Annotated in this window: 44 protein-coding genes, 1 other RNA gene and 1 pseudogene; 41 read left to right on the top strand and 5 right to left on the bottom strand. The window is 34.2% G+C overall.

The features are described 5' to 3' along the window. Positions 1–653: 653 nt before the first annotated feature. Positions 654–2,192 (bottom strand): hypothetical protein, encoded by a 1,539-nt coding sequence (locus FG384_RS09805; RefSeq protein ID WP_142642424.1) that lies wholly within the window; start codon positions 2,190–2,192, stop codon positions 654–656. 194 nt (positions 2,193–2,386) lie between these two features. Here FG384_RS09805 and secG point away from each other — a divergent pair, with 194 nt between their 5' ends. From secG to FG384_RS09730, 15 genes are all read left to right on the top strand, one after another. Continuing rightward, positions 2,387–2,614, top strand: coding sequence for a preprotein translocase subunit SecG (gene secG, locus FG384_RS09800; RefSeq protein ID WP_142642423.1), 228 nt, complete (start codon positions 2,387–2,389; stop codon positions 2,612–2,614). Positions 2,615–2,825: 211 nt separating this feature from the next. Further along, positions 2,826–3,572, top strand: coding sequence for an alpha/beta hydrolase (locus tag FG384_RS09795; protein WP_142642422.1), 747 nt, complete (start codon positions 2,826–2,828; stop codon positions 3,570–3,572). A gap of 42 nt (positions 3,573–3,614) precedes the next feature. Then, entirely contained in the window at positions 3,615–5,918 is a 2,304-nt protein-coding gene (rnr, locus tag FG384_RS09790; protein ID WP_142642421.1) for a ribonuclease R, read from the top strand. Positions 5,919–5,963: 45 nt separating this feature from the next. Further along, positions 5,964–6,431 carry an SsrA-binding protein SmpB gene (gene smpB / locus FG384_RS09785; protein WP_142642420.1) on the top strand — a complete coding sequence of 156 codons (468 nt, stop codon included), beginning with the start codon at positions 5,964–5,966 and terminating at the stop codon, positions 6,429–6,431. A 93-nt stretch (positions 6,432–6,524) separates the two neighbouring features. Then, positions 6,525–6,878: a transfer-messenger RNA gene (gene ssrA / locus FG384_RS09780) on the top strand. A gap of 185 nt (positions 6,879–7,063) precedes the next feature. Continuing rightward, entirely contained in the window at positions 7,064–7,342 is a 279-nt protein-coding gene (locus FG384_RS09775; protein ID WP_205961776.1) for an HNH endonuclease, read from the top strand. Between the two features lie 170 nt (positions 7,343–7,512). Then, positions 7,513–8,352, top strand: coding sequence for a GIY-YIG nuclease family protein (locus FG384_RS09770; protein ID WP_142642418.1), 840 nt, complete (start codon positions 7,513–7,515; stop codon positions 8,350–8,352). Between the two features lie 83 nt (positions 8,353–8,435). Further along, positions 8,436–8,810 carry a hypothetical protein gene (locus FG384_RS09765; RefSeq protein WP_205961775.1) on the top strand — a complete coding sequence of 125 codons (375 nt, stop codon included), beginning with the start codon at positions 8,436–8,438 and terminating at the stop codon, positions 8,808–8,810. A 222-nt stretch (positions 8,811–9,032) separates the two neighbouring features. Next, complete coding sequence (locus FG384_RS09760) at positions 9,033–9,821, top strand: hypothetical protein (protein WP_142642417.1); 789 nt, start codon at positions 9,033–9,035, stop codon at positions 9,819–9,821. Positions 9,822–9,894: 73 nt separating this feature from the next. Further along, complete coding sequence (locus FG384_RS09755; RefSeq protein ID WP_142642416.1) at positions 9,895–11,700, top strand: N-6 DNA methylase; 1,806 nt, start codon at positions 9,895–9,897, stop codon at positions 11,698–11,700. A 54-nt stretch (positions 11,701–11,754) separates the two neighbouring features. Beyond that, complete coding sequence (locus FG384_RS09750; protein ID WP_142642415.1) at positions 11,755–13,245, top strand: type I restriction-modification system subunit M; 1,491 nt, start codon at positions 11,755–11,757, stop codon at positions 13,243–13,245. Between the two features lie 3 nt (positions 13,246–13,248). Beyond that, complete coding sequence (locus tag FG384_RS09745; RefSeq protein ID WP_142642414.1) at positions 13,249–14,463, top strand: restriction endonuclease subunit S; 1,215 nt, start codon at positions 13,249–13,251, stop codon at positions 14,461–14,463. A gap of 26 nt (positions 14,464–14,489) precedes the next feature. Continuing rightward, the gene (locus FG384_RS09740; protein ID WP_142642413.1) at positions 14,490–17,828 is read left to right on the top strand and encodes a DEAD/DEAH box helicase family protein; all 3,339 of its coding nucleotides are present in this window, start codon (positions 14,490–14,492) and stop codon (positions 17,826–17,828) included. Between the two features lie 54 nt (positions 17,829–17,882). Beyond that, positions 17,883–19,310, top strand: a complete 1,428-nt coding sequence (locus FG384_RS09735) for a hypothetical protein (RefSeq protein ID WP_142642412.1) — start codon at positions 17,883–17,885, stop codon at positions 19,308–19,310. A gap of 196 nt (positions 19,311–19,506) precedes the next feature. Further along, positions 19,507–21,516 (top strand): N-acetylmuramoyl-L-alanine amidase family protein, encoded by a 2,010-nt coding sequence (locus tag FG384_RS09730; protein ID WP_142642411.1) that lies wholly within the window; start codon positions 19,507–19,509, stop codon positions 21,514–21,516. A gap of 628 nt (positions 21,517–22,144) precedes the next feature. On the opposite strand, the gene FG384_RS09725 is transcribed toward FG384_RS09730, so the two are convergent. Then, a complete protein-coding gene (locus tag FG384_RS09725) occupies positions 22,145–22,942 on the bottom strand; it encodes a DNA adenine methylase (protein ID WP_166462425.1) in 798 nt (265 codons plus the stop codon). 125 nt (positions 22,943–23,067) lie between these two features. Here FG384_RS09725 and FG384_RS09720 point away from each other — a divergent pair, with 125 nt between their 5' ends. From FG384_RS09720 to FG384_RS09710, 3 genes and pseudogenes are all read left to right on the top strand, one after another. Continuing rightward, positions 23,068–23,868: a hypothetical protein gene (locus FG384_RS09720; RefSeq protein WP_142642409.1), complete on the top strand. Its 801-nt coding sequence runs from the start codon at positions 23,068–23,070 to the stop codon at positions 23,866–23,868. Positions 23,869–24,296: 428 nt separating this feature from the next. Continuing rightward, a pseudogene (locus tag FG384_RS09715) lies at positions 24,297–24,542 on the top strand (tRNA-dihydrouridine synthase); the annotation flags it as partial. Positions 24,543–24,861: 319 nt separating this feature from the next. After that, complete coding sequence (locus tag FG384_RS09710; protein WP_142642408.1) at positions 24,862–25,098, top strand: hypothetical protein; 237 nt, start codon at positions 24,862–24,864, stop codon at positions 25,096–25,098. Between the two features lie 156 nt (positions 25,099–25,254). Here FG384_RS09710 and FG384_RS09705 read toward each other — a convergent pair whose 3' ends face one another. Beyond that, entirely contained in the window at positions 25,255–26,106 is an 852-nt protein-coding gene (locus FG384_RS09705; RefSeq protein WP_142642407.1) for a GIY-YIG nuclease family protein, read from the bottom strand. 905 nt (positions 26,107–27,011) lie between these two features. On the opposite strand from FG384_RS09705, the gene FG384_RS09700 reads away from it, so the two are divergent. From FG384_RS09700 to FG384_RS09610, 20 genes are all read left to right on the top strand, one after another. Then, positions 27,012–27,998 carry a hypothetical protein gene (locus FG384_RS09700; RefSeq protein ID WP_142642406.1) on the top strand — a complete coding sequence of 329 codons (987 nt, stop codon included), beginning with the start codon at positions 27,012–27,014 and terminating at the stop codon, positions 27,996–27,998. 17 nt (positions 27,999–28,015) lie between these two features. Then, positions 28,016–28,534, top strand: a complete 519-nt coding sequence (locus tag FG384_RS09695) for a hypothetical protein (RefSeq protein ID WP_142642405.1) — start codon at positions 28,016–28,018, stop codon at positions 28,532–28,534. Positions 28,535–28,677: 143 nt separating this feature from the next. After that, positions 28,678–28,899 (top strand): GmrSD restriction endonuclease domain-containing protein, encoded by a 222-nt coding sequence (locus FG384_RS09690; RefSeq protein WP_142642404.1) that lies wholly within the window; start codon positions 28,678–28,680, stop codon positions 28,897–28,899. A 109-nt stretch (positions 28,900–29,008) separates the two neighbouring features. Next, positions 29,009–30,121: a DUF5677 domain-containing protein gene (locus FG384_RS09685; RefSeq protein ID WP_142642403.1), complete on the top strand. Its 1,113-nt coding sequence runs from the start codon at positions 29,009–29,011 to the stop codon at positions 30,119–30,121. Between the two features lie 862 nt (positions 30,122–30,983). Then, on the top strand, positions 30,984–31,238 hold the full coding sequence (locus FG384_RS09680; protein WP_142642402.1) for a hypothetical protein: 255 nt from the start codon (positions 30,984–30,986) through the stop codon (positions 31,236–31,238). A 493-nt stretch (positions 31,239–31,731) separates the two neighbouring features. Further along, on the top strand, positions 31,732–31,938 hold the full coding sequence (locus FG384_RS09675) for a hypothetical protein (protein WP_142642401.1): 207 nt from the start codon (positions 31,732–31,734) through the stop codon (positions 31,936–31,938). A 343-nt stretch (positions 31,939–32,281) separates the two neighbouring features. After that, complete coding sequence (locus FG384_RS09670) at positions 32,282–33,154, top strand: hypothetical protein (protein ID WP_142642400.1); 873 nt, start codon at positions 32,282–32,284, stop codon at positions 33,152–33,154. Positions 33,155–33,192: 38 nt separating this feature from the next. After that, on the top strand, positions 33,193–33,957 hold the full coding sequence (locus FG384_RS09665; RefSeq protein WP_142642399.1) for an NERD domain-containing protein: 765 nt from the start codon (positions 33,193–33,195) through the stop codon (positions 33,955–33,957). Between the two features lie 699 nt (positions 33,958–34,656). Next, complete coding sequence (locus FG384_RS09660) at positions 34,657–36,378, top strand: hypothetical protein (protein WP_142642398.1); 1,722 nt, start codon at positions 34,657–34,659, stop codon at positions 36,376–36,378. A 900-nt stretch (positions 36,379–37,278) separates the two neighbouring features. Continuing rightward, entirely contained in the window at positions 37,279–38,520 is a 1,242-nt protein-coding gene (gene sstT / locus FG384_RS09655; protein WP_142642397.1) for a serine/threonine transporter SstT, read from the top strand. A 441-nt stretch (positions 38,521–38,961) separates the two neighbouring features. Beyond that, positions 38,962–39,111 (top strand): hypothetical protein, encoded by a 150-nt coding sequence (locus tag FG384_RS19795; RefSeq protein WP_166462424.1) that lies wholly within the window; start codon positions 38,962–38,964, stop codon positions 39,109–39,111. Between the two features lie 359 nt (positions 39,112–39,470). Next, positions 39,471–40,649 carry a NupC/NupG family nucleoside CNT transporter gene (locus FG384_RS09650; RefSeq protein WP_142642396.1) on the top strand — a complete coding sequence of 393 codons (1,179 nt, stop codon included), beginning with the start codon at positions 39,471–39,473 and terminating at the stop codon, positions 40,647–40,649. Between the two features lie 620 nt (positions 40,650–41,269). Continuing rightward, on the top strand, positions 41,270–42,889 hold the full coding sequence (locus tag FG384_RS09645; RefSeq protein WP_142642395.1) for a spore germination protein: 1,620 nt from the start codon (positions 41,270–41,272) through the stop codon (positions 42,887–42,889). A gap of 3 nt (positions 42,890–42,892) precedes the next feature. Beyond that, entirely contained in the window at positions 42,893–44,083 is a 1,191-nt protein-coding gene (locus tag FG384_RS09640) for a Ger(x)C family spore germination protein (protein WP_142642394.1), read from the top strand. Positions 44,084–44,085: 2 nt separating this feature from the next. Then, positions 44,086–44,319, top strand: coding sequence for a hypothetical protein (locus FG384_RS09635; protein WP_142642393.1), 234 nt, complete (start codon positions 44,086–44,088; stop codon positions 44,317–44,319). A gap of 33 nt (positions 44,320–44,352) precedes the next feature. After that, a complete protein-coding gene (locus tag FG384_RS09630) occupies positions 44,353–45,471 on the top strand; it encodes a GerAB/ArcD/ProY family transporter (protein WP_142642392.1) in 1,119 nt (372 codons plus the stop codon). A gap of 322 nt (positions 45,472–45,793) precedes the next feature. Beyond that, positions 45,794–45,952 carry a GNAT family N-acetyltransferase gene (locus tag FG384_RS20430; protein ID WP_142642391.1) on the top strand — a complete coding sequence of 53 codons (159 nt, stop codon included), beginning with the start codon at positions 45,794–45,796 and terminating at the stop codon, positions 45,950–45,952. Positions 45,953–46,270: 318 nt separating this feature from the next. Next, on the top strand, positions 46,271–46,618 hold the full coding sequence (locus FG384_RS09620; protein ID WP_142642390.1) for a gamma-type small acid-soluble spore protein: 348 nt from the start codon (positions 46,271–46,273) through the stop codon (positions 46,616–46,618). 384 nt (positions 46,619–47,002) lie between these two features. Beyond that, positions 47,003–47,212, top strand: coding sequence for a hypothetical protein (locus FG384_RS09615; protein ID WP_142642389.1), 210 nt, complete (start codon positions 47,003–47,005; stop codon positions 47,210–47,212). A 290-nt stretch (positions 47,213–47,502) separates the two neighbouring features. Then, a complete protein-coding gene (locus FG384_RS09610; RefSeq protein WP_142642388.1) occupies positions 47,503–47,946 on the top strand; it encodes a DUF1801 domain-containing protein in 444 nt (147 codons plus the stop codon). A 301-nt stretch (positions 47,947–48,247) separates the two neighbouring features. Here FG384_RS09610 and FG384_RS09605 read toward each other — a convergent pair whose 3' ends face one another. Further along, positions 48,248–51,280: an efflux RND transporter permease subunit gene (locus FG384_RS09605; protein ID WP_142642387.1), complete on the bottom strand. Its 3,033-nt coding sequence runs from the start codon at positions 51,278–51,280 to the stop codon at positions 48,248–48,250. 317 nt (positions 51,281–51,597) lie between these two features. Between FG384_RS09605 and FG384_RS09600 the strand changes: the two genes are divergently transcribed. Together FG384_RS09600 and FG384_RS09595 are read left to right on the top strand one after the other, a co-directional pair. Continuing rightward, positions 51,598–52,074 carry an MgtC/SapB family protein gene (locus tag FG384_RS09600; protein ID WP_166462422.1) on the top strand — a complete coding sequence of 159 codons (477 nt, stop codon included), beginning with the start codon at positions 51,598–51,600 and terminating at the stop codon, positions 52,072–52,074. Positions 52,075–52,254: 180 nt separating this feature from the next. After that, positions 52,255–53,235 carry a glutaminase gene (locus FG384_RS09595; protein WP_240793391.1) on the top strand — a complete coding sequence of 327 codons (981 nt, stop codon included), beginning with the start codon at positions 52,255–52,257 and terminating at the stop codon, positions 53,233–53,235. Positions 53,236–53,729: 494 nt separating this feature from the next. Here the strand turns inward: FG384_RS09595 and ku are convergent, their stop codons facing one another. Beyond that, positions 53,730–54,557, bottom strand: coding sequence for a non-homologous end joining protein Ku (gene ku, locus FG384_RS09590; protein ID WP_142642384.1), 828 nt, complete (start codon positions 54,555–54,557; stop codon positions 53,730–53,732). Between the two features lie 106 nt (positions 54,558–54,663). Between ku and FG384_RS09585 the strand changes: the two genes are divergently transcribed. Further along, on the top strand, positions 54,664–56,499 hold the full coding sequence (locus tag FG384_RS09585; RefSeq protein WP_142642383.1) for a DNA ligase D: 1,836 nt from the start codon (positions 54,664–54,666) through the stop codon (positions 56,497–56,499). The last annotated feature ends 487 nt before the right edge of the window (positions 56,500–56,986 follow it).

The raw sequence follows: 56,986 nt of genomic DNA, 5'->3' as shown, positions 1-56,986 counted from the left end.
GGGGTCTTCGACGAACGCTATTCCCGCAGGAGTGTCGCCTTTTTCAACGATTTTCTAGAAATGAAGAAGTCCTTATAATTCGACTTTGCTATATGAGGCTGTCCAATAAACCAATTAATATGAAAATCGTTGAAACGGCTCCCTTTCCGCGGCGTTGCCTCAGCCTCCTCGCTACGCTGTGGGGTCTTCGACGAACGCTATTCCCGCAGGAGTGTCGCCTTTTTCAACGATTTTCTAGAAATGAAGAAGTCCTTATAATTCGACTTTGCTATATGAGGCTGTCCAATAAACCAATTAATATGAAAATCGTTGAAACGGCTCCCTTTCCGCGGCGTTGCCTCAGTCTCCTCGCTACGCTGCGGGGTCTTCGACGAACGCTATTCCCGCAGGAGTGTCGTCTATTTCAACGATTTACTAGAAATGAAGAAATCCTTATAGTTCGACTTTGCTATATGAGGTTGTCTAATATTCCAGTAAATAAGAAAATCGTTGAAACGGCTCCCTTTCCGCGGGCGTTGCCTCAGCCTCCTCGCTACGCTGTGGGGTCTTCGACGAACGCTATTCCCGCAGGAGTGTCGCCTATTTCAACGATTTTTCTAGAATGACAAAAGGTATCGAGAAGGAGACTTCTCGATACCTTTTGTAGACAGAAATTAAATAATATAAGGTCCAATTAAGAGGAATAAAATACCCAAATTCATAAACGTTGTATAGAGTACACACGTATTAAAATTATCTTCAGATATCTTATAACGTAGAATAAATAATGGAACTGCTGAAAGAATGCTAGAAATAATTAATAACAATGCAAAATGCCAGTTTTCCGTAATAAAAGGAATACTATTTACTATATTTTCAATAGAAGTAAATCGATATAAGAAATACATTTGGAGACTGAGTAAAGCAATAAGATGAACAATAAATGCAGTTTGATAAGTACGAGCAAATTTCATTTTATCCAATAAAAACATCGATCCATACGAAACGAGTAAAGTAGGAATGATCCAAGCAAATGAAAAGAGAATAAGTAGAAAGCCATTGAAGAACTTAGTTAACAATGCATAACTTGCTGCTTTATAATCTCCTTCCATTATTCTATTCGTATCTTGTTTTATTACTTCATCTGAAGAAGAATATTGAAGATATCGATTTGCTCCTTTCATTTTAAAATAAGCAACAGTTTGTTCATTTAAAAGAACAGAACGTTCATAACGGCTTCCCGGTTTCGTCACAGCATTCGCTTGAATCGTATTACCTGTGAAATTAGCAACAAAGATTTTACTAACTTTTTCTCCAAATTGATCATAGAATGTTGATGAAAACGTAATAAGCGGTCCATGTTGTCCTTGATAAAAACTCGGAAATTGAATGTTTTTTAACTTTAGACCTGTTTGACTTTCAATAAATGATAGTTTGGTAAAGGTAGGTGATTGATTCAAAGAAAGATCAAATGTTGCTGATTCGATAATTTTGGTGCTTGACCCACCTGCTATTATTTTTTTGTCTAATACTAAGGTATAACTATCTTCTGTTTGTTGGAAAATATGTATAGACGAAAGAATATCTTGAGAACTTATATTGAATTGAAAGAGTTGAGATACTCCATCTGCTAGATTATATAATGTATATAACTCTTCTTCCTTGTTTTCTGTTACTATAAAGATTTGATTTTCCAAGCTAGTAGCATAAGATACGGGCTCATCGAATTTGAACTGTTGCTTTTCAGAAGATAGCGGACTATTTAGAACGACGATATTATGATCTTCCGTCCAGTAAACAAGTGTATCACCTGTTTTAGAAAAATTTACAACATTGTTTGCGATTTCTATTTCTCCCGATGAAACATTCGAATGTATAAGGGTGCCATCTCTTATAAAATAGGAGTCCGTTTGATTGCTCCAACTGTCTTTATATGTGTTTAATGATTCGATCGTACGATTCTCTTCACACTTCATGTCGTTGTCACAAGATAAAACAACAAGTTTCTTGAAATCTAGTAAGCTTATCGTATAACCATTTTCTTCTGGTAAACTTTGAAGCTTAGAAAAATTGCCCTCAATCGAATCACCTGGAATGGAACGACTCCATTGTTTTGATGGAAGTTCAATTTGTTCTTGAAGTGTAGACCAATAAAGGTATCCGATTATACTTAACACAATAAAGAAGCTAATAAATATAAGTTTGTTTTTCAAGATGTATCCTCCTTTGCACTTACTCTAATTCAATATACCTCTATTAAAATCCTCTTTTTTACATAAGATAGTAGAAATATACTCAAAATTATATTATTTAAAGTGTATTATATTCTTGTAAGACTGTTGTAACTTCTAGTTGTTTTTGGTAAAATTAATATTGTTGTGAACGTTCTTATCAGGAGGTGGAACAAATGCATGCGTTGTTATTGATTTTACTTGTCATCGTATCGCTCGCATTAATCGTTGTTGTGTTGTTACAATCAGGGAAAAGTGCAGGTCTTTCAGGAGCCATCTCTGGTGGAGCTGAGCAACTTTTTGGAAAACAAAAAGCTCGAGGCATGGACCTTGTATTACATAGAGTAACGATTGTACTTGCAGTGTTATTTTTTGTATTAACTATTGCTGTTACAAAATTTTAAAACAGTTGTGAACCGCCTGACCAACTTCTGATTGGTTAGGCGTTTTTTTTACCTAATTCAGCATGCATTTGGTTATAATGCATAATAAGGATAGAGTTTTAGACACCACAGATTAAATAATCCGATGAACTATTTTCGGAAGATAGCTAGTTGAAGTAGTGAATCTGGGTGTCCAAACGCCATGGTAAATTTGATCGGAGGTATTTTTTACATGCGAATATCAACACCAAAACCGTTCTTCTTTGAAGCAGGGAAGCGTGCTGTCTTACTTCTTCATGGTTTTACAGGCAATTCGTCTGATGTTCGAATGCTCGGACGATTTTTAGAGAAAAATGGATATACTTCTTTAGCTCCACACTATAAAGGACATGGAGTACCACCCGAAGAACTGCTTGAAACTGGTCCAACCGATTGGTGGAAAGATGTCATGCGCGCCTATGATCGTTTAAAGGCTGAAGGCTATGAGGAAATTGCAGTAGCAGGATTGTCCCTTGGAGGAGTATTTTCATTAAAATTAGGGTATACAGTTCCTGTAAAGGGGATTGTTACGATGTGTTCGCCAATGACAATGAAAACGACAGATGTCATGTTTGAAGGCGTACTTAAATATGCAAGAGAATATAAGAAGTATGAAGGAAAAACAGAACAACAAATAGAAGAAGAAGTAGAAGCAATTCGTCAAACACCTATGGAAACTTTATCGGAACTAAGAGAATTTGTTTATAATGTTCGAGATAATGTGGATCAAATATATGCTCCGTTATTCGTAACACAAGGTGAAAAGGATACAGTTATAGATATAAATTCTGCTAACATTATTTATGATGAAGCAGAGTCTATAGAGAAAAGTATTAAATGGTATGAAAACTCGGGTCATGTCATTACACTTGGTTCAGAAAAAGAAACATTGCATAAAGATATATTAAACTTTTTAGAGTCACTCGATTGGAATGTGTAAAACAATCCAAATGTGCACACGCTGAAAAAGGAGGGATGTAACATGGAAAATTTAAAAGAATCACTACTCGAATTAATGCGATCCGATGAATATGAACCATTAACGACGAAAGAAATTGAAGAGCATTTTCAATTTGAGTATGCAGAAGAGTTTAAAGAATTAGTGAAAACACTTGTTCAAATGGAAGATAAGGGATTAATTGTTCGTTCTAGATCAAATCGATATGGTGTTCCAGCAAGAATGAACTTAATCGTAGGAAAATTTATCGGGCATGCCAAAGGTTTTGGATTCGTTGCACCGGAAGAAGACGGTATGGATGATATTTTTATCCCGCCGACTGAAGTAAATGGTGCAGTGAATGGAGATAAAGTACTTGTTCGAGTTTCCCAAGTAACTTCCGGTGATCGAAGAGAAGGTTCAATCATTAAAATTACAGAAAGAGGGATTTCCCAAGTAGTAGGAACATTCCAGGATAATAAAGGATTCGGCTTTGTCATTCCGGATGATAAAAAAGTTCCGATGGACGTATTTGTTGCTAAAGGTGATACACTTGGAGCAATTGAAGGTCATAAAGTAATAGTAGAAATTACGGATTGGCCAAATGAAAGAAAGTCTGCAACTGGAATAGTTACGAAAATTCTAGGGCATAAAAATGATCCAGGTGTCGATATATTGTCGATTATTTACAAGCATGGCATTACGATTGACTTTCCTGAAGAAGTAATCAATCAAGCAGAATCTGTTCCAGATAAAATTGATGAAAAAGATTTAGACGATCGTAGAGATTTACGGGAAGAAGTAATTGTCACAATTGATGGAGCAGATGCAAAAGACTTAGACGATGCAGTTACCGTTACTAAGTTACCAGATGGGACGTATAAACTTGGTGTACATATCGCGGACGTAAGTCACTATGTAACAGAAGAATCCCCTCTTGACCGTGAAGCTTATGAACGAGGAACAAGTGTATATTTAGCAGATCGTGTTATTCCAATGATTCCGCACCGACTATCAAATGGCATATGCTCATTGAACCCACAAGTTGATCGTTTAACATTGTCTTGTGAAATGGTTATTGATAGTTCTGGTATGGTTAAGTCGCATGAAATATTCCAAAGTGTTATTAGAACAACAGAGAGAATGACTTATTCTGACGTGTATAAAATTTTGGAAGAAAAAGATGCAGCATTAATGGAGCGTTATGAAGATTTAGTTCCAATGTTTGAACTGATGGCAGAGTTAGCAGCTATATTAAGAGAAAAACGCAAAAATCGTGGTTCAATCGATTTTGACTTCCCTGAAGCAAAAATTTTAGTAGACGATAATGGCTGGCCAACAGATGTTGCAATACGCGAGCGTACAGTCGCAGAGCGTCTAATTGAAGAATTTATGTTAGCTGCAAACGAAACGGTAGCAGAGCATTTTAAATGGATGGATGTTCCGTTTATTTATCGTATCCATGAAGACCCAAAACCTGAAAAATTACAACGCTTCTTCGAGTTTTTAACGAATTTCGGACTTGTTGTAAAAGGTACTGGTAACGATATACACCCGAAAGCACTACAAGAAATAATTGAAAATATTGAAGGAATGCCCGAAGAACCTGTCATTTCAACGATGTTATTAAGATCGCTTCAACAAGCAAAATATTATTCTGATTGCTTAGGACATTTTGGTCTATCGACAGAATATTATACGCATTTTACATCTCCAATTCGCCGTTATCCTGATTTAATTGTTCATCGATTAATTCGCACGTATTTAGTAAATGGAGATGTGTCACAAACTACTATTAATCACTGGGGCGCAATCATCGATGAAATTGCGGAGCATACGTCTAAGCGTGAAAGACGTGCAGTAGATGCTGAACGCGATACAGATGCACTGAAAAAAGCACAATACATGGCAGATAAAATTGGAGAAGAATTCGAAGGTATCGTAAGCTCTATTACAAACTTTGGTATGTTTATCGAGCTACCGAATACGATAGAAGGACTCGTTCACGTCATGAATATGACCGACGATTATTATCGTTTTGATGATCGCCAAATGATGATGATCGGCGAGCGTGCCGGAAAACAATTCCGAATCGGAGATGAAGTAACGGTTCGTGTTTCGGAAGTAAAACCAGAAGAATCTGCAATTGACTTCGAAATCGTAGGAATGAAAAAAGCATTCCATCGAACTAGAAAAGAAACACCGAAAGTTATCCACGCGAAGAAAAAAGAAGGCTCTCCAAGAAGAGAAAAATCGAACCCAGGTCCGAAAAAAGAAGTAAAACAGAAAAAGAAATTTTACGAAGCAGTTGCAAAAAAACAACAAAGAAGAAAACGTAAGAAAAAATAAAGGAGCGATTTATCGCTCCTTCCAAGTATTTGCGAGGTGAATAGTGTGGCAAAAAAGCATGATGATAAAGTGCTTGCACAGAACAAAAAAGCGGGCCATGATTACTTTATAGAAGAAACAATTGAAGCTGGGATTGTGCTACAAGGTACAGAAATCAAATCCATCCGCAACGGAAAAGTTCAATTGAAGGACGCCTTTGTGCGCATACGAAATAACGAAGCTTGGATTTCCAATATGCATATAAGTCCATACGAACAAGGAAACCGCTTCAATCACGACCCTTTACGATCCAGAAAATTACTTTTACATAAAAAGCAGATTAGCAGTTTAATTGGTGAAACAAAGAGAGAAGGTTACACGATTGTACCTCTAAAAATGTATGTCAAAAATGGCTATGCAAAAGTATTAATCGGAATCGGAAAAGGGAAGAAAGACTACGATAAACGCGATGTCTTGAAGAAAAAAGAAGCAAAACGAGATATTGAAAGAGCATTCAAAGAGCGTAACCAATAAGGGTAACCAACACTGGTAGAATGTCTCACTTGAAATTTGACCTAATTTGATGTATAGTTAGCTATGTAACAAAGCTTACATTATTCCATAAACGGGGACGTTATGGATTCGACAGGGATAGTCTGAGCTTGAGTTGCGCGTCGGAGGCTCGGCTCCGTAAAAACGGACCTTATAATAACAGGCAAAACAAACAACAACTTAGCATTCGCAGCGTAAGCTCGGATCTGCTTTATCTATCCATCGCCCATGTGGCTAGGTAGAGCTCAACTTTAGTGGGATACGGTTGGTAGTGCCACTTGAGCTACCAACAAGAGACTCTCAAGTTAGCGTACAGGACGCCCGCTTGTCGGCATAATGCTACGCGAAACCTAAATAGGCAAGATACACGCGTAGAAGCTTAAGTGTTAGAGTTTCTGGACGCGGGTTCAAATCCCGCCGTCTCCATACATAAAGTGGCTGCAAACGTGGTCATATCAACGATTTAACAGACTAGGGATATTGAACGGGAGTTGAACTCTTGGGCAATATCCCTTTTCTAATCCCTATGGAAAAATGACATATTTGAACAGTTCGTAGACCTTCTAATCAAAATGAATGGGAGGTTTTTTATTTGTCTAATAGAAAGCGTAAGCATGGCAAACCCTTATGTAAGTGCCTTTGTAAAGAAAAGAGCAAATGGTGTTTGCGAACTGTACGAACAGCCTGCACATTTTAATGATAAAAATGGTAAACCATATTTAGAATGTCATCATATCAAATTTTTATCTCAAGGTGGCCTGGATACTATTGAAAACTGTGTGGCATTATGTGTTGTGTGTCATAAAAAAGCACATATTGTAGATGATCCTGAAGACCGTTTAAAGATGATGAAGAAAGCTGGTTTTGATAATCCGTTACAAGAAGTGTGGTAATATTATTGTGATGTGTCAGGTATTCAGTCACAAAATAAAGTAGTTTTGTGAAGTTACGAAAATTCATAGCCCTCAAGTATTTAAAATATACAGCCTTTTATTTTTAACAATAGGGTGGATATTTTTTATTATAATGATACTGATAATAATTTATGTAAGGGATGATTGAAATGACTTTCGGAAAAACAATTAAAATGTTTTTAATCGATGGTGATCCAAGTGGAAGACTTACTTGTGAGTTATCAAATTGGACAGGTTTAGCATACAGAATACCTCGAACTGAAGTGAAAAAATGTGGTGATCGACCTAACTTGAATTCTACTGGTGTTTATATGTTGTTTGGAAGAAACCACGATGACAAAGAAGCGGTTTACATAGGAGAAGCTGAGGAAGTTTATACACGATTACAAAGTCATTTACGTGAAAAAGATTTTTGGAACGAAGTGATTGTATTTATTAGCAAAGACGAGAACTTAAACAAAGCTCATATAAAGTATATTGAAAATAAATTATATGAAAAAGCTAAAGCTGCAAATCGTTATGATGTATTGAATGGAAACATCCCGCCAATGCCCGCTATATCGGAAGCTGATCGTGCGGAAATGGATGAATTTATTAGTAATTTAGTAATGATGGTAAATACTTTAGGTCATAAATTATTTGTAGAGATTAAAGATACCTCGGACTCAAATGACAGTGAACTTTTGTATTTAAAAGGAGCTCGTGGTGCGAAAGCCCAAGGAATTCAAACACAAGAAGGATTTGTAGTTTTACAAGGTTCCAGAATTGCGATTAGCATTGTAAATTCATATTCAGAGCGTTTAACGGCTAAAAGAAATGAATTAATTGATTCGAAGAAAGTTCAAATCATAAATGATGAATATGTAGTGATGGAAGACCTATTATTCTCTAGTCCATCAACAGCAGCAGAAATTGTACTGGGGAGAAGCGCGAATGGGTTGATTGAATGGAAGGATACTTATGGTAAGAGTATAAAAGAATTGAATTAGTTGGTATAGTTAATTTCTATAATCAAAATAATTTAGAATTAGTAACGGTGAACCGTACCATAAGTAAATGAGGTTTTTCTTTTATGTTCCCGCTTACAATCAAACATGAAATTTCAAAGCAAGAAGCACAAACTTTAATTGTTTACGAAGATGCTAAACGTCGTCGTTCTTGGGCATCAGAACCAAAGATACGTAAATATGACTATGTTTTCAATGGAAGGCTCAGAGTAAGTATTCGTAAGGGCAAATATTTTAGAGATACAGATAACTTAAAGATCGAATCCAGGCTTGGAGAGATTTTAATAGAGTTATATGAAGAATCTGAAGTGGTTCGTATTGAGCGCGAAGCACGTGAAGAGGCAGCTCGTAAACGTGAGGAAGAGGCTAGTAAAAAACGGCTGTGCCGAAAATCCGATTTTTATTGGAATTTTCAGCACAGCTTTTTAAATAGTGGGTAATTGTCAGAATTGCTTTTGCACCAGGTGCAAAGTGTAATGAATTGAGATGATGGATTGATTAAAAGTGTATTAAATACGTTTACTACCAAGTTAAAGAGGATGAGTAGGTAAATTTTTTAAAAGAAATAAAAAATATATTTAAATTAACTATTTACAATACTAACTTTATGTATTACTATTAACTTAACAAAACATACTGAATCATGAAAGGCGGAATGTAAGATGAATTTTATTGATTTTAAGTTACAAGATGCAGCGACGATTTGTACTGACGCACTACAGTCAAGAGGTTTCCAAGTGAAAAAGTGTAATGGACATATTGAATTTTTACAATCAAGCAGTAAAAACGATCTGGTCGAAGCAGTTGCAATTATAAATAAGTTAGCTGTACCTTGTGTAGTAAAGGGACAAAATTCAATTGAAATCCTTGTGAATAAGTTACCGCTTAGTTTTTATAGCAAAGTAGCTAAATTTGGTGGACAACCTTATTGTATTCCATTTGCAATGCAACAAACAAATTGGCGATATTTTCACAATCATCGTTTCGATGTTCGATTAGATGCACTTAAACTTGAATATAACATGGCCGCATTTGTAAAGGCTGCAAATTTAGCTGGAATTCGAGTTGTATCTGGTTGCAATGGCCATTATAAAAATTCGCCGAGATTTCAAGTGATTGGGGAATATTATGGAGCATGGTTTGAGATGATTCAACAGCTGTTTATGCACGAACTTTCATTAAACTATCAATGGGAAGTGTTATACCAAGGAAACACAAAAGCAGAAATCCGAGCGGTCGGTAATGATTGGGATATGGATCGAATTCATCAAGATACGTTGAAAATGGCAGAAAGATTACAGCAGCACGCTAAAGAAATTCGAGCTATCAAAGAACAGATATTTGTGAAACAGGCAACGGAACCAAAGCAATTTGTAATAAACAAACAGTATAAACAATTAGTACAATGGATGATGCAACAATATGAAAAGAAGGTTGCATTTAATTTTTAAAGGCAGTAAGATAGTATTGAAAATACTATAATCGTGTATGCAAAATAATGCAAGGAAGTAGGTTTACTTAATTATGAAAGATCTATACAGCTTTATTGATAAAACAAGAGGTAATTTACCGTTACAGGAAACATATGAAGTAGCGAAAGCAATAGTTGCAATTGGCGATACGAGCATTCTGCGAGGTATTGCCAATTCAGCAAATGTGTTTGAAGCATTAGAATATCAAATTTCGCAATTAGGTTATAGCAGTATGACAAAAGAACAATTGAATAGCGTGGTAATTGTACTTTCTTCAAAACTAATGTCTAGCTTTATAATTGATTTAATTTTAGAGGTTGCCAAGGCGCTTGAGGTAAATAAAGCACTTGAAGTATTTGATTGGTTCGTACAACAAGTAGAGGAAAAGTCTGGTGTTTTAAAAGCCGATTCAACACAAACAGCGATTGTAAAAAGCTATTTCGATGTACAACAAAATGAAACAGTATTTAGCGGTCGAATTGGAAAAGGGTTTGAAATGACTGAGTTACTAGGAGAGAAAGAAAATGTCTCAATCTATGCGCAAGATTTTGCACTCAACGATTTAGCCATTGCGGAAATTCGTTTGCATTTAGCAGGCTATAAAAATACTGACATTAAGCTCGGAAATATTTTATTTAAGCCGGCTTTTGAAAATCAAAAATTTGATTATGTTTACGACACACCGCGCTTTGGCTATAAACCGAATTCTCAAGAAATGGAGCAATTGAAGTTCGATTCGCGCTTTAACTATTTTGGTGTTCCGTCAAAAATGAATGCGGATTTAGGGTACTTAGTTGCAGGGGTTCAAACTTTAAGTGAGCGTGGTAAAGGGGCATTTTACTTTACGACAGGAGCATTATCCCGTGGTGGTGCAGATGAAAAAATTCGTGAGCGCTTAGCGACGAAAGATGTAATTGAAGCGGTTATTGAGTTCCCAGGGGGCTTTTATGCGCCGGCAACAGGCATTTCATCGGTCTTAGTTTTAGTGAATAAAGCAAAAAGTGAGCAAGCAAAAGGAACTATTTTATTTATTAATGCGGCTACATTATCAGAATCTATTCGTAGAAAAACTTCGCTTACAAAAGATGGACTTGCTGAGATTATTTCAATTTTATCAGAGCGCAAAGAAGTGAAAAGCATTTCGAAAATAGTTGCTACGCAGGAATTAATAGACTATGAATTATTACCAAGTCGTTATGTGTTTGAAAATGAAATTGTACTAGACTCTTATGGCTTAGTTGAAATTGACTTGCCAGCATTTGATAAGGTGAAAACATTACGATTAGAGGATATTGCAACGATTTACCGCGGTTATAATGCACTACCGAAAGATGAAAATGTGAATGGTAATGTAGCGCTACTGAAAATTTCGGATATTGTGGATGGTGAAATTCAAGAAGCTGGTTTAACACGCTATGAGCTAGGTGGCCGAGTGAAACTAGATAATTACACCCTTCAAAATGGCGACATTGTTCTTTCGATTCGCGGGCAGCTAAAGTTAGCAATGTTTGAAAGCGAACGAAAAGATGTATTGCTATCGCAAAACTTCATTGGGATTCGTTGCAAAGCTGATTTTGATCCAACATTTTTGAAGTTATATTTGGAATCGCCGTTAATGCAATTCATTATGCAAAACAATCTAACGGGTTCGACTATCTTGAATTTATCGACGAAGGATATTGAAGGGTTCATGATTCCACAATTGCTGTTAGAACAACAGCAGGAAATCGTGAATGAATACAAGCAACAGCAACTTGAGCTGAAACAGAAATTAGACGAGATTTTGACACAATTGCAGGAATCGAAACTACATGCTTATAAACAAATGGGCATTGGACAAACATTTACATTAAAATAGACAATAAGAAATGGTGTCAACCAAGGCAATATTCTACATGGAGGTTATGGAAATATGATTACAGGTGAAATTAAAAATAAAATCGATAATATTTGGACAACGTTATGGACGGAAGGAAATACAAATCCGTTAACAAACATTGAACAATTAACATATTTACTATTCATTAAAGGCTTAGATGAAGGTGAATTGACTAAAGAAAATGAAGCAGTGTTTTTAGGGCTTGACTATAAAGGCATTTTCTCAGAAATACCAGCAGACTTTACAGATATGCAAAAGCGACACTGGGCAATGATGCGCTGGACACAGTTTAAAAATTTACCTGCACAAGATATGTATGAAGTAATGGTGAACACAATTTTCCCGTTCATCAAAACATTAGGTGGTAAAGAGGAATCGGCTTTTTCAAAGTACATGAAAGATGCAATGTTTCAAATTAACAAGCCAGCAACATTACAAAAGGTTGTAACAGCACTAGATAGTATCCCAATGGAAGACCGTGATACACAAGGGGACATTTACGAGTATTTATTATCTAAGCTGCAAACGTCAGGTACAAACGGTCAATTCCGAACACCGCGCCATATTATCAATATGATTGTGGAATTAATGAAACCATCACCAGAGGATACAATTATCGATCCGGCAATGGGTTCAGCAGGCTTCCTCGTTTCAGCGAGTGAATATTTGCGTAAAAATTATAAAGACTTATTTTTAGTGCAAGGCTTAAACGAACATTTCCATAATGACATGTTTTTCGGAAACGACATGGATACGACGATGTTACGTATTGGTGCGATGAATATGATGCTACATGGGGTGGATGCGCCAAATATAGATTACCGTGATTCATTATCTGAGGGAAATAAAGATGCAGATAAATATACATTAGTATTAGCGAATCCACCATTTAAAGGTTCATTGGACTACGAAGCAGTATCAAATGACTTATTAAAAGTAGCGAAAACGAAGAAAACAGAGTTGTTATTCTTATCGCTTATTTTGCGTACGTTAAAAGCTGGTGGACGTGCAGCCGTTATCGTACCAGATGGAGTATTATTCGGTAGCTCAAATGCCCATAAAGCGATTCGTAAAGAAATTATCGATAACAATAAATTAGAAGCGATCATTTCTATGCCTAGTGGTGTATTCAAGCCATATGCTGGAGTTTCAACGGGTATTATAATTTTCACGAAAACAGGTACAGGTGGAACGGATAACGTATGGTTTTATGATATGAAAGCGGATGGGTACTCATTAGATGATAAACGCGCACCAATTGAAGTGAATGATACAGAGGATATTATTGCACGTTTCGGTAACCTACAAGGTGAAGTTGACCGTAAACGAACAGAACAATCATTCTTTGTATCAGTTAATGAAATTCGTGAACAAGGATATGACTTATCGATTAATAAGTATAAAGAGATTGAGTATGAGGAAGTAAGTTATGAAAGTTCGACTGTAATTTTAACGGAAATTAATAAACTTGAACATGAAATTCAACAAGGTTTAAAAGAACTTGAAATGATGTTGGAGGGCTAAGTAGTGAAATTTAAAGATATTAAGCTATCAGAAATTACGGAATTAATAACTAAGGGTACGACACCAACAACATTAGGTTATGCATTTCAAAGTACAGGAATTAATTTTGTTAAAATTGAGTCGATAGATGAAAGCGGCACTTTTAAAAGTAATAAATTGGAACATATTTCAGAAGAATGTAATGAAAAACTTAAACGTTCTAAGTTGAAAGAAAATGATATTCTGTTTTCCATTGCAGGTGCAATTGGTAAAGTTGCGGTAGTAACAAAAGAAATATTACCAGCTAATACAAATCAAGCCTTGGCAATTATTAGGTTGAAAGGTGATGTAGTAAGTATTCCATATTTGTTATATTTTTTGAAATCTGATTTTGTAATAAAACAGTTTGAAAAGAGAAAACAAGGAGTAGCTCAACTTAACCTCTCTTTAAAAGATATTGGGGATTTAGTTATTAAAGTTCCTGAAAAAAATATACAAAATAAAATTGTCCGAATTCTTAATCAAGCAAAATTGCTAGTAATAAAACGTCAATCCCAAATCATAGCATTAGATGAATTAACACAAAGTTTGTTTTTAGAGATGTTTGGGGATAACATTAAAAGTAATTTTGAAAAGCAAAAAATCGAATATCTATCTGATGGTAAGAAACATGCTATAAAAGCAGGACCTTTTGGATCTGCTTTGAAAAAAGAATTTTATGTAAAAGAAGGCTATAAAATTTATGGTCAGGAGCAAGTAATAAGAGATGAGTTGTCATACGGAGATTATTATATAGATGAAAAGAAGTATCAAGAATTAATTAATTGTAGCATTAAACCGGGGGATATATTAATAAGCTTAGTTGGTACATTTGGTAAATTAAGTGTAGTACCAAATGATTTTGAACCAGGAATCATAAATCCACGTTTAATGAAAATATCTCTTGAATCTAATAAGGTGAATCCCTATTTCTTTAAGTATTTAATGTCCCTTCCTACAACACTACAGCAAATTTCAAATAATGCTCATGGTGGTACTATGGGTATAATTAATGTAGGGATTATAAAAGAATTTAAGATAATAGTTCCACCGATAGATAAACAATTAATTTTTGTTAACAAGATGGAGGAGATAAAGAAAATTAAAAGTTATAATCAAAAATCCCTTGCTGAAATGGAATGTTTGCTCAATTCATTACTCCAACAAGCCTTCAAAGGAGAGCTATTCTACGAACAATAACCCTAACTCACAAAGGAGATGAGTAAATGTTGAACTTCGATTTTATAAAAGATAAACAAACCTTTAATAGCTTTGCCAATGCCTGTTTTGAAGCGGAAAAGGCTATGCAAGTAAGCCCTGCGACGGTTGCGATTTTGTCGCGTCGTGCGTTGGAGCTTGCGGTTAAGTGGGTGTATCAGTTTGATAACGATGTAAAAGTTCCGTATCAAGACAATCTTTCAAGTTTAATTCATGATCGCCACTTTCTAGGGATTATAGATGAAGAACTTTTACCAATGATGAAATATGTCGTGAAGCTTGGTAATGCAGCTGTACATACGAATGTTGCGATTACGCGTGATGAGGCAGTACTTTCTCTTCATAATTTACATCAATTTGTTTCGTGGATAGATTATTGCTACGCAGAGGAATATACGGCGACTGATTTTAATGAAGCGTTACTATACGACGCAGATTACAAACGAGAGCGTCCTGAGGAATTAAGTAATTTATATGAAAAGCTAAGTGCAAAGGACCAATCACTCGAAGAATTACGTAAGCAAAACGAAGAGCTTCGAGAGCTGTTAACTGCAAATAGAGTAGAAGCACAGGAAGATTATGATTTTGATGTTGATACGATATCGGAATTCGAAACACGTAAACGCTATATCGACTTAGATTTAAAATTAGCAGGCTGGGAAATCGGCAAAAATGTTGAACTAGAGTATCCTGTAGCAGGTATGCCGAACGTAAAAGGTGAAGGTTTTGTCGATTATGTATTGCGCGGAAAAAGTGGCAAAATTTTAGCCGTTGTCGAAGCGAAACGTACATCACGTGATCCGAAAGAAGGGCGTAATCAAGCGAAGTTATATGCGGATTGTATAGAGCAAGCACAAGGATTACGACCGATTATTTTCTATACAAATGGCTTTGAAACGTTTATTTGGGATGATAATTACGCTGCTAGAAAAGTATCGGGTTTTTATACACAAGATGAGCTGCAATTGTTAATCGACCGTAGTCAATTAAAACAGCCGTTAACAAATATCAACATTAACGACAACATTACAAACCGCTACTATCAAAAAGAGGCGATTTTAGCGATTTGCGATACGTTTAGCAATAACCAACGTAAAGGGCTACTTGTAATGGCAACGGGTAGCGGTAAAACACGAACTGCCATTTCGTTAGTCGATGTATTAACGAATAACCATTGGATTAAAAATGTGCTATTCCTCGCAGACCGTACTTCTTTAGTAAAACAAGCGTTTCGTAACTTTAATACATTGCTACCAAATTTGACGTTAAGCAATATGGTAGAGAAAAAATCAGATCCTGAAGCCGCTCGTATGGTATTTTCTACGTATCCAACGATGATGAATGCCATCGATGAAGTAAAGAGTAAAGATGGTAATCGTTTATTTACAGTCGGCCATTTTGATTTGATTATTATCGATGAATCGCACCGTTCGATTTATCAAAAGTATAAGAGTATTTTTGATTATTTTGATGGGATGCTTGTCGGCTTAACCGCAACACCAAAAGATGAGCTAGACAAAAATACGTATACGATTTTCGATTTGGAAAATTGTGTGCCAACCTTTGCCTATGAATTATCAAAAGCCGTAGAGGACGAATATTTAGTCGATTATCGTACGCGTGAAACAACGATGAAAATTTTAGATGATGGTATTCGCTATGAGGACTTATCAGAAGACGAAAAAGAAGAGTTTGATGAAATTTTCGAAGACGATCCGCAAGTAAAAGATATTGATAGCTCAGCCATTAACAACTTTGTGTTTAACAAAAATACAATCGATCAAGTATTAAATGACTTAATGGAACATGGCTTGAAGGTTGAAGGTGGAGACAAATTAGGGAAGACGATACTCTTTGCGAAAAACCATAAGCACGCAATGGCTATTAAAGAGCGTTTTGACTTGAAATTCCCTGAATACGGAGGCAATTTTGCGGAAGTAATCGATTATAGCGTGGAATATTATCAATCGTTAATTGATGATTTTTCAACAACGGACAAAATGCCACAAATTGCTATTTCAGTAGATATGTTAGATACAGGAATTGATGTGCCAGATGTCTTGAATTTAGTGTTCTTCAAAAAGGTACGCTCGAAAACGAAATTCTGGCAAATGATTGGTCGAGGTACACGCCTACGTAAAGATTTATTCGGCCCGGGGATGGATAAGGAGTACTTTTTGATTTTTGACTATTTAAGAAACTTTGAGTATTTCCGTGAGAACGAAAAAGGGGAACAAACAAAAAATACCCAAACATTAACAGAAAAGCTATTTAATTCGAAAGTTGATATTGTGCGCGAATTGCAGTCGCTACAGTATCAAGAAGTGCCATTCATTTCATATCGTGAGCAGTTGTTGAAAGAGATTTTATCGGATGTCCGTGCTTTAAATGATGAAAACTTCCGTGTGCGTCAGTATTTACAATATGTCCATAAATATCAAAATGAGGCTAGCTGGCAGGCGTTATCAGTCGTACAAACAAATGAAGTAAAAGAAAACATTTCCTCGTTAATTGTACCGATTGAAGATGATGAATTAGCAAAACGCTTTGACCTTTTAATGCTGACGATTGAAATAGCAAGCTTGCAATCAAATAACGCAACGAAACCAATTCGACGTGTTGTAGATACAGCTGAAGCACTTTCAAAGCTAGGTACAATTCCGCAAGTATTAGAGCAAAAAGATGTCATCGATCAAGTGCGAACAACAGAGTTTTGGGAAACAGCTTCGTTAGCAGATTTAGAAAAAGTACGTGTGGCAATGCGTGATTTAATTCGTTATATCGAACGCTCAAATCAGAAAATCTACTATACCGATTTCCAAGATGAAGTAATGACTGTTGCCGAAAATGCTTCTATTTTAAACGTCAATGACCTCCAAAGCTATCGCAAAAAGGTCGAGCATTACTTAAAAGAGCATCAGCACGAAGATACACTTGCAATTTACAAGCTACGGAATAATAAATCTTTAACGCAGCAGGATGTTGCATATTTAGAACAAATCTTGTGGACGGAGCTTGGTTCAAAAGAGCAGTACGAAAAAGACTACGGTGATACACCAGTAACAAAGCTTGTTCGTAAAGTAGTAGGGCTAGACCGCCAAGCAGCTATTGAGGCATTTTCAGCGTTTATTTCAGAGCAAAATCTAAATCTCCAACAAACGCAGTTCGTCGAGATTATCATTGATTACATCGTGAAAAACGGTACACTAGAGCGCCAAGCATTACAGCAAGACCCGTTTAGTTCAGTAGGTGGGATAATGGTAGTGTTCAAAGACCAGCTGCCAAAAGCGCGCGGGATTTTGGATATTATTGATCGAATAAATCGGAATGCGGAGGATATATCTTAATTAAAATAGAAAATATTATTTTGATATTATTTAAGGAGTAAAGGAAGGGATATTATGAGTGAATTACAATTATCCGGTAGTGCTTCATTGACTGTTAAAGAAAATATTTCATCATATGAAACATCTTTGAAAAGTTTTTTAGAATTCAATAATCTGCCTACTGAAAATGTTTTAACTGCAGTTCCACAACGAATTGTAGTATTTTCAAATGTTGATAATGCATTAATAAATTTACCCACTGAAGTTAAAAGTACATCAAATTATATTTCAAAATTTATAGCAGCTTCGAGTGCAGGGTTATTTGATGCAGCTTTAAACTATCTATGGAATGAAACGATTCAAGAGTTGCGACGGAGAGTAGCGCAATATGATTTAGGTTATTTTTATGATACAGCCGTTGCCAGCCCAGAAAAGCGCAAAAGTTTAGTAGATGAAGAAGATTTAGAGAAACTAAGTGATGCGGAATTAATTTATGGTGCGAAAGAAATTGGGTTAATTTCAGATGTAGGATTTCAGCATTTAGATTATATAAAATATATGCGGAATTGGGGTAGTGCAGCGCATCCTAATCAAGTAGAAATAACAGGATTACAATTAATTTCATGGCTTGAAACGTGTATTAACGAAGTGATATCACTACCCCTCTCTAACGTAACTTTAGAAATTCGAAAATTATTGTCCAATGTAAAAACAAATACATTAACTGCCGACAATGCCAAAGTTATAGGAACTTTTTTTGATACATTAACTAACGATCAAATCAATAATCTTTTATCAGGTTTCTTTGGTATATATACAAGAAAAAGTACTTCTGAACAGGTTAGAGATAATATTAAGTTGATACTCCCATACTTATGGGGCTTTACAAATGAAGAGCAGCGTCATACTATCGGTATAAAATATGGGAAGTACTCAGTTAACAACTTTGTGGAAGAAGAGAAACTTGCTCGTGAATTTTTAGAAATTGTTGAGGGTCAATCTTATATACCTGAAAAAATTAGAGCTACAGAAATTGATACGGCTTTAGATGAATTATTAATAGCACATAGAGGTTTGAATAATTTTTATTCCGAACCAGCTTTTGCAAGAGAAATGAAAAGGTTAATTGGTGAAGGTGAAATCCCTGATACGATTAAAAATAAGTATATAGAATCTTTGGTGGAAGTTTTTCTAAGTAATGGTAGTGGTATTACTTGGAATGCGGAACCGGTATATCAAGAATTATTGGCGAAGTTTAACAATGAGATGGCCTTGAAGGCTATTTTAACTATTTTTGATAAACGTATCAAGGCTTTAATTAGCAATAGTAGATTACGAAAAGATCAGTATTTTAAAATGGTTAGCTTACTTAAAGCTAAAGTCACTTCTAAATCTGCTCAAGAACTAATTGATTTGATTTTAGAATTTACAGGTCCCATTGATAAAATTGAGTTGGATGCAAAGTTCAAAAGGTTGTCTGAACCATTATTGAAACTTTTATAGCTTAAAATAGGTGATTCTACTACATCTATATTTAATGTCTGTACCATGACCAGCACTCACCACATTGTGAGGCTGTCGCTTGGTTGAAGTTAGCATAATATAATCTATGAACGGATTCCGAATAGAGGAGTTCGTTCTCTTTTTATTGAATGTATATAGATAAAATAAATTATTTTATCGATTTGGAGATGTTGATATGTCAATAGTAATAATAGGAGTTATTGCATTAGCAGTTGTTGGTGCAATAAACTATGAAAAGATAATAACCGAAATTCAGTTTAGAGGATGGAAAAAGAAAATTGAAGGAATTCACAATTATGATCCTGATGTTGTACGTAATAAGCTCAATAATATTGCCCATCAGTCTTTTTCGCTTTCTGGCGAAAAGCTTCCTTACGGTCGTGCAAAATGGTTTGTAAATAGTGATTCTACTTTCAGGAAAGCTATTGATGCTAACGACCTTGAATTTTACGGCTACTCTCCAATCAGAAGCAAAGAAGAACTGGAATTTAAAGAGTATGGTATCTTACTAGCTCAAGAGGGGATTTTTGCAAGCTATCAAATAGTTGAGCAAGATAAGAAAAAGGGGAAAAAGGAAAAGGGTACAATAACTTCGGAATTTTTTCCATTTGCAGGTCTTTGGAAAGTTAAATATATTCCAGAACAAAAGGTAATTAAGTTCTACTATTTCAGAAGGAAAATTCAAAAGCTTCACATAGATGGTAATGAACAATACGCTCTAGCATTAGTGCTAACTATCAACTCGCTTATTAATACTGGATATACAAATGATATTGAAACAGGCATCATCAAAGAAAAGATCCAAGTTGATTTTGATAAATATGAAAAAAACTTGATGACAACACCGGGTGCTATTCCTTTATCAATAGGTGCAATGGGGACGGTTTATGCTAATGTTGATTCACACTTTCATGAGGAAGTTTTAAATGGGATTGTTAACAATCCTCAAGGACATGGATTTGCTGCTGAATATGCAAATGATTTAATAGACAAAATTAAGCATCCGTTTTTGAAAGTACAAAGAGTTGGGCAAGGCAATGCTAAGGATGGTGCTGATCGTGTTGTTGGTTCAACAAGAATTCAAACAAAATATTTATCTAGTGCAAGAAACTCTGTAAACGCTGCGTTTAAGTCAAAAGTAGATGGAGGAGAATACAAATATGGTGGTATGCAACTAGAAGTTCCTAAGGATCAATATAATGAAGCGATTGAACTAATGAAAGGGAAAATAGGTGAAGGGAAAGTTCCAGAACATTCAAATCCAAAAGATGCTTACAAGATAATTAGAAAAGGACAGGTTACTTGGACAGAGTCTAAACTGATTGCTAAGGGTGGCAATCTTACTTCATTAAAATACGATGCACTTGACGGAGTTGTTCAATCCTTGCCAGTTTCAGGAATAAGTTTTGCTATTGTGTTCGCACAAGCAAAATGGTCTGGTGCTGAAACAAAAGACGCTGCTGTTATGGCAGCAAAAGCTGGAACTAAAACTTTAGTAATGGGAACGGTAGTTTATGCGGGATCGCAGCAAATTACAAAAATTATGACTGCTAGGATCGCTTCACAAACGGGTAAAAAAATCATGGCGGAAACAGTGGCTAAACGTTCTGGTATGGTTATTTCATTCGGTATAGTTATGGTGCCTAATATCTTCAATTCGCTCACAGGAAGAATTTCAAGTCAACAGTTATTAAAGAATACTCTAGTGGCAGGAGGTGGTTTTCTGGCAGCAGTTGGTGCAAGTGCAGGTGCGGGCGCCTTGTTAGGCTCCGTAATTCCTGGTGCGGGAAATGTTGTCGGTACTGTAGTGGGGGCATTTGCCGGAGTTGCTGGTGGAATCGTCGGAACGGTTGGTTCTAAGAAAGTCATTGACCATTTCATTCAAGATGACAGAATCGAAATGTTTGCTCAATTAAAAGAAGAGTATATTGATATAGTAATGTCAATTAGTATGACGGATGCTGAATTTACGGAAATTCAAGAAATCGTGTTTAATAAGTCGTTGGAATCTAAACTAAAAGATATGTATAAAGCAAGCTACGATTTAGGTAGTCGCAGATATGCTAGAGAAAATATAGTGGAAGATGCAGTAGAACAAATAATTAAACAACGTTCGAAAATAGACGATTCTGAATTGATCGAAGGCGTTGAAATTGCTACTAAGGAGTTTTTTGCAAATGTATAGTGTTGTTACGAGTGATTTTTTTACTGATTACGGATTGTTTAAAAGTGCTAGTGAAAGTTGAACAAAAGAGTAGCTTTTCTATAAAATATTGGTGACACCCTTCTTTATAAATTTGGTTTCGTCACCATTTTAAGTAGAATACGAAATTGATATTTAGCAATTGGTATACAAGAATGTTCAGTTTCGACAAGAATTGAGGAGAGTTAAAACTTATCCTCCTAAAAGTATTACAATGATTAATAAACCCACCAGCACCACATGTGTTGCCATATACACTCCGCACATTGCGAAGCGGTTGCTTGGTTGGAGTTATTATAAGTGTAACCCCATAATATTCACTTCATTTTTAAAATAACTATGTATGAGTTTCCCGCTCAGTTTGGAATAATGATTTCGTGAAATTCGTGAGTAAAACACGATAAAACTCTCCGCCACAAGCCTTGGAAAAATGAATGGGTTCGAAAATTTTTATTAAAAATCGAGAAAAACGTGAACGATAATGTGTGGAAATGAGGGGGGATATTTTAAAGAGATGATGGTCAGATGGGGCCAAGGATCTGTAATAGATTCTTGGACTTCGACTGCTTTATTTTATAACAGTCAATTACTCCATTGAAGTATCACTGGATTAAGAATAGCACTGTGAATAATTTAAAATAATTAACTCTGAAAAATCTCCTCTACCTTTATTAGAGGTACTTACATTATAATATACTCTTTTATCAAGAATGGTAAATTCAGAGAATAGTGATTGAATAAAAGGGTCGTTATTTAGGGTTAGGAGAAATTTCCCTTTAATATCTTTACATAATAGGTATAAGTCTTCGTAATCTTTATCAGTAAAGTTACCGACGGGGTATGAAGTACGCCTTGTATTACGGTAAGGAGGATCTAAATAGAAAAAGGTTGTGTGACTATCATAGAATTTAATGATTTCTCTAAAATCTTTACACTCAATAGTCACATTAATTAGTCTATCGTAGGCTTTTTCAATATCATCCGGAAGCTTATCTAGTCTTAACCTACTTCTATCTTTAGCAGCACCAAATCCACTCCCGCCACCGTCAGGTAAACTCGCTCCTATACCAGCTTCTAATAGGTAATATAAAATATGGGCCTTTTCAATAGAGTCTTTATAAGAGTTACTTTTATATATTTGTTTGTAATTATTGAAACTTGTACGACTAATTATTTCATATTGAAAGCTTTTAATGAATTCTTCTTTTTGATTTCTTATTACATGCCAAAAGTTAAATAAATTGTTATCTAAGTCGTTGAGCACTTCCCATTTTGATGTTGGCTTGGCAAATAAGACCCAACCAGCACCGCCAAAAACTTCAACATAGCCTTCATGAGGTGGTATTATTGAAACGAGATGTTTTGCCAATTTGTATTTTCCGCCAACCCATTTAATTGGACTTCTCATATTACCCTCCATTCTTAGATAAGTGGGACTCATTATTTGTTGATATTTAAATATATATGGGGGGAATTACCTTTTTAGTACTAAAACATCAGCTATTAGCCCACAATATCAATGGAGGGTGTTAAATGGCTTTGTTTGATAAAATAGTAGAAGTGTTTAATGAAAACAACAATATCTGGATGACTACGAGAGATATTTATGAGCTCATTGATAAGAATATATTTGGGGAAAATAAAAATGGTCCTCAAGGACATATAAATATGATATCCAGAGATCTTTCACAACGTTATTCAGAGCTTTTTGAGGTGAATGAAAATTATAAGCCTAAAAGGTATAGATTAGCAACTACGGATAAGGATGTAATAAAACTAAATAAGAAATATTTAGTAAATGATATAAAATTATTCATAGGTGATAAGGTATATGAAGAAATCGCCTTTGAACTTGAAAATGAGTACGAAGATTTTGTCAAGAAGGCTTATAAAAACATATTTGGAGAGAATACAATATATTATGATGTCAAAAAAAAATTAGGTAGAAGAATTTGTGATGGTCTTCTATATGATTATGAATTGGATAGAGTTATTATAGTGGAAAATGAGTTAGCTAAACATGATTTATGGGGTCACATTATACCTCAAATCAGTGGTTTCTTGATTGAACTTAATAACGAAGAAGTAAGAAATAAGCTAAAATACAATGTAAATTGGGGAGAGTATGAACTTCAGATTATAAAGGCAATAGATAATTATAAATTTGATATTATTGTGGTAATCGATAGAATTACATTCAACATTAGAGAAGAAGAAAGACGAATTAACAAATATATGCAGCAAATTAAATCTGGAAGTAACTCGAAAATATTCTTTAAAGAGTTTAGAGTGTTCTTATCAGAAGATAATCATATGGTTTATCATGTGGAATAAGTGGCTTTATACAGCTGTGACAAGGAAAATATCCTGATTTTTAGTGATAACAGTCATTTTAGTCCTGTTTATCAGCACATAGAGTCCTTTTATATATTATCAGGAGCCAAAAATGAAGATCGGTATTTCAGAGTGAAGAAAGTCATGGAACCGTATTATGGAAAGTTGTTGAACCCGGGCTTTGGAGGACCAGTATATATAAGTTGAATGTAATGTTAGGTAACATATTATTTAGTCCGACCTTAACCGAGTCTGACTTTTTTTGCAAAGCCGGATACTACTGGTGAAACACAAAGTATAGAGAAGAATTAATTTAATCTAATATAATTGTTAAATTGAAGTAAATGAATCTATAAACTTCAATATAATGGCTCTACTATTTTTTTTTGTTGAGCAGTAATCTTTAGAAAGAATAAAAAAAATGCTCGCATAGCAGTAAAGAGTACCTTGATCTTTTAAGACTGCAGCTTGATCTTCAAGATCAATATGCGGAAGCACTACCACGTTCAATCACAGGGCTTCATCGCTTTTTCAAAATATATATCAAAGGATTCCGTGGAGCTGGTGAATTAAGAAATCAATTGATGAACACGAAATCATCAGATGAAGTGCGTGCATTGCTTGATAACTTTGGAAAAGAATGTTTATGGGACGGGGACAGTGAAACGATGTAACTCTCAAAAAGCTAGAGAAAAAATGAATCACATCAACTCATGTGTACTTATTTTATTCAGTTTCAAGTTCCTTTGCAGCCGGAAACTTTTGTTTTGATAAAGTCTGTTTTCTGAAGGAAAAGGGTCTTAAGAAAGTAGTAAACCCACCAGCATCCTTGTGTTGCCACATACACTCTGCACATTGCGAAGCGGTTGCTTGGTTGGATTTAGGTTAACGATTTACGAACGGATTCCGAATAGAGGAATCCGTTCTTTTTTATAGAATGTATTTAAAAGAACGATAGTAGATTCTTTAATTTAAATTAAAGGAGGAGTACTAATGAATGCAGAAGAAGTTTGGAAAAGTCTAGTTACAGAAAGTGTGGAAAATCGAACAGGACTAAAAACTAAAAGAGGGCTCCATTTCAAACTGGTTTCCAATGGAGAATTTTTGACTGTGTATAAATCAGAAATGGAACCATCTAGTAAGTTAAAAAGCCCTGCCCTATATACAAAGATAATTTTGAAAAAGTCTTTCCTTACTATGAAAGATGGTTGGCTGGGGAAAAAGGGATAAGCAAAAAAAAATACTTTAATTACAGTTAACTCTGTTTATATAATGGGGGCAACTAGCTATCTAACAAATCGGCGATAAATAATACATGAAATTTCAAAAAGCCGACTTTAATTTAAAACTATTTTAGTGCAAGTTAATTAAGAAAAACTTGGTTTATTAGTTGGAGTTTAATCCAAAAGCTCTAGAGCCTAGTTTTTCTTTATAAAAGCTTTCTTTTGCAATTACTTCATTTTTTAAAGACGATTTTGACATGGTTTGAAGAATTGTAAAACGGAAGTTATCAGCATAGTCAGGGTCTTTGTTAATTAACACTATTAATCGATTATTATTGCCATGTTTGCTTTGTGCATATACTTTCCATCTACCCAGTATTCCGTCTTTACCATAGGCAGAACCCACGTATTGAAGACCTGTTTCTTTGTCTACAATTAAGTAGATACCTGCTACATTAGAAAGCGTGTCATGCCATACTTTATTAGAAGTTTTATTATCAATAATATTTTTTAGTTCTTGATAAGTAAGAATAAAATCCAGATAACCAGGAAACTCTTTAACATAACCTTTGGGTAAAATCTGTACGACTTTTATAGATTTATTCTTAGCATTTTGACACCAGGTACGATCAGCGAAGTTTATAATGACGCGTCCTTTTAAATCTTCATATTTATTTATTTTTTCTAAAGTATATTTAAATTTACTATTAACTTTTGCTAAACCTTTAAATGATGCATTACAATTACTAGGAAAACCATTTACACTTTTTTTATCTTTGACTTTATATACACCTACAAATAGAGATTGACAATTTTCTATACCGATAGAAGAGATTAAATAATCTCCGATTTCAAATTTGTCCTTTTCCTGGTATGACTGATATAGTTCTAGCTCATTATTTTCATATACTTTACGGATTCCCTCTACTCCAAGACGAGGATCTTGATGTCTAACAATTTTAATACTATTGTTTGTATCTAATCCATACATTTCTAGTAATTTTAGTATCTCCATTTAGAATACCCTACCTTAATTATAATATTTTAATTTTAACATTTATATATAAAATAATTAAGGAAATATCTTTACTTTCCGAAGAGTTTGTTGCTGGAATGATTAATATCAACTAATATATCCGGCGCTGAAGAGAAGGATTGTAGCAAAGTATAATATAACTCTTAGACTACGAAGTGATAATATTCATCGAAAAAAAGGAAATGTTGATGAATATATCTAACTGAATCAAATCAAAATAGGAGAGTGATTCAAATGATGTCTGGAAGTATCAGTGTTAACAAAATTGTCATCAGATGGCCTATGATAACAATACTGTATATAAAAAACTCTTTTCAACTTAATAATAAATGAAGTTAAGTTACTCTAAACCCACCAACACCCATGTGATGCCACATAGACTCCCCACATTGTGAATGCTATGCGTGGCTTTAACTAACAGACTAAGCCAAAATTAAGCGTTTTTTTTTTACGTATGGCTTTATTAGAGTGTGTCTTTGGAATATCTAACTTAATATTTATTGAAACATAAAAAGTAGACGGTTTAGAAGTGCGGTAATGCACCTCTTATTGACCGTCTGCTTTTACTGTGATTTTATGAATGAAGCGAGCTTAGATGGTGGTTGGTGCTAGCTCTGTGAGTGGTAACAAGCGCTTCACCTCGATTCCTTATTTGAAGAGCAAGTATACTGGTACTTAGGGACTTGTTTCAATCATTAACGGTATTTTCTGATTCCCCCCTACATACCAGGTTTCTTCTTTTATTTTTAAATGACTTTCCCTTTTCCGGAGTTAGAGATAACCATATAGCTCATTAAACATTAATATACTTAAAATTATAATTTATGGTCATTATTAGGATATAATTGGATGTATAAAATTTTAGAAAGGAAAAGGGAATGTAAATGAATATAAATTACTTTGTTTTTAAATTAAATGTTCAACCTAATACTATAGTTAGTTTTAAAAATGAAAATGAATTCGAATATTTAATTAATAAGCTAATTCCTGCTGTACTGGATCATGTAATAGGAATAAAACAAAAAGAAGGATTTAAAGAAACTGTCTATGAATTAATTCCTGAATTAAATAATGAAGTAGAATTTAATGAAAGGTTTATAAAATTAGAGGACGAAAGTAGCAAATTATATGAGCTGTATAAAGAAATATTATTAAAATACAAAGAAAAAGAAGAAATTTTTTATTCAAAAAAGTTTTTACAATTAAATGACAAATGTAAACGATTGCGAAATGAATTCGAAAAAAAATATCCCGCTATAATAAAATCATATAATTTAATTACTGATGACAAAATTGATGAGGAAGAAAATTTTGAATTCGAAAATAAGATCGGTACGGGTATTACTCATTTAAGAAAATTTTATAAAATAAAATTATATGTAGACAAAAATAAGAAGCAACTGGTAAATCCTTTGAATCTAAAGGCTTATTACAAGCCTACAAAAGAACATATATTAGTAGAAAGTAAATCTGAAGAGGATGCACTATATTATATAACGGCTTTAGAAAGAATTATTAATAATGACTCATTTGCTATAGGGAAAATAGGGAAAATTAATATTAACCCCGTTTACGAATCAATAACATTTGAACAAAAAGAGTATACAGAAATTAGCTTTGTAATTGTTTATCCAAACGGTAATCCACCATTAGATAGGCATAATATATTAAAAAATTCAGAAGCCAAAGAATTACATACTACTCTTGTTGGTCCAGATGGGCAACCTTTAAAATTAGAAAGTTTAAAAGCCGAGCTAAATGAACAAGCTAAAAATGGTTATTTAAAATCATTGGTTGGTAAAGGCGTGAATAAGGGGAAAAATATAGTGAAAAAGATTAAAAAAGTAGCTAATTTAGATATTACCTTATAAGAAGGGAGCTTATCCATATGGAAGGGAATTTTTATAAGAATCCAATAAGTGTAATTTGGAAAGCAAAAAGTAATTTAATGCCTTCATATTTGTTTATAATTTGGATGATTTTCTTATTTGGCTCAATTATCGGTGTTTTTTGGCTAAATTTCATAGATTTCTCATCATTTAAAATGGAAGAATATTTTTCAATATCATCGACTGGATTGACACTTACTTTAGCGTTATTTGTTGCGGGTAAAGATGCATTTAGAGATGAAGATTTAAAAAAGTTAGCAAGTTATGAAAGTGATGAAGTTAAAAAAGGACAAGCTTTAATTGATTTTATAGGGCCGTATGTATTCACTGCCTTATTATTTTTAATAACAGGATTAATATCCTTATTTGGACCCTTTGTAAAAACTCCATTAGACCCTTTATATATTAAAATATCGAAAATATGTTATATTAATATGCTTAGTTTAGGTATACTTAGCTTATTTAACTTAGTTATAACAATGTTGAATGATGTTTTTTCATCAGCTTTCAGAAAATGATATTATGAAAATTTCTAGGCTCTTTTTAAATGTTGTATATATAAGTTTCCCGAATGAATGGATTTGTATGATTGCAAATGGTGCTGAAATGCTAGCAAAAGAATTACAATTTGAGCATGTACATAAGTTAGGTAATCTAACCAATGACAGCGTACAATGCTAGTTTGTCCAACTCTTCATTTAATATTAAATCGAATAAACAAGATAAAAATGGAATTTACATTGGATTTAAGAATGGACTTTCTTTAAATAATGAAATAGTTAATAAAAAATCATGGACCATTGAGAATATAGATAATAGAACAGAATTATTATCTAGTTATTTGATATCGAGTCTTGAATTGAGTAATAGACTAAGAATATAAAGAATTAGAATTATGATAAATACAATAGTAAAGTACTACTACAATTAAAAGGTTAGAAGTGTTATTCAAAGATATAAGTTTAGACTAATAGAAATTCAGGGGGGAAATAATGAATTTAACTTTCGAACAATTATTCAATAAAGCTGTAGAAAATATATCTGAGCAATATGAACGAGAAGGAAAGAAATTGTCTGAAGATATATTATTACAGGCCATTGAAAATTCACTTGATGAAGATTTATTCGATAATATTGCCGAGGGTTTTTATCAAATTTTGAAAGATAATATGTATGAACCTTTGGAATCGGAAAGGCTATTACATTGCGAATTTAGATCACGCATTAAACAACGATGGTTAAAACCTTTAGCTTTGTTTAATGGGTTTATTATTATTACTGAAGAAATTTGTGCTAATGATATAAATAAATCAAAGGAAATTAAGATATTAGATGAGAATACTTCCGAACATACTTTGAAATATTATACAATTATGAAGTTACTTGCAAAACAGATTATTTTAGCAAAGGAAATAATTTATCTTTTAGAGGGGGGCTTTGCAGATGCTGCACTCTCTCGTTGGCGAACAGCCCATGAATCAAAAATTATTCTGTTGCTATTTTTAAAGTGTTCTGATGATGAAAGGATTTTGAAAGAGCTTTTAACTAGATTTAATGATGCATCAATAATAGAGGAGTATAAAGAACTTAGAAACTATGGGAAAACTACCCCAGAAAATACATATTATAATGATTTAAAAATTAACTACCATAAGGTTCTTAAAAAATATGGAGATAAATTTAGATGGGATTACGAATGGGCAAGACCAATTTTTAGTAACCTAAAAAGACGTATTTACTTTAAAGATCTTGAAAATCATATAAGAGTTCATGAGGAAACTACTTCTTTTTATCAGAAAGCGAACTATCAAATACACTCAAGCCCTTTAGGTACATTTGCTAGCTTAGGTACAATAGACATGGAAGGTATGGAATCGCCAGCATATATTTTTGGTCCAAGTAATTTAGGATTAAGAATCCCTGGACAACTAGAAATATTTACTTTGTATGAGACTATAGTAACGTATCTTAATACGGACCCTTCAATAGACAATTTAATATATATAAAAACATTGGGTAAGTTCATGAATGAAATTTTTGAAGAATTTGAGAAGGTTGAAGAAGAAATTATTAATGATGAGCTTAGTCTTCGCGAAGAAAGATAGTTCTATATTTGTCTTTTAGCTTTGTAATAGTTCATATAAACGTAACGGATTAAGCTTCGGCAGATTCTGTTACGTTTTTTATTCAAGGAACTTTCCCACCTTTCTTTTATTGCAAAGCACATAAACTTCGAATATCTATGTAGTTGAAAAAGGTTATTTAAGCGATTGCAAAGAAGCTTGGATAATAGCATTTCATCCAAATATTAAAACAGAGCAATAGCAAGTAAAAATAATTGTCGAGGAATCAACCATCTAGAACCTAATTGAAGTTAATAAACGTATTTTACCAGTTATTATAAGGAAGGAGATAATCCTTGGATAAGCAACAGTAGACGATTAGTAAAAAAACTCGATTCCGCTTAATGGGAACCGATTTTATATAATTAAACCCACCAACATCCCTTGTGTTGCCACATACACTCCACACATGTGGAGTGCATGGCGTTAATAGTGTTAAAATAGCTTGATATCAATAGGGTTAATAGATTTTAGTTGGATGTTGAAGAGTATTTTATGTTCCCTCGGACTAATGGGGAGGACCTGAAAAAGTCGATTTGTACCAAAATTTTGGTACAAATCGACTTTTTACTTTTATAGAATTATGAAAATAGCAAATTTCTGCCATGTTTTTTATATTTTCTATATTTTTTCGGTGCCCTCCTAATGGTTCAGGGGGGCACAGAATGATTTAATCGAATTCAATGTTGAAAAAAGTGAAGCGATTGCTCTGATAAAATATTATGCTTGTTAATATAAGGGACAAGAGCATTACGATCAATTGGGAGCTAGTTGTGCAAAGTAGGCAAATGCGAAAGTAAACACAATTATTGGGTTAGCAAAGTACCTAGAGGGTTTCTACCTTTTGCTAGACGAGATACATGTCGAGCGTCTTGCGGATTGGTTAATTAATAATAAAGTGTATGAGTGTGAACGTCATGCCATTACTTTCTATTTGGCCAACTATATTAAGAGAAAAATTAAAGGATTGTATCGGGATGTTAATAATGGTGGGTTTAGTACAACTTTAAGCATATTGGGAAACAAGAAAGCACGGAAAGAACTTGAAAAACAAATTCGGGTACGAAAGATTGAAGGCGTCCATTTGATTGGGTGTTAATGGATTGGTAAACAATATTTATACAAACGTGACAAATGAACCATCTTTATTTCTATTACAGGCACTATTATAATTCTGAATAGTTTGGGTTCATGTGGAGCTCATTTAATGGAAAAGGCCTCTTCAAAACCCTCTTTCCAAAATTATTAATTAAACCTGAAGATATTATAATAGGTTAAATTGACTAAAATTAGTATAGATTATATAATTTAGTAGTCTTAAAAATAGTTATGAGAGAGATAGCTTTCATTCTTGGCAAGTTTCTTAACGTTAAGAACCTCACCAAACTGTCATATGATTTCTAGATACAGTAACAGTAGTTGCAGGTCTGGCAAGTCAGTTAAACTTATCACAGTTGTAATTACCTCCACAATGTAATTATAATTGAGTGTTTTAAAGACTTTCGCTTTTAACAAAGTAAAGTATAGTGGTCAGCAGAGCATTTATTCTTATGAATAAATGATACAACATTAGTCTAGGAGGTTGCTCTGTTATGATACGGAAGGGATCACGACCATTAAATTACCTTCCTAGCTCTTCTAGTATCGAATGGTCAAAGTATAAACAAAAGAATTATTTACATTTCGATGAACGAATTAAAATAGAGCATATGAAGTCTAAACTCCAAGATAGTGAGTGGGTAACTTCATATGCTTTTTTAACATTCATTAAAAGTGATTACACATATAATAGGGCCTGAACAGTTCCACGCACTACCCGAGTCTGCATACAAACTACTTATAAATACTAGAGAGAAGGTAGGTAACTCACGAAATTTTAAAGAATTTGAATAAAAATGAGAACAATTGAATAATGGATTTAATTTCTTTCCTAAAGCTATAGCTCCAAAAATTTTTGACAAGGTAACATATGTAGTTATTATAACAATGAACCCATTAATTTTGCTCCAGATGAAAAGTAGAGAAGTAGTGCGAATTTAACATTATCGAATTATTCTGCATAGAAGGATGAATATCGAGCGTTTAAATTTAAAAAGAAACTCTAATGTATTTAAATATAATTGATAAAAGGTAGGTAGCAATATGATCAATGAGCGAATAAAACAAATTGAGGATGAGGTAGATCAATATTTATACAATAAATTAGATGAGAATATACCTAGATATAAATATATTTACCATATGAACTTAGTTTATATAGATTATATTATCAAAAATCAACTTTGGTTTTCACAGGTTGAGAAACATATAGTATTTTCATTAAGTTATAATACATTTCTTGCTTATAAAAAATTAAAGGAAGAGGATACTACTGATTTTAATTTTGATCAAAATTTATATTTGGTTTGCTTTGAAAACTTGATATTTGGTATGGAGTATTCAATGTTGTGTGAAGTTTTTCCTGCTGTAAGGTCAAACAAAACAAGAATGAATATAAACGAAGAAAAAAAAACAATTACTGTTCAACAAGATAATTTGCCCCGTGGACAATATGAATTTTTTTTGAAATATATAATGAAAAAGTCACTTAGCTATACATTACAGATGACATCAGGGATGTTAGAAAAAAAGCCAATTGAGGAAGCCGCTTGGGAATTAACTGAGGGATATTTTAGTTTTTGGAACGAAAATATGATGTATGATGATTTTGAGCCATATTCACGTCAAGATTGGGGAGGAATTTCATCATTTTTTACTTCCGCTGCTATGAGGCGTTTTATTAGACTATATAGAGAAGATTTTAATCTCAATAGAATAAAGCCGGCTAAAGTAATGGTGGTATTATCTCCATATGGTAGAGAAAAATTAGTAGAATACACTATTTCTCAGGATAAAGAAATGGTTGAAAAAGTTCTCAATGACTTAATATATAAACCAATTGGGAATGGACTATTTCCAAAATCTCATCTTTCAGACTCACCAGTCATATGCACAAAAGATGATATCTATTATTAAATCCACTCGTATTATTATCAAATGATTCAAGTGAGACTATGTTATTAAATAATTTAAGAAAATACGACAACGAGCGGTATTTAAGAATAAAAGACAAGCTTAAAGAAAGAGTAATACCTCTTATTGAACAACTTATTAAGTTAAAATATCCAGAGTCAATTGTAATAACAAATTTTAATCTCCCTATACCTAATAAAAAGAAACAAAAAAGAGAATTAGATATTTTAATTGTAGATAATGATAATGGTTTTGTATTATATATTGAAGTAAAACATTTTTTTAATCCAAATTCTTATTCAGAAATTAAGAGTCTGGATAATCAGTTTAGAGATGCTCTAAAAAAAGCGCCAGATCAGTTATTTGCTATTCAAGAAAATTGGGAATTAATCAAACAAAGATACTCTGTACAAACTGAAATTACATCACTAAAAGCCATAATTTTTTCACATAATTACTTAGGAAAAGATGTTGAAATCAATACAGAAATTCCAATTGTAAATACAACGAATTTCTATGAAAGTCTTGCAAATGCTTCATCAGTTGAGGAATTATATCAATTAAATAAAGAAATAGACTACATTTATACTAGCATACCTATCATTCGAATACCTTTTGATTTCAGCTTCGCTGGTTACAAATTTTATCTTGAATTGGAAACCTTTGACCCAGTATTTGAAATAGAATTTTTAAAAGCGCATAGAAAAATCATCTTAAATGGTATTGATTTGGACCAACAAACAGTATTTAGAAGCATAGAAGAATATGCGCAGGTACTTTTAGAAAAATTACAAAATTCAAAATAAATAGGGATATGTTGGAGAGGCAATGTACTGATATCATTAGAACTAAGTTTATTCATCTTAATATATCCTTGAAGACGATAGAAATAGGTAGGAATTGAATTCTTTTTATACAAATTTTTCTGCAATTATTTATTAATATCAATGGAGTGAAACTCCATTACAATAAAATTTCTCGTCTCCGTAAGCAGATTTTTAAAAACATAGTCAAAACAGTGGTCAGAGATATTAAAAGGGCATGAAAAACGCATGGAAAAAGCATGAAAAACGCCTCGAAACCTTTATATGACAGCGTTTTAGAGAGGCTTGGGTTGAAGTCCCGCCGCTCTATATTTAAATGGCTGAGAAACGTAGTCATATCAAAGTGACATAAAGCATAAATTTTCCTTTTGGAAAGTTTATGTTTTATTTTTATTTAGGATGTTTTATCCTTTATCAAGATTAAGTTCTCTAATCTGATTTGTGCTAATAAGAGGAGAAGTTTATCAAATAAAAGAATTCAACAGTCTGAAATTAAAAGGTTAGAAAGTTAGGATCCTAACCAGCAATTATGTCCTATCTTAAAAAAATAAATAATCCCCACTCTACTTAGAAAAATTAGCTAAGTAATATCCAATAATTATTGTATATTGGAGGGTAAGAGAATTATGAAATCTATTGCTAAGGTACAAGCTTTCATCAAAATACAAGGGGGAAAAGTTTATGAAAAGGAATTATACAATCAAAGCATTAAGCGATGAACAACTTAAATTCACTTTATTTTCACCGAATTACTTTCAGAAAGTGAATAGAATAGAAGAAATAATTATTAATTGTATACCTGGGCTAACAGTACTGTCTGGAAATAGAGGTGTGGGTAAGTCTACTATAATAAATTATTATCTAAATAAATTTAAAGATAAAAAAGATTACCTTTTTTTCAAATTTAACTTAACTAAAAATAACAATAATTTTTTTAGAGATGTGTTTACATATGTGGAAAATATAAATTTAGATTCTGAAAAAATTGATGAAAATACAAAATCTGAAATTATATCTCTTATAAAATCTTTAAAATATGAGATTTTCTTTAATGTTATACATGAAGAAATAATCAATAAAGAACACTTAGTCTCCCAAGAATCTAAGGACCAAGCGGGATTTAAAATTAAAATCCCATTTGTTGAAATATTTAATTTTAATGGAAGTATTTCAGAAAGCAGATCTGAAAAAGATAAGGATTTATTTCAAACAAAAATTATTAAAACAAAAAATTTTTATAAAGACGATATACAAAATAAACTAATCAAAATTTTAAATCTAATCTCCAATTACTATAAAGTTTTTTTCATTATTGATGAATTAGATAAAATGGATAATCTTAGTTTTAATAGCTTCGTATTAGAAAATAAAATGCTTTTTCTGGAAGCTGACTTGTCATTCTTCTTTATAATAGACAAGGAAAAATGTATAGATTTACAGTATAATAATTCATTAATGGAATCTATAATTCGAGAAAATATATATATATCTAATCTGGAATGGCCGGAATTTTTGATAATTGCTTCAAGAATGGATACAGACATTTCAGTAAATCAATTACGCGAAGCTTTCTATAACACAAGAGGCAATTACAGAAAACTGATTAATTTACAATTATATAATAAAAATAGATATCATATTTATAAACAAACAGATTCCTTGAAGTGTTTTTTATTATTTAATTATTTCATGAATATTCCATATATAGCTAACTTGCCGGACTTAATTAAAGACTTTGTTAAGGATTTTTTATACGAGGTAATAGATACTTTTATAATGGTTGGTCCACTTAGTAAAAATGAGTTAGAAAAAATAAGCGAAAACTACAGTGAAAACACTATTTTGTGTTCGGTTATCAGTAGATTAATACATGAAGTAATTAATTTAAATGATTACGAAAAAATAATATTGCCTGATAATTCGATTTTGAGAGAAGAAATAAAAAAATATCATCAACCAAAAAAACTATATTACAATTCATTTAAAAAGCTTCATAAGTATAATATTTTAGAGATAGATACACCCGAGTTAAAAGATTGGTTATATTATATTGAGGCTTGGATAGATTGTATAGATTTCATTTGTATATGCAAACAGGAAACAGAAAAAATAGATTCTGATACAGGTTCAGCAAATATCAATTACTTGTCGTATCATTGTAATATTTTTGTTTCAAATGACTATATTGAACCAACAATTTTCTTAAATAGTGAAGGGTTTGCTTGGATTCATGAGTATGGAAATAGGAAAAACACCTTGATTGAGTTTTTGGATGATTTAGGATTATTCTATTTAGTAATCGATTTAGAAGACAATGTTCTCAATAGGGAATTTTTAAAAAGTCAAAATAATTTTAGAGATTTAGAAAAGAAGATACTAGAAAAATACGATTCAAAGTTATAAGTCTTCTTAAAAATTTTTGATTCCTAAAGATATCCCTTTACTAGTATGAATGATGCGAAAACTAAGGAAGAAGAAAAAGAAAACTAAGAAGCGTCCATCATATAAAGCAGCAACAGAGCGACCGAAATTGTATCTTCGGTCTCACCTTTATGAATAGGACAGAATTAATTCTCTCATTAACAAAATCATAGGCAACATGTGCCTAAAAGTTGCAGGAGTTTAACGGATAGACGACCGCCACACGATTACCGAAAACGATGGAGCTGGAAGTGAAAACGCTCACTTCCAGCTCATTTAATTATTATCCGTCGGTACTGGTGTAGCCAAAGTCTGATCCAAAGCACTCTGGAAACGATTAAGTACAGTTAGCTTAATAAAGCTTCTTATGAAAAAGTTACTCTCTTTGATAGCTCTATAAGTACTTTTCTTATTAATTGGAAACCTCTTGCTAGCTACTTGAATTATTCGCTGTTTCTTCGACTGCCTAAAATAAAGCAATTCATATATACAAGGCAGAGTCAGCAGAGTAGTCATAGCTAACATGCCAATTAACAACTATAGCGAGATTTAAAACAGCTACCCTGTGTTAAAAACATTCATGTTAATTCAAACAAACGTGAATGTTATGATTTTCATGTTTGTCTCTGACACAGGGACACACACTAAGATTCTGAAGATAATTCAGTGATTGTGGCTTTTTGTTGTTTCTATAATACCCCAAACTTTTCCATGTAAAAAGTATTCTAACATAAATAACCATTACAAAATTCTAAAAATTTGTGTTAGAATAAAATATCAGTCTACTTAAAGTTAAAATAAGTACATATTATTTTATCGGGGAGAAGTGATTGTGATTTTTTTTATTATGGGAGTTTTAAGAAAATTTTGGGGGATAGTAGAATGAAAAATTTATTTGTTAAATGGAATCAAATGAGCTTAGTAAAAAGGATTATGATTGGTATTATTGTAGGTCTTATTTTAGCTTTAACGGTTCCTAAAGCCGCAAGTTGGGTCTCCATTTTCGGATCTTTATTTGTCGGTGCATTAAAGGCAGTTGCACCAATATTAGTATTATTCATAGTAATGCATGCGATTGCCGTACATAAAAAGGGCAAGAAAACGAATATGAAATCGATTCTTGGTCTTTATGGTATTGGTACATTCCTAGCTGGGGCTGTTGCTGTAGTTGCAAGCTTTATGTTCCCAGTTACATTAACATTGACAACAGGAGCAGAAGACGTCTCTCCACCAGAAGGTATTCTGGAAGTTCTTCAAACATTACTATTTAACTTAGTTTCCAATCCAGTTGCTGCAATCATAAATGCTAACTATCTAGGTATATTAATGTGGGCAATCGTTCTTGGGATTGCATTAAAAAATGCGAATCAAAATACGAAAGACATGTTAGGTAATTTTTCGGATGCAATCACTAAAGTAGTACAATGGGTGATTAATTTAGCACCGCTTGGTATTATGGGGCTTGTTTTTAGTGCAATTGTAACAAGTGGTCTTTCTGCTTTACTTGATTACGGTAGATTAATTTTAATTTTAGTTGGATGTATGTTGTTTATCGCACTTGTAGTGAATCCGTTAATCGTATTCATCTATACGCGAAAAAATCCTTATCCACTTGTTTTCATGGTTTTAAGAGAAAGTGGTATTTATGCATTCTTTACACGTAGTTCAGCTGCAAATATTCCGGTAAATATGAAATTATGTGAAAAACTAGGCTTAGATGAGGATACTTATGCAGTGTCAATCCCTTTAGGTGCTACTATTAATATGGCCGGTGCAGCCGTTACAATTGCTGTGCTAACTCTTGCAACAGTAAATACGCTTGGTATTGAAGTTGATTTTGTGACTGCACTTCTGCTTACTGTTGTAGCAGCTGTCTCTGCAGCAGGTGCATCAGGTGTTGCAGGTGGATCACTTTTACTTATCCCACTAGCATGTAATTTATTTGGAGTTCCAGCTGATATTGCAATGCAAGTTGTAGGTGTTGGTTTTATCATCGGTGTTATTCAAGATTCTTGTGAAACTGCACTGAATTCATCTTCTGACGTACTGTTCACAGCTACTGCGGAGTACGCTAAAGAACGTAAAGAAGGTAAACAGGGTAAAGTAGTTTCTGTGAATTCCTAGAATCTACGACAATAGTAGAAAGAATTAATAGACTGCGATTTAGATGATTTAAAAGCCACGATTACCGAAGATGATTCGGTGATCGTGGCTTTTTGGTTGTGTAATGATTGACCCGGATCATGGCAGTCAACGTACAACTATTTATATTTCAAAAATTAAACTCTCTTTTATTTATTTATAACAAATAACTGGAAGAGGTTTTTTGTTTTAGTTAAAATTAGCGACTTGATTGATGACTTTAAAATGAATCAGCAAATTTAAGGTCGTAAAGATAAGTATAATGAATACAATTTGGCTATGAATTATTTTACTAAGTTTTTACTGGTATATGCAAGGTTAGGCAGTACAATAATAAAGTAAAAAGGTTTACTTCAGTAAAATAAGGTATATTATATTTGTTGAATAGATTCTCTTTAAAGACAAGAAAAGTAGGTGAACAAAGTGGGTAAATATCAATTGGATACCAAAGGTCAGGTGGCTGTGGCAAAGTATCATGAAAAACACAAGCCTGCCAAATTTGATAAAAAGGAGCAACTTGAAAAAATACGTGCGGAGTATTTGAAAAAAAAGCAAAAACAAACAGATAAATAATATGAATGAAAACATAGGAAGACTAATGGACACGGGTTCAAATCCTGCCACCTCCATAAAAAAATTGGTAAATATAAAAAAAGATGGGAGTTTAGGACTCGCATCTTTTTTTATCATTAGTAATTATGCATAACGACATAAATAAATGGGAAATTTGAGTTTAAGATAAGGGCCACGATTACCGAAGATGATTCGATGATCGTGGCTTTTTTTGTTATCTGTATCGGAAGATTGGTTTAGTAAAAAGACAAGAGGGAATAGTTTCCTTGGACATGGTAAGTAATAAATGTATACTTATTAAGTGATTTAATTGGTCAGACGTTCGACCTTTCATTAATACAACTTTGTGGAGGCATTAAATGAATTATTTAATCTCAATCGTCGGCTTAATTGTCGTGCTAGGTCTTGCCTGGATTGCAAGTAACAATCGGAAAGAAATAAAAGTCAGACCAATTATCCAGATGCTCGTTATTCAAGTAATTTTAACTTTTTTATTACTGAATACGAAATTTGGATTGATTCTTATTGAGGGAATCGCAGCTGGGTTTGAAAAATTACTCGAATTCGCTAACGAAGGAATTAATTTTGTATTCGGTGGCCTTGCGAATGAAGGACAAGCTCCTTTCTTCTTAACTGCTCTACTTCCGATAGTATTCATTTCGGCTCTGATTGGAATTCTGCAGCATATTAAAGTGCTTCCTTTCATAATGAAATGGATTGGCTGGGCAATCAGTAAAGTAAACGGCATGGGTAAATTAGAATCATACAACGGGGTAGCATCCGCTATAGTTGGACAATCTGAAGTATTTATTACAGTGAAAAAACAGCTTGGACAATTATCCCCTCAGCGTCTATACACATTATCTGCGTCTGCGATGTCTACTGTATCGATGTCTATTGTCGGAGCTTATATGACAATGATTGAACCGAGATATGTCGTAACGGCAATCGTGATTAATTTATTTGGAGGATTCATCATTGCTTCCATCATCAATCCATACACTGTAACCGAAGAAGAAGATCTCCTTATTGTGCAATCAGAAAAACAAAGCTTCTTCGAAATGTTGGGGGAGTATATTTTAGATGGATTCAAGGTTGTAACCATAGTTGCGGCGATGTTAATTGGATTCGTAGCATTAATGGCAGGAGTAAATACCTTATTTGATATGATATTTGGGGTCTCGTTCCAAGAAATTATGGGATATGTCTTTGCTCCATTTGCGATTTTAATGGGTATCCCTGTTTCAGAATCAGTAACAGCAGGTGGTATTATGGCTACCAAATTAGTTACAAACGAATTTGTAGCGATGCTCTCATTAAATGAATTAGCGTCAAATTTAAGTGAACGATCAATCGGAATCATTTCAGTGTTCCTTGTTTCCTTTGCAAACTTCTCTTCCATTGGAATCATTTCAGGTGCTGTAAAAGGGCTTCATGAAAAACAAGGAAACGTTGTAGCACGATTAGGCTTGAAACTTTTATACGGAGCAACGTTAGTGAGCATATTGTCAGCAGTTATTGTAAGCTTTATCCTATAATCAGAAAAAGAATGGTAAACAGTAATAAAAAAACAAAAGCACCATAAAGTTATTCATTTGATTGAATTCGATTAATGAAAATATAAAAGCCGCGATTACCGAAAATGCTCGGTGATCGTGGCTTTTTGGTTGTGTTATGATTTATCCGCCTCCATCGCCCATGTGGCTAGGGTAGACTATTCGTAGTTTCCAAGTCACGTTGACAAAATAAGTTTCATTGTCAAAACTATTGTCACTAATCTTTGAGAGTGGAGAGTGGCACTTGGGTGTACAGTGTCGACGAAAGCATAATTCATCACTGCAGTATTTTTATTCATAGGTAGATTTGGTAAGTGCATTTGTTTATTCACTTTTTTTGTCCCTTATTTAGAAGTTTTGTCGAAAATATCCTGCTATTTATTAAATGTAGTATGATTTAACAAATTAAAACAAATTGTATGTGTTTTCAGTCTTTTTCGTTAAAAGGAGTTTCTTCATGCTAATGAAAATGAGAATCTATAACTCATCAACTTGATTAATAGAAAAGTTAACGAATCAAGCGATATTTTCCTAATTGGCAAAGTAATAAACAAAATTATATTTAAGTTCGAAAAAAAAACAAACAGTAAATGAGGTAGTGTATGAGCTTTTTTAGAAAGAAAAGTAATTCTAAAATACATTCTAATTCTATTTCAACTAGCCAAATGATGAAGACAAGTTCAACAAACGAATTAAAAACAAATCTACAAGAAAATATACAAATAATAAAAGATTCCCTTGGAAAAAGCTCGGATATTATCATTCGAGAAATTCGAATCGGAAAAGAAGAAACTATTAAAGCCGGTATCATCTATACAGATGGATTAACCGATACAGACTCATTACAAAATTTCATTTTGGAAACGCTCATGCTCGATATCAAAGGGACCGAATTACAGAAAAAGGTATCTCCTGAACAAAATCTTATTAGCGTATTAAAAGATTTTGCCATGACAGTAGGAGAAATTAAAGAACTAACTAATTTTGAAGAACTTTTTTCTGGACTTTTATCGGGGGATACGATTCTTTTAATCGATGGATATGCCCAAGGTTTAATCATTTCCAATAGGCAATGGGTTGAGCGTGGAGTAACGGAATCAACGGCACAGATGGTAGTAAGAGGGCCACGCGAAGGATTCTCCGAAAATTTGCGTGTAAATACAGCCTTAGTCCGTAGAAAAATTAAAGACCCGAATCTTTGGATGGAATCAAAAGTTATTGGAAAACGAACGAAAACGAATGTTTCCATGATGTATATCAACGGAATTGTAAATGACAAAACAGTGAAAGAAGTCCGTTTGCGTTTGGATAAAATAGATATTGATGGAATTCTTGAAAGTGGAAACATCGAGGAATTGATTCAGGATGCGCCTCTATCACCTTTTCCCACTGTTTTCAATACAGAACGTCCCGATATTGTAGCTGCGGCACTATTGGAAGGGCGAATTGCAATTTTGGTTGATGGAACACCCTTTGTGCTAATTGTTCCAGCATTATTCACCCAATTTTTCCAATCCTCTGAAGATTACTATCAACGGGCGGATATTGCGAGTCTTATTCGACTCCTTCGTTTTTTTGCATTCACGATTGCATTGCTTGCACCTGCATTTTTTATTGCAATCACAACTTTTCATCATGTAATGCTACCGCCTGCACTCCTTATTAGTCTGGCAGCCCAACGAGAAGGTGTCCCATTTCCTGCATTTGTTGAAGCAATCATAATGGAAGTCACCTTTGAAATCTTGCGTGAAGCAGGCGTAAGAATGCCACGAAACATCGGTTCAGCCATGTCTATAGTAGGCGCTTTTGTTATTGGAACAGCAGCGGTTGAAGCAGGCATAATTTCTGCTGCGATGGTAATCGTGGTTTCAATAACCGCTATTTCTAGTTTCGTGTCTCCAACTTACGACTTAGCTATCTCTGTCAGGATGCTACGCTTTGGGTTTATGGCACTAGCTGCTTCTTTTGGTTTAGTAGGAATAACGATTGGTTTAATTGCCCTACTTCTGCATTTATGCAGTTTGCGTTCTTTTGGCGTGCCTTATATGTCTCCAGTAGCTCCATTTAATCTTCCCGATCAAGAGGATACGTTTATTCGCTTGCCTAGATGGAAAATGTTTACTCGACCTAGTCTAATCAATCAACAAAATATAGTTAGGCAACAAGATTCAGCCTCTGCAAAACCAGAGCCACCAAAAAATAAGGAGTATGAAGGGGTTTAAACGATGAAAAAGTGCATGTTTGTTCTCCTGATTCTCAGCCTCTTTCTTACGGGGTGTTGGGACCGGAGGGAATTAAATGAGCTTGGCATTACGTTGGCATTAGGAATCGATAAAGTAGAAGATGAATACCAAGTAACTGCTCAAGTGGTTGTACCTTCGGAAATATCGTCGAAAACAAGTACTGGGCGTTCACCAGTCACCCTGTTTCAGGCGACCGGAGAAACGGTATATGAAGCCCTTCGAAAAATTACAAAGATCTCGCCTAGAAAAATATATCCTGGACATCTTCGAACGCTTGTGCTTGGTGAGGATTTAGCTGAAGAAGGTATAGCCGAATCCTTAGATTTTCTGTCAAGAGATTGGGAATTTCGATCTGATTTCTTTGTTGTTATTGCTAAGGATATGACTGCAGCGGAAGTACTGAATGTCACAACAACGATTGAAAATATACCTGCCAATAAAATGTTTAACACGCTAAAAACGTCAGAAGCCTCCTGGGCTGCAACGAACGCCTTTATATTAGATGAGTTGATAGCCAATCTTACAAGTGATGGAAAGGAAGCCGTATTAACAGGGATTATAGTAACAGGGGAACAAGAAATGGGATCAAGCAAACAGAATGTGGAATCGATTACTCCTTCTGCGCGAATTGAATATAATGGTTTAGCGGTGTTTAAAAAAGATAAACTGGTAGGCTGGTTAACTGAAATAGATGGCAGAAGGTATAATGCCATCGTCAACGAAGTGCAAAATACTGTAACAGCTATATCTTGTCCTGAAGAGGGGAAAGCCACTTTAGAGATTATTCAATTCGATTCTAAAATGAAAGGCAAAATGAACAAAGGTAAGCCTGAAGTGGATATCAATATTAAAGTAAAAGGAAATGTTGGGGAAGTAGAGTGTCAAATTAATCTTAATGACCCAGAAACAATTGTTGAGCTAGAGAAGAATACTGAAAAAGAGATGGAAGAGCGCATTAAATCGACCATTGAAACGGTACAAAAACAGTATAAGTCAGACATATTTGGATTTGGTAATGCCATTCATCGATCTAATCCGAAAGAATGGAAAAAGATTAAAGAACAGTGGGATGAGGAATTCCCTGAGATGACAGCGAATGTTAAAGTAGACGTAAAACTTGTGCATACGGGTACAGTAGGTAATTCATTTTTAGAAGAGATAGAGGGTAGATAATCATGATAAAAAGTATAGGAATACTCCTGATTGCAGCAGCCATTCTGTGGATTGAAGTTCCGCCTCTCTTGGAAAAAAAATATAAAAAAGAGTTACTTGTGTTTTCAATTCTACTTGCAATTGGGGTAGGTCTAAGTATTACACTTGGATTTGAAAAACCTATTCCAAATCCACTAGATTTACTCACTATTATTTTTAAACCGCTTGATGACGTTATTTCTCATTTGTTGAAATAAAAGAACAGTGTATAGGGGAAGGTATGATATGAAATGATTCGAGACGTTAAAATAAATTCGTATCAATTTCTAGTATTAGTTATTTTATTTACGATTGGTACGAGCATCTTAACTGTACCATCAGCATTAGCAACTGACGCGAAGCAAGATGCCTGGCTTGCCGCTATATTTGGTACGGGTATAGGGTTATTGGTCATATGGCTATTCATCACTATAGCTCTTTGGTTCCCTAACCTCACCTATGTCCAACTCCTTGAAAAACTATTTGGAAAATGGGTAGGTAAAGCCTTTTCTGCTTTGTTTGTACTCATGTCTCTTATATATGCTTCAGAACTTTTGTATTATTTTGGGCTATTCCTAAACATCCATATGATGCCAAGTACTCCAATGGTAGTCCTTAGTATTCTTCTGGCGGGGGTTATGGTGATGGGAGTCCGTCTTGGATTAGAAACCTTCGCTCGTACTGCAGAAATCTTAATTGTCGTTTTCTTCGTCATTTTTTTCATTTTAGTAGCGTTTATTTCACCTGAAATGAAGTTTGAAAACATACAGCCTGTATATGAGATGGGGACAAAAAAGATCGTTCAATCATCCATTTTTTATGTCGTAGTATCTTCAGTTGATGCCGTTGTTCTCTTAATGATTTTTCCTTCCTTTATTAACAAAATGAAACAAGTAAAAAAATCTTTTTTACTTGGAAACTTAATAGGCGGCATCGTCATCATCGTTATTACATTTTTGAGTGTTTCGGTATTTGGTGTTGAGAAAACTGCTGGAGAGATATATCCAAGCTATGAATTGACCAAAAGGATAAATATCGGGAATTTTGTGCAGCGTATTGAGGGATTAATGGCTTCACTTTGGGTTATCACCCTCTATTTTAAAACGACCCTTTATTTTTACGCTTCCGTTTTAGGGATGGCACAAATTCTGAATTTGAAAGATTACCGCCCTTTAACATTACCACTAGGAATGATTGCCGTGGTCCTTTCTCTCGTGATTTATCCTAATGTCATGTACCAACAACATTGGGACAGTACAACGGGTAATTCCTTAACATTATCAATCGGACTTTTTTTACCTCTTTTGATGGTAGTCGTATATGCAATACGAAAAAGAACGAAAAAGAAGGAAATAGAAATAAACGAATAGATGATTATGCCATTTTGTGCTTAGATTAATGGTATTTCCAAGAATAAGTTTTTTTCTTTCAACGAAATATTCTTGAGTTTATCCAGCTTTAACATGCCAATTAGGCGATTATCTAGAAGAAATTATTGAACCCCAGTGGTAGGAACTCCAGCAGCAGGTAAAGTCCTGTGTTAATTGATGCGGTTTCTGGTCAGGGTTATTTCAGTTCCTACCTGGAGAGATACATATAGTAGTTTTATTCCAGAAGGTATACATGATAAAGTTTTAAAGGATATTTACTCTAATGAGGAGATGAATAAACGCTTTAAATCCTCTCTAAAATATGGTTGCTGAAAATAACAAAGAGATTATGGGATATGCTTTTTTCTCTGGAAATTTATCTGACAAAGAAGTGTTCTTAGGGTCATTATATGTTCATCCTAGCCACCAAGGAAAAGGGATTGGAAAACATCTATTGATAACTGGACTTGCAAAACTCTAAATGAACTTAAACAGTAAGAGTAGTATTTATTGATACTAACATATTGTGTTTTCTTTAAATCTTGTAGCAAGAAGGTTAGAAATGTTATTGTTTATTGTTGGGTAATTATAGCGTCACAATCATTTAAAGGATTTAGATATTTGACGGGAGTTGAACTCTAGTTGAATAACCCTATTTTTATCACTACATATTTTCTCTTCTCTTCGCTAAATAGTATGCCATAAAATTGAGTTAAAAAACTTAATACAGTTGACTCCAACATTTGCTACTAATGATAAGCTCTGTTTTGGAAAACATAATTTATGGAGGTGAAGAAGAATGGCAAACAACAATAAAAACAATGTTTCAAATGAAAGTCAAACAAATGCACAAGAAGTTAGACAACAAAATGCACAATCTGCTCAAAAAGCTCAAGGTGCGTCACAAAACATGTCTAATGAATTTGGTTCTGAATTTGCCGTATCAAATGAAACTCAAACAAATGCACAAGAAGTTAGACAACAAAATGCTCAAGCAAATCAAAAAGCATCACAAAACCTGTCTACTGAATTCGGTTCTGAATTTGGCGTTTCAATTGAAAGTGAAACGAATGCACAAGAAGTTAGACAACAAAACGCTCAAGCAAATCAAAAAGCACAAGCTCAAAGAAAAAACAATAAGTACTAATAATTATTCATATGTACCCAAATTTTTGGTTAACTCAAGAATAGGTTCTGAAGTATGTATATAAAAAAGCATTATCTCAAAAGAGATAATGCTTTTTTTCTTAAGAATTCCTTGTTCCTAAAGAATTCTTGCGGGTTTGGCACCCAATAATCTCGACTGGTTCAACTCAGTGAATGACAATCGGTATTTTTGGATGTCAAAATCATTGTTTGCTATCTTAGTATAGCATAAATTCCTTGCCCAAACAATATTCCTATGTGATCCACAAATTGAGAAACATTTCAGTCAAACACAGGAGAGTGGAAGTGATGGTATAATAGGATATTCAGGAAATTGGAAGGAATTTATCAGAAACTTCTTCCTGTTAATATTGGAGGTGTAAATATGAATAAAAAATGGACCATTGAAGGCATCCGTGATTATGTCAAGAAGAATTCAGAGAGTGAACTACTTTCTAATGAATATATAGGTTACTCGCAAAAATTACAGTTTAAATGTTCATGTGGAAATACTTTTGAAAAGACGTTTACTAAATTTAAAGGTAGCAATCAAAAAAAGTGTTCAAATTGTCAAGAAGCTAGACCTTCGCGCTAATAAGAAACACATGAAAACCAGATCATAGCGTTTAAGCTATGGTCTGGTTTCTTTATGTTCACATTAAATAGCATCCTGCTCTGCTGCTTGAATAACACGCTGTTTCTTCGACTTCCTAAAATAAAGCAATTCATATATACAAGGAATCAATTAGAGTCCAGGCCAGGCAAGAGTTAAGCATTTTTTAAGCTCTTATCCCATTTCAAGAAGGAATTTTAGTTTATTTGTCAAAAGTAGTAAACACTATTTTCTTTGAATACAAATAAAAATTGAAAGGGAGGTAAGGTGTTATGACAAAAAATAATAAGCCATCCGAAACAACAGATAAGAAATCAGTAAAATGGACTGGACCACAACAAGTGATAGAATTTATGAATAATCTTGACCATCCGCTTAAAGAAGAAATAGAGGAAGTCCGAAAAATCATTTTAAATGCTAATATTATTATTTCTGAACATATCAAATGGAATGCGCCTAGTTATCACATTGAAGGTGAGGACAGAATAACATTTAATCTACACGGTAAAGGATTTTTTCGACTTATCTTTCATTGCGGATCAAAGGTTAAGGATAATGTTGATGTACAACATCTGATTGATGATACAACAGGAATACTAGAGTGGGTTGCTCATGATAGAGCTATAGCTAAATTTACTAGTATAAATGATGTGAAAGCAAAGGAACAAGAACTAAAAAAAGTAATAACTATTTGGTTAGAAATTACGTGTCCTTAGAAAGAAAACTTAGAAGCAACCATCCTATAGAGCAGTAAAGTGCGACCGAAATTGTATCTTCGGTCGCATGCTTTATGAGTAGGACAGAATTAATTCTTTCATTATCCAAACGATAGCAACCATGTGCCTAAAAGTTGTAGGAGTACGACGGACAGACGATCGCCACACGATTACCGAAATAGAAGGAGCTGAAAGTGACCACGGTCACTTCCAGCTCCTTTAATTATCCAACGGTAATGGTGTAGCAAAAGTCTGATCCAAAGCACTCCGGAAACGATTACGTACAGGGTAGCTTTTCTTACTAATTGGAAACCTCTTGCTCAGCTGCTTGATTAACACGTTGTTTCTTAGACTTCCTAAAATAAAGCAATTCATATATACATGGGATCACAATCAGTGTTAGCAGAGTAGCCATAGCTAACCCGCCAATAACAACAATCGCAAGACTTTGAGATACTAAACTTCCTGTTTCTGCTTGCTTCAATAATAGTGGAAGCATCGCACAGATTGTTGCGATTGCAGTCATGAAGATTGGTCTCATTCTTGTTGCTGTTGCTTCTACAAGTGCATCGCGAATGATCATTTTTTGTTCATTTTGTTTCACTCGGTCTAAAAGCACAATCGCATTTGTTACGACGATACCAATTAGCATTAATGCTCCAAGAAGAGCTGTAATATCTACGGATATACCGCTAATAAGAATTCCTAAAATAGCTCCAATTGCAGCAAGTGGTAACGAGCAAAGAATAGCAATTGGTGCTTTGATTGATTTAAATGTGATGACCATAATTAAAAATACAATCCCGATGGAAACAAGCATAATAAGGAATAAATCTGTAAAATCCTCTGCTTGTTGACTACTAGAACCACCGATTAGAACGTCGACATTCTCTGGAATATCCATGCCTTCATTGTCCTTTTTATCACCGAAAATCTCTACATTCACTTTACTTGAGATTTCTGATAGCTTTGCAGGATCAACTGCTGCTGTTACTCGAAGGTAGGCATCTCCGTCTTTATGGAACTGGTTAGTTGAACGCTCTTCACTTTGTAACTTTGCAATCGATGAAACAGGAACAAGACCTGTATCGGTCATGACTTGTATCTTTTTCAGGTCTCCTGGTGTTTTCGTATCTAGGAGCGGTTCTAGGAATACAGTTTTTTGTTTATCATTTAAACTAATCGTTCCAATTGGTGTTTTATTTAACATCACACCTAACTGTTGGGCAACTTGTTCTGTATTTCCTTTTGTAGGGTCAACTACGAGAGAGTGTACAGTTTTCTTTTCGTCTTGATTGGTCGTAACTTCCTCTACGCCTTCAATGTCCTGTACTTTTTCTTTAATAGTTGTTGCTACTTCTTCCAAATCCGCTAAATTTTCACCAACCACATCGATCGTAATATTCGTACTTGCTCCTCCCATCATAAAGGAAGATGCACTAACTTCTAAAATGGCATCAGGATATTGATCCTTTTTCTTTTCCATTTCTTTCACGATGTGTTCTGTATCTTTTTTATCATTTAATAAAATACTAAACGATGCTTCAGTCGGCGATCCTACGTAGCCATATTGAGCTGCTTCCGCTGGAGAACCTACCTGCGAAAACACATGTTGCACTTTATCCATTGCTAGAATAGATGATTCCAGTTCCAATGTCTTTTCCTTTACTTCTTCTATTGGTGTATCATTCGGGTAACTGAGCGTTGCCATGACATAGTCAGCAGAAGAATTGTCAACTGCTCCTTTTGGGATGACAAAATAAGTAGCGATTGAACCAAAGAATAGAAGGATGGAAATTGTAAACACGATCCATTTATGGTTCAAGGACCATGTAACTATTTTTGGGAAACGAACAGCTGGTTTATGCTCAGGAATCTTTGCATTCTTCAATAATCCTGCACTCATAACTGGAACAACAGTCAACGCAACGATTAAAGAAGCAAGCAAGGAGTACGTAACCGTTAATGCAAATGGTAATAGGAAATCTTGAAGTCCTCCATTTAATAAACTCATTGGTAAGAAAACGGCTACTGTTGTTAATGTAGAAGCAGTAATAGCGACTCCCACTTGCTTAGTTGCGTCAATAATCATTTTTACGGAGAATTTCTCTGTTTGCATTTTACGGAAAATATTTTCGATTACAACAATACTATCATCCACTAAGCGTCCAACCGCAACAGCGACACCGCCAAGCGTTAAAATATTCAATGTCACACCAGACATTGACAGTAAGAATAATGTGAAGCAAAGTGATAAAGGAATCGATACGATTGTAATAAAAGTAGAACGGATATTTCGTAAAAAGAGCATAATGACAATCGTTGCAAATAGTGCACCAAGAAGAACTTCTTTTATCATCGTATGAACCGAATTTTCGACTAAATCAGCAGAAGATACGTAAACGACTGATTCCTGCTGATCATATTTTTCATTGATTTCCTTTGTTACTTTTTCAACTTCTTTACTAATTTTTACTGCATTGGATTGACTGTCTTTCGTGATGCTAATATCTAAGCTATCCTTGCCATTAAAACGGCTAATGAAATTAGCATCTTTTGTTTCTTCAATCGTAGCTATATCTCCAAGTGTTACATTAGGAGCTACCGTTAACCCTTTCAGTTTTTCAATGCTTGTTAAATCACCAATTACTTTAATATTGCTTGTTTTTCCATCTATAATCTTTTCACCGACAGCTAAAGCAGTATTTTGACCTTGAAGTGCACCCATAACCGCTTGTAGAGGAATTTGATTTTCAGCTAATTTTTCATCATCAATCTTGACGGAAATGATGGAATCTGTGATTCCGTATACATCAACACTGGAAACTCCTTTGATTTCTTGATAGTGAGCTTGAAGCTTTTCACGTGCGAAATCCATATTTTCTGTCGTCATACCTTCATCAAAAGTGACGGCAATATTAACAATTGGAATCATAGATGTATTAAGCTGTGAAATGGTTGGCTTGGATATATACGAAGGCAAACCTACATTACTTAACGCATCTTGAACGTCTAGTTTTGCTTGCTTCATATCAGTTCCTGCCTCGAAAAACAGGTCTACTTTTGAAAATCCGTCTCCAGTTGTAGAATAGACGGATGTTTTTCCATTCACACGTGTAACTGCTCTTTCAATCGGAATGGTAACTTCGGATTCCATTGTTTTGGAGTCAGTCCCTTGACCCATAGAAATAATGGTCACTTGCGGATTATCCGCTGAGGGTAAAAATTCCATAGGCAGTCTAAAGTAACTGACAACACCTATCACTAATATTAAAATGGTTAATACAGCGACAGCAGCCCTGTTACCAAAAGCCCATTTAGTAAAAAACGACATATAATGATTCCTCCTAAAAATTTTCATTTTGTACGATAAACGATAAAAGTCCGGTTTATTTGTATTTCAAACTATGAGCTCCCTTCTAAAATCTTCTCATTAGCTATTTCATTGTAAAAAATAGAAAACTATTCCACATTGAACCTTAGGATTATATTTTTCTAAGACCTAAGACTTAGAAGGTAAGCAGGAGGAACTTCTATATGTTTATCTTGCAAAGGGTTTTAGGAATTGGTTATAGAATATATAAAGGTGGATAAAAATGACCTCAGTAGAAAGTAAAGAAATCATTTAGAAGATAATAAGGAGTGATGCATATGGATTTTATTAGATCGTTATTCGATTTACATTTTGAATTATATATTAGACTAATTGTTGCAACTTTTTTAGGGTTTTTAATTGGTTTAGAAAGAGCTATTAAAGATAAGCCAGCTGGTATTAGAACTCATATATTAGTGTGTTTAGGATCAACATTAGCAATGTCTTTATCAACTTTAAACCAAGGGCCATATATGGACCCTATGCGATTAGCTGCACAAGTAATTAGTGGTATTGGTTTTCTTGGTGCAGGCGTAATTTGGGTAGATAAGGCTAATGCAAAACGTGGACTTACTACTGCAGCTAATCTATGGATTACAGCTTGTGTAGGTTTGACAATAGGCTATGGTGCATATGATTTAGCTATTATTACTGCAATTTTAATGTTTGTTGCAATGAATTTACCAAAACTAGTGGAGAAAATGGGGATACTACCGTCACGAGAAAAAGAAGAAGATGATAGTGATGGAGAATAAAAAATGATAGAGAAAAAGCTACAGTACCGCAAATAGTGGTCATTGTAGCTTTTTTTTTACTGATTATTTTAATTAATAATTGTATAGTATTTTTTTGAATATTGTTCTATTCTATATTAAGAAAATAGAATCAATTTATTAGTATAAAAATAGTAATTTTATAGTAAAGGGATGGAGAGAATGGTACAAACAAGCATTCCAAAAGATAATCAAAGTATTCATATAATTGATGAATGGGTAACCAACTATCGTCCCTTTTCTAAGGAAGGAAAAAATGCATCTTATATTCCTGCGTTAGAAAAGGTTAACTCATCACAATTAGGTATTACTTTAATAGGGCCAGATGGAACCAATTTCAAGTCTGGAGATTGGGACATTCCTTTTACTTTGCAAAGCATTTCCAAAGTAATTAGTTTTATTGCTGCATGTATGCATCATGGTATTCCTTATGTATTAGATAAGGTCGATTTAGAACCGACTGGAGATCCCTTTTACTCAATCATTCGTTTAGAAATGCATAAGCCAGGAAAGCCGTTCAATCCTATGATTAATGCTGGAGCAATTACAGTTTCCTCCATTCTTCCAGGAGACAATTCAACAAAGAAATTAGAATCTATACGTTCATTAATGGAGAAAATGGTAGGGAAGAGACCGAGATTAAATGAGGAAGTGTTTCTCTCTGAATGGCAAACGGCAAATCGAAATCGAGCGTTAGCCTATTATTTGAAAGAAACAGGCTATTTAGAAATAGAAGTAGAGGAAGCTCTAGAAGTATATTTGAAACAATGTTCGCTTGAAGTAACTACAGAAGACATCGCATTAATAGGATTAATTCTAGCTCAAGATGGCTATCACCCTATCCGAAACGAACAAATCCTACCTAAAGAGGTAGCCCGGTTAGCCAAAAGCTTAATGCTCACATGTGGTGTATACAATGCTTCAGGTAAGTTCGCTGCTTCCATTGGAATCCCAGCCAAAACAGGCGTGTCCGGAGGAATTATGGCAGCAGTACCACCTCGTGTTAGAAATGAAAATCTTCCATTATTACAAGGTTGCGGAATAGGCATTTATGGACCAGCTATTGACGAGTATGGCAGTAGCGTAGCAGGTGTAATGTTATTAAAACAAATAGCAGATAGTTGGGATTTAAGTATTTTTTAGATTAGAGACCCCTGTCTTGAAAATCGTTGAAAAAGGTGACACTCCTGCGGGAATAGCGTTAGCCGATGACCCCGCAGTGCAGCGAGGAGGCTGAGGCAACGCCCGCGGAAAGGGAACCGTTTCAACGATTTTCTTATTTATTGGGTTTGGATACTCTTATCTGGCAAAGTCGAATGATAGGGACTTTTCAGACCCTCTGCATATCTCCGAAGTTTACAGCTCGACTTCTAAGGGAAAAGTGAGACAGGCGAGACCCTGCAGGAGCGTAGCGAAGGCACTGAAGAACTGTCTATTTTTTAAGGTAAATATTTATTCGTTTTTAGAAAATCGTTGAAAAAGGCGACACTCCTGCGGGAATAGCGTTAGCCGATGACCCCGCAGCGTAGAGAGGAGGCTAAGGCAACGCCCGCGGAAAGGGAGCCGTTTCAACGATTTTCTTATTCATTTGGATATTGGCCTCCATCTGGCAAAGTTAAATATAAGGACTTTCATCATTATGACGTTTTTACTTTCGGAGTTCTCTTTCTCGTAGTTGGCTTTTTCTTTTTTGTCTTATCTAAGGAAGCTTGGAGAGCAGACATTAAATCGGTTACATTGGAAGGCATAGCAGGTTGTTTATCGCTTGCAGAAACTGTACTATTATTAGCTTTCTTCTCTTCTATTAGTTCCATTAATGCCGTACGATAATCATCTGTATATTTTTCCGGTTCAAAAGTTGTTGTTAATTGGTCAACTAATAAAAGAGCGGTATCGAGTTCTTTCTGAACGACTGTTTGTTCACTAGGTATATTCGGAACATCTGCTGTACTTCTCACTTCATCTGGAAAGTGAATGGTTTCCATTATTAGTGTGTCTTTGTACACTCGAACTACGGCTAATTGTTCTTTGGAACGAATCATAATTTTTGCGACACCAATCTTACCGGATTCCATTAGTGCCTTTCTTAACAAGGTGTATGCTTTTCCACCTCCACTGTCTGGTGCCATGAAGTAGGTTCGTTCAAAATAGATTGGATCTATTTCTTCCAACTTTACGAAATCAATAATTTCCACTGCTTTATCTTCATTTTCTTTTTTCAACTTCTCGAGTTCCTCATCGTCTAATACTACAAATTTATTTTTAGAGTACTCGTAAGCCTTTACAATATCCTCACTTTTCACTTCTTTTTTGCAACCTTCACAAACTTTTTCATAAGAAATTGGAGTATGGCATTCTTTATGGAGTTGGCGCAATTTTATATCTTTATTTTCAGTTGCAGCATGGAGTTTAATTGGAATATTAACAAGTCCAAAACTAATGCTACCTTTCCAAACTGTATGCATATACTTCCACCCACTTTTTCTTTTTACTATGCACGGTTTGAATGTTTTTATGTATTTTAAATAGGAAATAATCAAATGCTAGAAGAAAATCGAAAGTAGGTTGAATATGAAACCTATGCTGTTAACTGGAGTAGATGAAATTCCATTAGGAAAAGACTGGATATACGAGACGAAATATGATGGCTTTCGATGCCTATTAGAGTGGGAGAGTGAACCTATTCTTAAAAGTAGAAATGGCAAAGTTCTCAATAATATGTTTCCAGAAATCATTAGCTTCTGTTATGAAATACATGAACAAATTAAACCTTACTTACCTTTAACGCTGGATGGTGAACTAGTTTATTTAATAAACAATTGGAAAAGTAACTTTTCCATTGTTCAGTTAAGAGGTAGGATGAGTAATCAAGATGTGATTAGCACACATGTACAACAATTTCCGTGTCACTATGTTGTGTTTGATTTGCTGAAATATAAAGGAGAAAGTGTAACGAGTCTTCCAATAACAAAACGAAAACAAACTTTAGATAAGCTTTTTCAGAAAATGAAGATTCCTATTACTATCAATTACGAAGACAAGCATCGAGTACAGGCAATTGATACTTTCCAGGATAGTGAACGATTGTGGAACAATATTGAAGTTAGTAATGGGGAAGGAATTGTTGCCAAGCGAAAAACTAGCAATTGGGAAAGCAATACGCGTACGGTTAATTGGGTAAAAATCAAAAATTGGAGATACGTTAGTGTCATTTTAATTAAATATGATAAAAGTAATGGCTATTTTCATGGAGCAGTTTATCACAATGACGAGTTAACGGAAGTCGTAACATTACGCCATGGTTTGAAAGAGGAAGAATTACATACATTAATAGCATTATTTCAATCAAATGGAACAAAACTATCCGAAAATATATGGGAATTGGAACCATCCATTTGCGTAGATATTGTTTGTATTGATTTTGATGGAAAGCATTTAAGAGAACCTCGATTCCATGCATTTAACTTTGAAATCGAGGCGTTCGATTGTAACTGGCAGAAGATGCAAAGACAGCTATTTCCTTTACCTGAAGTTTTACAAATAACACATCCCGAAAAATCTGTTTGGCCGGCAAGTGATATTCAAAAGGACGATTACTTGTTGTACTTACAAAATATAACACCATACATCCTGCCGTTTTTACGTGAGAGGCTTTTGACCGTTATTCGTTTTCCTCACGGAGTACCTGGTGAAAGTTTTTATCAAAAAAATAGTCCAGATTATATTCCAGATTACATTACAACTAAGCGTAGTGATGACATCGATTATATTTTGTGTAATGACGTCGAATCCCTATTGTGGTTAGGGAACCAGCTTGCGTTAGAGTTTCACATTCCATTTCAAACTATCCAAACAAATAAACCAACAGAAATCGTATTTGACCTGGATCCACCTTCTGTGAAGGAGTTTTCTTTAGCGGTAGAAGCTGCAATAAGAATGAAAGCAATATTTGACCAATTCGAACTACAATCCTTTGTAAAAACCTCTGGAGGAAAAGGATTGCAAATTTATATTCCGCTGCCATTTGATACGTATTCCTATGAAGATACTCGTGTTTTCACGGAGTTTGTTTGTCAATTTTTGTGCGAACAAGTACCTCAATGGTTTACGATAGAACGATTAAAGAAAAACCGAGAAAATAAATTGTACTTAGACTACATTCAGCACGCCGAAGGAAAAACAATAATAGCTCCTTATTCTACAAGGGGAAATGACCTAGGTTTAGTTGCAACCCCACTAAATTGGGAGGAAGTAAATAGCTCGCTAAAGCCAGATATGTTTTCTATTCCAAATGTTTTAGAAAGATTAAAAAAACAAGCTAATCCATTTCGAGACTTTCGAGAAAATATAGATGAAAAAAAGTTCGGAGCAGTCCTCGATCAATTAAAGGGACTAATGAAAAAATAGTACGAAATTGAGCAAATCATGTTGCTATGCGAGCATACCTAGCTTATCCGAGTGTATCATCGAGTTATCCGCGCATATGTACCGAGTATCCGAGCATACCACCGAGTTATCCGCGGATAAGTGATGAGTATCCGAGCATATCAAGCGGCTATACGAGCATACCACCGAGTTATCCGCGCATATGTAATGAGTATCCGAGCATATCGATCGACTATACGAGCATACCTAGCTTATCCGAGCATACCACCGAGTTATCCGCGCATAAGTAATGAGTATGCGAGCATATCGAGCAGCTATGCTCGCATACCTAGTTTATCCGAGTGTATTATCGAGTTATCCGCGCATAAGTATTGAGTATGCGATTAAGTCCATATAATTGTGTAAAAAGGAAAAGGGTCAAATTAATCCCTCTTGGTTACAATGTTTTCAACGACGATAAACAATGAGGAGAGATTAATAATGACCCAATTAAAGTTTACCCTAGATA

This window comes from Psychrobacillus vulpis (assembly GCF_006861825.1).
GTDB classification, from domain to species: Bacteria; Bacillota; Bacilli; order Bacillales_A; family Planococcaceae; genus Psychrobacillus; species Psychrobacillus vulpis.
The sequence above is the reverse complement of the archived record's forward strand: the minus strand, read 5'-3'. Positions and strand labels throughout refer to the sequence as shown.

Bases quoted from the DNA above. Each gene is read 5' to 3' on its own strand.
- secG (WP_142642423.1), top strand. From the start codon at position 2,387: ATGCATGCGTTGTTATTGATTTTACTTGTCATCGTATCGCTCGCATTA.
- FG384_RS09795 (WP_142642422.1), top strand. From the start codon at position 2,826: ATGCGAATATCAACACCAAAACCGTTCTTCTTTGAAGCAGGGAAGCGT.
- rnr (WP_142642421.1), top strand. From the start codon at position 3,615: ATGGAAAATTTAAAAGAATCACTACTCGAATTAATGCGATCCGATGAA.
- FG384_RS09775 (WP_205961776.1), top strand. From the start codon at position 7,064: ATGGCAAACCCTTATGTAAGTGCCTTTGTAAAGAAAAGAGCAAATGGT.
- FG384_RS09770 (WP_142642418.1), top strand. From the start codon at position 7,513: ATGACTTTCGGAAAAACAATTAAAATGTTTTTAATCGATGGTGATCCA.
- FG384_RS09765 (WP_205961775.1), top strand. From the start codon at position 8,436: ATGTTCCCGCTTACAATCAAACATGAAATTTCAAAGCAAGAAGCACAA.
- FG384_RS09760 (WP_142642417.1), top strand. From the start codon at position 9,033: ATGAATTTTATTGATTTTAAGTTACAAGATGCAGCGACGATTTGTACT.
- FG384_RS09755 (WP_142642416.1), top strand. From the start codon at position 9,895: ATGAAAGATCTATACAGCTTTATTGATAAAACAAGAGGTAATTTACCG.
- FG384_RS09750 (WP_142642415.1), top strand. From the start codon at position 11,755: ATGATTACAGGTGAAATTAAAAATAAAATCGATAATATTTGGACAACG.
- FG384_RS09740 (WP_142642413.1), top strand. From the start codon at position 14,490: ATGTTGAACTTCGATTTTATAAAAGATAAACAAACCTTTAATAGCTTT.
- FG384_RS09735 (WP_142642412.1), top strand. From the start codon at position 17,883: ATGAGTGAATTACAATTATCCGGTAGTGCTTCATTGACTGTTAAAGAA.
- FG384_RS09730 (WP_142642411.1), top strand. From the start codon at position 19,507: ATGTCAATAGTAATAATAGGAGTTATTGCATTAGCAGTTGTTGGTGCA.
- FG384_RS09725 (WP_166462425.1), bottom strand. From the start codon at position 22,942: ATGAGAAGTCCAATTAAATGGGTTGGCGGAAAATACAAATTGGCAAAA.
- FG384_RS09720 (WP_142642409.1), top strand. From the start codon at position 23,068: ATGGCTTTGTTTGATAAAATAGTAGAAGTGTTTAATGAAAACAACAAT.
- FG384_RS09710 (WP_142642408.1), top strand. From the start codon at position 24,862: ATGAATGCAGAAGAAGTTTGGAAAAGTCTAGTTACAGAAAGTGTGGAA.
- FG384_RS09705 (WP_142642407.1), bottom strand. From the start codon at position 26,106: ATGGAGATACTAAAATTACTAGAAATGTATGGATTAGATACAAACAAT.
- FG384_RS09700 (WP_142642406.1), top strand. From the start codon at position 27,012: ATGAATATAAATTACTTTGTTTTTAAATTAAATGTTCAACCTAATACT.
- FG384_RS09695 (WP_142642405.1), top strand. From the start codon at position 28,016: ATGGAAGGGAATTTTTATAAGAATCCAATAAGTGTAATTTGGAAAGCA.
- FG384_RS09690 (WP_142642404.1), top strand. From the start codon at position 28,678: ATGACAGCGTACAATGCTAGTTTGTCCAACTCTTCATTTAATATTAAA.
- FG384_RS09685 (WP_142642403.1), top strand. From the start codon at position 29,009: ATGAATTTAACTTTCGAACAATTATTCAATAAAGCTGTAGAAAATATA.
- FG384_RS09675 (WP_142642401.1), top strand. From the start codon at position 31,732: ATGATACGGAAGGGATCACGACCATTAAATTACCTTCCTAGCTCTTCT.
- FG384_RS09670 (WP_142642400.1), top strand. From the start codon at position 32,282: ATGATCAATGAGCGAATAAAACAAATTGAGGATGAGGTAGATCAATAT.
- FG384_RS09665 (WP_142642399.1), top strand. From the start codon at position 33,193: ATGTTATTAAATAATTTAAGAAAATACGACAACGAGCGGTATTTAAGA.
- FG384_RS09660 (WP_142642398.1), top strand. From the start codon at position 34,657: ATGAAAAGGAATTATACAATCAAAGCATTAAGCGATGAACAACTTAAA.
- sstT (WP_142642397.1), top strand. From the start codon at position 37,279: ATGAAAAATTTATTTGTTAAATGGAATCAAATGAGCTTAGTAAAAAGG.
- FG384_RS09650 (WP_142642396.1), top strand. From the start codon at position 39,471: ATGAATTATTTAATCTCAATCGTCGGCTTAATTGTCGTGCTAGGTCTT.
- FG384_RS09645 (WP_142642395.1), top strand. From the start codon at position 41,270: ATGAGCTTTTTTAGAAAGAAAAGTAATTCTAAAATACATTCTAATTCT.
- FG384_RS09640 (WP_142642394.1), top strand. From the start codon at position 42,893: ATGAAAAAGTGCATGTTTGTTCTCCTGATTCTCAGCCTCTTTCTTACG.
- FG384_RS09635 (WP_142642393.1), top strand. From the start codon at position 44,086: ATGATAAAAAGTATAGGAATACTCCTGATTGCAGCAGCCATTCTGTGG.
- FG384_RS09630 (WP_142642392.1), top strand. From the start codon at position 44,353: ATGATTCGAGACGTTAAAATAAATTCGTATCAATTTCTAGTATTAGTT.
- FG384_RS20430 (WP_142642391.1), top strand. From the start codon at position 45,794: ATGGTTGCTGAAAATAACAAAGAGATTATGGGATATGCTTTTTTCTCT.
- FG384_RS09620 (WP_142642390.1), top strand. From the start codon at position 46,271: ATGGCAAACAACAATAAAAACAATGTTTCAAATGAAAGTCAAACAAAT.
- FG384_RS09615 (WP_142642389.1), top strand. From the start codon at position 47,003: ATGAATAAAAAATGGACCATTGAAGGCATCCGTGATTATGTCAAGAAG.
- FG384_RS09610 (WP_142642388.1), top strand. From the start codon at position 47,503: ATGACAAAAAATAATAAGCCATCCGAAACAACAGATAAGAAATCAGTA.
- FG384_RS09605 (WP_142642387.1), bottom strand. From the start codon at position 51,280: ATGTCGTTTTTTACTAAATGGGCTTTTGGTAACAGGGCTGCTGTCGCT.
- FG384_RS09600 (WP_166462422.1), top strand. From the start codon at position 51,598: ATGGATTTTATTAGATCGTTATTCGATTTACATTTTGAATTATATATT.
- FG384_RS09595 (WP_240793391.1), top strand. From the start codon at position 52,255: ATGGTACAAACAAGCATTCCAAAAGATAATCAAAGTATTCATATAATT.
- ku (WP_142642384.1), bottom strand. From the start codon at position 54,557: ATGCATACAGTTTGGAAAGGTAGCATTAGTTTTGGACTTGTTAATATT.
- FG384_RS09585 (WP_142642383.1), top strand. From the start codon at position 54,664: ATGAAACCTATGCTGTTAACTGGAGTAGATGAAATTCCATTAGGAAAA.